The organism is Streptomyces sp. NPDC037290 (assembly GCF_055603245.1).
Window position 1 is genome coordinate 629709 of record NZ_JBVJVZ010000004.1, and the last position, 57252, is coordinate 686960.

A 57252-nucleotide genomic window follows, 5' to 3' on the forward strand; every position below is an offset into this window, starting at 1 on the left:
GGGCTCACCTCCGTCGAGGTCCCGGCGAACAGCCCCAACCGGTACACCGGCATCGGCACGATCCCTCTCGGCGTCTCCAGCCGGGGCTGGAACCACGTCGGCGACCCCGACGCCTCGTACAACGGCTACTACATCGAGCCCTACCAGCAGGACTCCGGCAACTCGAAGATGTACCGCGTCCAGGCGCCCGACGGCACCTGGTCGGAGTACGTCCACACGCTGAGCCCCGGCGAGGCCCTGAACAACTCCTGGGACGCGATCTCGCCCGACGGCCAGTGGATGCTCTCGGGCGAGTGGGGCACCATGAACCGCCTGCTGGTCTTCCCGACCCCCGGTGTCAACCCGTCCACCTCGCCCTCGGCGAACCTCCCGCAGGCCTCGACGGTCCGCCTGGACCACGCCGTCCGCGACGTCCAGGGCTGTGACTTCTCCGGCCCCGCCACCCTCCTGTGCTCCTCCGACGACCCGGACGGCAGCCTCTTCGGCCTCACCAAACCGCTGCTCCAGATCGACCTCTCGGCCCCGCCGAACGGCTCCGCGGACGTCACCGGCCATGTCACCGCCCTGCGCCAGCTGCCGCTGCGCAGCTCCTGCTCGGGCACCTTCGAGGTGGAGGGCATCGACTACGACCGCCGCACCGGCATCCTGCGCGTGATCGTCATGTCGCCCGGCTTCTGCATCCTGACCGACAGCAAGACGTACAAGTTCTCCCGCGGCTGACCCCGCCTGGGGTGTGCCGGCCGGCCGGTGGTGCTTTCCTGAGGGTGGACGCGGTTCGGCGGGGTACCCCCTTCCACCGCAGCGCGGCCACGAAAGGAGCGATCAATGGCACACACGGAGCGGTCGCATCCGGAAACCGTCACGGTGGAGATCAGCGGTGACAAGGAGGACGCCCGGATCGTCTTCGACGCGCTGAGCTCCTGCTTCGCGTCCGACCGGGGTGCGGACGAGATCCCCCAGCAGCTCCATGAGGTGCGGCCGATGGTGTGGCTCGGCACCTACGACGTCGCGGACGCCCGCGGCCAGGGCTGCCCGCCGGTCCACCTCGGCGCATCCGTGCAGGCGGACGTCCAGGGCGGCTACTGGGCCGTGGACCGGTTCCGGCACACCCTGGACGCGATGTTCACCGTGGAGGAGACCTGCACGGCCTCCGGCGACCAGGAGAGGGATCTGCACCTGCGCCTGCAGAGCCGCTGACCCTCCCTCTCGCTACGGCAGCGCCCCGGCCGGCTCAGCGCCGGCCGGGGCGTACTGCGCCTCACCGTCGCCGAAGGACCAGTCGACGGACGTGTTCTCGGTGACGGTGACGACGACGTTGCGCGGCTCGGTTCCGGTGCGTTCCCGCACCAGCTCGGCGATCCTGCGGTACAGCGCGCGCTTCAGCTCCGGGGGCCGCCCCGAGCGCATGGTGATCGCCACGAACACCGCCGAGTCGTCCTTGCGCAGGCCCAGGTGGTGGTCGTAGCGCAGGGTGCTGGTCACGCCGTCGTGGCCGGTCAGCACCTGGAAGCGGTCCTCGGCCGGGACGCCGAGCGTCTCCACCAGGGCGTCGTGGACGGCCTGGCCGAGCGCGTCCAGCCGGGCGGGGTCGGTGCCGAGCGCGTCTATCCGGACGAAGGGCATGGCGAACGGTCCTTTCGAGGCGGGTCTCCCGTGTGTGTACATACTAGTAGGTACAGAGTGGCTGTTGTCACGTCCTCCCGGTTGTGCAACTAGTTGCATAAAGGCGCGGCCGTCCTCTACAACAAGAGGCGACGACACCGCGCACGGAGGGCCCGATGAGCCGTTACCCGCACCTGATGACCCCGCTCGACCTGGGCTTCACCACGCTGCCCAACCGCGTGCTCATGGGCTCCATGCACGTGGGCCTGGAGGAGGCCGAGCGCGGCTTCGAGCGGATGGCGGCGTTCTACGCCGCCCGCGCACGCGGCGGTGTGGGCCTCATCGTCACCGGCGGCATCGCGCCCAACGACGAGGGCCGGCCGTACGAGGGAGGCGCCAAGCTCACCACCGAGGCGGAGGCCGAGCAGCACCAGGTGGTCACCGACGCCGTGCACCGCGAGGGCGGCCGGATCGCCATGCAGATCCTGCACTTCGGGCGGTACGCCTACCACCAGGACCTCGTCGGGCCGAGCCCGCTGCAGGCGCCGATCAGCCCCTTCGCGCCGCGCGAGATGACCGACGCCGACGTCGAGCGGACCATCGACGACTACGCCCGCGCCGCCCGCCTCGCCCGGCGGGCCGGCTACGACGGCGTCGAGATCATGGGCTCCGAGGGCTACCTCATCAACGAGTTCATCGCCCTGCGGACCAACCGGCGCACCGACCGCTGGGGCGGCTCGTACGAGAACCGGATGCGCTTCCCCGTCGAGATCGTGAAGCGGGTCCGTGAGGCCGTCGGCGAGGACTTCATCGTCATCTACCGCCTCTCCATGCTCGACCTGGTCCCGGGCGGCTCCTCCCTGGCCGAGGTGATCACCCTCGCCAAGGAGATCGAGGCCGCAGGGGCGACGATCATCAACACCGGCATCGGCTGGCACGAGGCCCGCATCCCGACCATCGCCACCTCCGTGCCGCGCGGCGCCTACACCTGGGTCACCAGGAAGCTCATGGGCGAGGTGTCCGTGCCCCTGGTGACCACCAACCGCATCAACACCCCCGAGCTCGCCGAGGAGTTGCTCGCCGGCGGCTACGCCGACATGGTGTCCATGGCCCGGCCCATGCTCGCTGACGCCGACTTCGTCGCCAAGGCCGCCGCCGGGACCCCCGAGGCCATCAACACCTGCATCGGCTGCAACCAGGCCTGTCTGGACCACACCTTCAGCGGGAAGATCACCTCCTGCCTGGTCAACCCGCGGGCCTGCCACGAGACCGAGCTGGTGCTCGCCCCGACCCGGCTGAAGAAGCGCGTCGCCGTGGTCGGCGCCGGCCCGGCCGGACTCGCCTGCGCCGTCTCCGCCGCCGAACGCGGCCACGAGGTCACCCTCTTCGACGCCGCGAGCGAGATCGGCGGCCAGCTCAACGTCGCCCGCAAGGTCCCCGGCAAGCAGGAGTTCGACGAGACGCTGCGCTACTTCCGCCACCAGCTCGACGCCCACGGGGTCGGCGTACGCCTCGGCACCTGGGTCACCGCCGAGACCGTGGCCGGCTTCGACGAGGTCGTCGTGGCCACCGGTGTCACCCCGCGCGTCCCGGACATCCCCGGCATCGACCACCCCCGCGTCCTCGGCTACCTCGACGTGCTGCAGGGCGGCGCCCCCGTCGGCGACCGGGTCGCCGTCCTCGGCGCCGGCGGCATCGGCTTCGACGTCGCCGAGTACCTCACCGACGGCGGCGACAAGGCGAGCGAGGACCCGCAGACGTACTTCCGCGCCTGGGGCGTCGACATGGACTACCGGGCCCCGGGCGGCCTCGCGGCGCCCGAGCGGCCCGCCCCGCCGCGCCAGGTCCACCTGCTCCAGCGCAAGACCACCAAGGTCGGCGCCGGCCTCGGCAAGACCACCGGCTGGATCCACCGCACCGAGCTCAAGCACCGCGGCGTGACCATGGTCCCGGGCGTGCGCTACGACCGGATCGACGACGCCGGCCTGCACATCACCGTCGGCGAGGAGAGCACGGTCCTGGAGGTCGACACGGTGGTCCTGTGCACCGGCCAGGAGCCGCGCCGCGACCTGTACGACGAGCTGGCCGCCGCCGGGCGCAGCGTGCACCTGATCGGCGGCGCGGACGTCGCGGCCGAGCTGGACGCCAAGCGGGCCATCAAGCAGGGCACGGAGCTGGCTGCGGCGCTGTAGGGCGCCCGGCGCACGTCCCTAGGATGAGCCCATGTCACTCCCGCACGCGATCCTCACCGCCCTGCTGGAAAAGCCGTCGTCGGGGCTTGAGCTGACCCGCCGGTTCGACAAGTCGATCGGCTACTTCTGGTCCGCGACGCACCAGCAGATCTATCGCGAGCTGGGGAAGCTGGAGGCCGAGGGGCTCATCCGCGCGCTGCCGTCCGAGCAGCCCGCCCGCGGGCAGAAGAAGAGCTACGAGGTCCTGCCCGCGGGCCGCGCCGCACTGGCCCGCTGGACCGCCGCCGCACAGGACCCCAAGCCCCAGCGGGACGTGCTCCTGCTGCGGCTGCGGGCCGCGGCGGTGGTCGGCACGGCGGGGCTCGAGGCGGATCTGCGCCGCCATCTAGAGCTGCACGAGCGGCAGTTGGCCGAGTACCAGGAGATCGAGAAGCGCGACTTCCCGCCGGACCGGGACGCCCCCGAGGACCGGCTGCGCCACCTCGTGCTGCGGGCCGGCATCGACCTGGAGACCTTCTGGACCCAGTGGCTCACCCATGCCCTCACGGAGTTCGCCGACCTGCCCGGCGCCGACTGAGTCCCGCTCAGAGCCGGTACGGCTTCGAACGGCGGCGCAGGAACCAGCCCGTGCCGATCACTCCGGAGCCGACCAGGGCCGCGCCGATGCCCACCGTCAGCGGGCCGTAGTCCCGGGTGGCGCCGCCCGTGCCGCCCATGACGCCCCGGGAGGGCGCCGCCGGTGCGCGCGTGGAGGAGATCGTCGGTGCCGAGGGCGCCGAGACGATCACCGACTGGGTGCCCGCCGTACTGCCGCTGGAGCAGACCACGACCACGGTGTACGTCCCCGGGCTCACCCCCGACCAGGCCGCGGACTGGCTGATCGTCGTGCCCGACAGCGCCACCTGCCGGCCCTGGGCGAAGTTCGCCTGCCGGCTGCTGAGCAGGGCCGCGGTACCCCAGCTGCCGTTGATCTGGGAGCACGCGCTGGTGACCACCGAGACGGTGGACCCGGCGGTGCTGACGGAGATGCCCGAGACCGCGGCGGACGGCCCGGCGAGTGCGGCCGGGAGCGCCGTGGCGGCCGCCAGGAACAGACCGGAGCGGACGAGGAGTCGCGAGGTGTGCATGGGCTGGCCTCCGGCCGCACGGTTGGCGGTACGTCCCATGCGCCGCCGGGGTCGGGAAACGTCCGTGCTGCCTGGCAGCAGCCAACGCGGCCGGGGACCCGGCCGCACCCGGGAGACACCCGGCCAGGTGACGGTTTCCTTCGTCCGGCGCAAGGCGACACGCCGTGGGGATGCGCCGGTCAGCCGCCCGTGGTCACCGTCCGCTGCGCCGACCAGCCGCCCCAGGTGCCGTCCGGCAGTCGCGCCCGCAGCCGGACCCGGTGCTCCTCGCCCGGGCTCCGGCCGACGTAGAAGCTGTAGCCCGCCCGTCCGCGTGGGGGATTGCCGCCCCACACCAGCGAGGTGGCCGAGACGCCGTCGAGCCGGATCTGGTACTCGGTGACCACTCCGTCCACGCGTGGCGGGTCCCAGGACAGGTCGAGGTAGTACGCCCCGCCGGACCGGTGGGCCGCCGCGCCGAAACCGGTGGGCGCGGTGTTCCGGCCGTCGTCGGTGCCGGGGGTGGTGAGGCGGACCGGGTCACTGGCGGGGGAGAGGTTGCCGGCGGCGTCGCGGGCCCGCACCGTGAACACATAGCCGGTGCCGGGGCGCAGTCCGGTGACCACGGTCGCGGTCTGGTTCCCGCCGACGCTGTGGATCTTCACCCCGCCCTGGTACACGTCGTACGACACCACGGCGCGGTCGTCCGAGGACGCGCCCCACGACAGCTGGACCGCACGGCTGGCCACGGTCCGCCCGGCGGGTTCCGAGGGCCGGGTCGGTGCCGAGCGGTCCGCCGCCACCATGGCCGGTGTCCGCGCGCGCACCACACGGCTCGGCGGCCCGAGCCGGCCCTCGGTGTCCCGGGCCCGCACGGTGAAGGCATACATGGTGGACGGCCTGAGCCTGGTGACGTCCACCATGTGCTGGGAACCCGGCACTTCCTCGGCCTTCGTGGTGCCGCGATATACCTCGTAGGACCGGATGCCGGGCCCGTCCGCCACCGCGTTCCACATGACGTGCACGGTCGTGGCGCTGCCCGCCTGCGCGGTGACCCCGGTCGGGGGACCCGGCGCGCGGCCCTCGTCGCCGTCGGCGGCCCGGCTCCAGCCACAGGACGTGACCAGCAGCAGGGCCCCGCAGACGAGGACGAGCGGCCAGGGAACGCGTCGCACGGCTCTGCCTCCCAGGGGACGGCATCGGCATCATGTAAAGGTCCGGACCAATATGGCGCGGCGGGTGCGGTCACGGCAAGAGGACCCGCGTTGGCCGCCGCTCCGGAACGTACGTATGCTGAGCCTTCCTGCGGCTGAACTGCCCTGGAGAGCAGGGGAGTTCACGCCTGCGGCGCGGACACGCTGTCGTCGCCGAACCCGCGCCGGCGCGGGTGGCCGGGGGATCCGGACCGGCTTCGGACCGGATCCCCGGCCCCTGTTTTCACCGATCGCCGTGCTCATTGACCCAGTTGTCCCTCATCCGTCCCTCACGGGGCGTCAGAAGCGTGCTCCATCCGGCCCCTTCGGGGTTGTCCGGACCGGCCGGGGCCGCGGACCAGCACCACAGTGTGCTGGATGTCCGCCCGTCCCCGTGGAGAGGGTCCCTCATCGTGCGTGTCCCGTCTCTGACGCTGGCCGTTGCCGGCGCCACCCTGCTCGCCCCGGCCGCGCTCCACGTCCCGGCGGCCGCCCTACCACCCGGCGAACGCTCCCCGGACCGCGGCGGGGGCGCCGTCGCCGCCACCGACCTGCTGGCCCGGCTGGACGAGTGCCACCGGATCTCCCGGGGCCGGTACCGCACCGACGCCGACCACTCCGCGACCGTGCCCGTCTGCGGCACCGGGGACGCCGTCTTCTGGAAGGCCGACCTGGACGTCGACTGCGACGGACAGCCCACCGCCCGCTGCAACCGCCGCACCGACCCGCAGTTCACCGCCGCGACCGCCGTCCAGCAGTCCGACGGCCGCAACCTGAACGCGGAGACCCTGCCCTACATCGTCGTCCCGGCCCCCAGCCGCATCTGGAACCCGCGCAAGGACGGCGTACAGGGCGGCTCCATCGCCGCCGTCATCTACCGGGGCCGGGTCCAGTACGCCGTGGTCGGCGACACCGGTCCCGGCGACCTCATCGGCGAGGCCTCCTACGCCACCGCCCGGGGCCTCGGAATCCGGGCCGACCCGAGTGGCGGCGGGGCGCCCTCCGGCGTCACCTACGTCGTCTTCAGGAACTCGCGCGTGCACCCCGTCGAGGACGACGCCGCCGTCGCGGCCCTGGGAGCGCGGCTGGCCAGACTGTTCGTCGCGGACAAGTGACCAGCCGCACCCCGCAGCCGGGTCAGACCTTGCGGTAGCCGTACGCCTCCGTCGCCGCGGACTCCACCGCGTCCAGACCGGCGCCGGTGGCGGCGGTGACCACCGCGGCCACCGCGCCCTCGAGGAACGGCGCGTCCACGAGCCGCGCGCCGTCGGGCAGTTCGTCGCCCTCGGCGAGCAGCGCCTTCACGGTGAGCACAGCACTGCCGAGGTCGGTGAGCAGCGCGACCCCGGCGCCCCGGTCGACCGACGCCGCCGCGGCGGAGATCAACTCGGCGCTGGTGCCCAGCCCGCCGCCCTCGGTGCCGCCCGCCGACGCCACGGGCACCGCCGCGGCCCCGCCCGCCAGGCCCTTCGCCAGCTCCGCGACCGATGCGGCCACCTCCGCACTGTGCGAGACCAGTACGATCCCGACCAGCTTCTCGTCACTCACCGTCAGCCCTCCGCGGCTTCTTCCAGCGCGGCGATCAGCAGCGCCGACGAGGTCGCGCCCGGATCCTGGTGACCGATGCTGCGCTCGCCGAGATAACTCGCCCGGCCCTTGCGGGCCTGCAGCGGGGTGGTGGCCGCCGCGCCCTCCTCGGCGGCGGACCGCGCGGCGGTGAATCCGTCAGCGAGCGCGTCCACCGCCGGCATCAGCGCATCGATCATGGTCTTGTCGCCGGGTGCCGCCCCACCGAGCGCCATCACCCCGTCCACGCCGGCCCGCAGCGCCTCGGCCAGCTGCTCCTCACTGACCTCGGCGGTGTCGCCGAGCGCCTTGCCGGTCCGGCGCAGCAGGGTGCCGTACAGCGGCCCCGACGCGCCGCCGACCGTGGAGATGAGCTGCCGCCCGGCGAGGGTCAGCACGCCCCCCGGGGTGTCCGGCGCCTCCTTGTCCAGGGCGGTCCGCACCGCCGTGAAACCGCGCTGAAGGTTGCTGCCGTGATCGGCGTCCCCGATGGCCGAGTCGAGGGCCGTGAGCCGGTCCGCCTCGCGGTCGACGGACGCGGCGGTCGCCGTCATCCAACGGCGGAAGAAGCTGGCGTCGAGCACTGGATCTCCTTGCGTGACAGGGGTGATGACCGGCGTGGTGCGGGAGTTGGTCGCCTCGTCCGCCGTATCACATCCCCCAGCGCAGCGCCGGGGTCCTCACCGGCGCGTCCCACAACCGCAGCAGCTCCTCGTCGGCCTGACAGAGCGTCACCGAGGCGCCCGCCATGTCCAGCGACGTGACGTAGTTGCCGACGAGCGTGCGGGCCACGGCGACGCCGCGCTCGCGAAGCACCCGCTCCACCTCGGCGTTGAAGCCGAACAGCTCCAGCAGCGGGGTGGCGCCCATGCCGTTGACCAGCAGCAGCACGGGGCTGCGCGGGGGCATGTCCTCCAGGATGGCGTTCACCGCGAAGTCAGCGATCTCCCCGGAGGTCATCATCGGCCGCCGCTCCCGGCCCGGCTCGCCATGGATGCCGATGCCCAACTCCAGCTCGCCGTCCGGCAGATCGAAGGTCGGGCTGCCCTTCGCCGGGGTCGTACAGGCGCTGAGCGCCACGCCGAAGCTGCGGGAGTTCTCGTTGACCTGCCGGCCGATCGCCTCCACCCGCTCCAGCGGCTGTCCTTCGGCCGCGGCGGCGCCCGCGATCTTCTCCACGAACAGGGTCGCGCCGGTGCCGCGCCGGCCGGCGGTGTAGAGGCTGTCCGTGACGGCCACGTCGTCGTTGACGAGCACCTTGGCGACCTGGATGCCCTCGTCCTCGGCGAGTTCGGCCGCCATGTCGAAGTTCAGCACGTCACCGGTGTAGTTCTTCACGACGAACAGCACCCCGGCGCCGCTGTCCACGGCGGCCGCGGCACGCGCCATCTGATCCGGCACCGGAGAGGTGAACACCTCTCCGGGACAGGCGGCGGAGAGCATGCCGGGGCCGACGAACCCGCCGTGCAGCGGCTCGTGCCCCGACCCACCGCCGGACACGAGCCCGACCTGCCCGGCCACCGGAGCGTCCCGGCGGACGATCACCCGGTTCTCCACGTCCACGTTCAGGTCCGGATACGCCGCCGCCATCCCGCGCAGCGCGTCCGCCACGACGGTCTCCGGCACGTTGATCAGCATCCTCATCGGTATCTCCTAGTGCGCCTTGCGGGAGCTGGGTGGAGTACGGAGCTAATGGCAGTATCGGCCCTGCACCAGGCGAGGTCACGCGCAAGCGCCCACCGTCACGGACCGCGAGCCCCACGGCCCGCATCGTGAGCGGGGCACCGGCGGCGCAGGCCCGAGGGTGCCGGTCCGCAACGTGTCCGCCTCCCTGGCGCCTTGTTCGTCGCGACGGCGGCCGTCCCCCCGGGCGCGGGCCCGCATCGGCTCGGCCGTCCGGGGAACCCGGGCGTCCGGGGGCGGAAGCCGCCGGTGGGCGCAGGAGGTGCCGTTGCCGTGGACGAATGGGAGATGTGGGAGATGCACGACGAGGTACGGCTGTCGCCGCGGGAGCGGCTGGTGCTGCTGCGGATCGCGACCGACCTGCGGCAGGACCGCCGGTTCGCGCGCCGCATGGGCGACGGGGGCCGGGGAGGCTGGCTGCCCGCGGCCGTACTGCTGCTGGGCACCGCCTCGGCGTTCGTGGCCGTCATGGGCATCCGCACCTCGGACCCCGCACTGCTGTGCTGCTTCGCCCTCCTGTGGCCCCTGACCCTCTTCCAGGCCTTCCGCCTCCTGTGCCGCCTGGCCCGCCGCCGGCCCCGCGCGGGGGAGAGGGTACGGGAGTGGCTCTGAGCCCCGGGGCCCCGGCGAGCCCCGCGGCCCCGGCGCGGGGGCCGAAGCCCCCCACCTGAACCCGGCAGCCCTTCACCCGAAACCGGGACGGCCACCCGCATGCCGTGGCAGCGGGTGGCCGTCGCCGGGCTCTCAGCGCTCCTTCCCCCGCCCCGTCAGCGCGTCGCGCATACGGTCGACCAGGCCGGTGCCCGGGGCCAGGAGTTTGTTGGCCGGGGGCGTGTCCGGTGCGGACGGGTGCGGGCGGGTGGGGGCCATCTTCTTCGCCCGGCGCACCTTGTCGCCCAGGTCCATCAGCGCGTCGGCGGGGCAGGCGGCCTCCAGCCGCGGGAAGAGGTTCTGCTCCTCGTCCGTCACATGGGACCGGATCTCGCTCATCAACTGCGCCATCAGCGTGTCGAACCGGGGGTCGTCCGCCTGCAGACCCTCCAGGTCCTTCATGATCTGTTCGGCCTTGGCGTGATCCTCGAGTTCCTTGTCGGCCAGGGCGTCTCCACCGGTGATGTGCTCGCGCACCGCCGGGTAGAGATAGGCCTCCTCCGCAACCGAGTGGCGCACCAGCTCGATCGTGGCCTGGTCGGCGAGGTTCTTGCGGTCCTTGGAGCCGGGCGGCAGCGCCTCGATACGGCCGAAGAACTCCTCGACCTCGCGGTGGTCGGTCGTCAGCTCCTGGATGACGTTTCCGCCGTGACCCATGTCGTTACCTCCTGCGAGACATCGCGGCGGCCCATGCCGGCCTGCCGTCGACGCGCCGAGTGCCCCGCCCACGCCCCGCTACACGGCCGGCCCCGGCCGCCGAAGTGGACGCCTGGCGCTCGGTGAGCGCGTCCCCGGCACACCGCCCCGGAGCCGCGACACCGCCCCGGAGCCGCGATATCGCCCCGGACTCGCGATACCGCCCCGGACTCGCGATACCGCCCCGGAGTCGCGCGAGTGTCCGGCCTTTCGGACAATGAGGATCCAACGTGTGAAACCAACTGGCAGGGGCACACAGCTGCCAGTGCCGTCCAGCCAGCGGCGGTCGAGCAGGGCCGGTCCTCCGGACCAGCGGGACCTGTGCCCTGTCCTGTCTCTCCCCGTACTTCCCGCAGCGGGCCGACGAGGTCGGTCCGGCGACGCCGCACGCGCCGAACGCCCAGGCAGGGCGGTCCACAGCCCGGCCGAAGGCGTTCCCCGGGGCGCGACGACATGGACGAAGGAATGGCCCCCATGACTGGTGACACACCGCTTTCCTGGCGGCGCGCCCTCGTGACCGGCGGCGCCGGCTTCCTCGGCTCGCATCTGTGCGAGACCCTGCTGGATTCGGGTGCCGAAGTCGACTGCGCCGACAACCTCGCCTGCGGGCGGCGCCAGAACATCGCCCAGTTCGAGGACCGGCCCGGATTCCGGTACGTGCACTGCGACGTCTCCGCACCCGACTGCGCGGAGCGGCTGCCGGGGCCGTACGACCTGGTGCTGCACTTCGCCTGCCCGGCCTCGCCCGCCGACTACCTGCGGCTGCCGCTGGAGACGCTGGACGTGGGCAGCCTCGGCACCCGCAACGCGCTCACGATCGCCGAGCGCGACGGCGCGCGCTTCCTGCTCGCCTCCACCTCGGAGGTCTACGGCGATCCGCTGGTGCACCCGCAGCACGAGGGCTACTGGGGCAACGTGAACCCCGTCGGGCCGCGCAGCGTGTACGACGAGTCCAAACGGTTCGCCGAGGCCCTGGTCACCGCGCATGCCGGCAGCAAGGACACGAACGCCGGGATCGTGCGGCTGTTCAACACCTACGGGCCGCGCATGCGGGCGCACGACGGCCGCGCGGTGCCCACCTTCATCTGCCAGGCCCTGGCCGGGGAGCCGGTCACCGTGACCGGCGACGGCAGCCAGACCCGCTCGCTGTGCTACGTGGACGACACCGTCGACGGCATCCTCCGGGTCGCCGCGAGCCGGTCCGTGCGGCCGGTGAACATCGGCGGCAGCGACGAGATCACCGTCGCCGACCTGGCCCGCCGGGTGGTCGCCCTCACCGGCTCCCGCTCACCGATCGCGTTCGTCGACCGGCCCGTCGACGACCCGGGCCGGCGCCGCCCCGACACCACCCTCGCGCACGAGCTGCTCGGCTGGTCGCCGCAGGTGCCCTGGGAGGAGGGCCTGAAGCAGACCATCGCCTACTTCGCCGCACAGCCCCCCGAACCGGTCCGGGAGCAGGACCCGGCACCGCAGCCCTGACCCCCGCCCGCCCGCCGCACTGGAGCCAGCGCATGCACGTCCTCGGTATCAACGCACTCTTCCACGATCCCGCCGCCGCCCTGATCACCGACGGCAAGGTCGTGGCGGCGGCGGAGGAGGAACGGTTCTCGCGCCGCAAGCACGGCAAGCGGCCCGTCCCCTTCTCCGCCTGGGAGCTGCCGGAGCGGTCGGCCCGCTGGTGTCTCGAACGCGCCGGCCTCACGCCGTCCGACCTGGACGCCGTCGCCTACTCCTACGACCCCGCGCTCGCCCGCCCCGCCGAGCGGATGGGCCTCGACGACCCCTGGGACCACCTGCGCCAGGAGTACGCCCGCAAGGCCCCGGACTTCCTCGCCGAGACCCTGCCCGGACTCGACCCCGCCAAGGTGAGGTTCGTCCCGCACCACGTGGCCCACGCCGCCTCCGCCGGACCCGTCTCGCCCTACCCGGACTGCGCCGTCCTCGTCCTGGACGGCCGCGGAGAATGCGGCTCCCACCTGGCCGGCCGCTACACCAACCGCGAACTGACGGTGCTCGGCACCCAGCAACTGCCCGACTCCCTCGGCCTGTTCTACGAGGACCTCACCCAGCACCTCGGTTTCCTGCGCAGCAGCGACGAGTTCAAGGTGATGGCCCTCGCCTCCTACGGCACCCCGCGCTTCGCCGGCCGGCTGCGGGAGTACGTCCAGGCCGACGGGCAGGGCGGGTTCCGCGCCCGGCCCGTCCCCTGGGCCGACCTCGTCCCGTCCCGCCCGGCCGGTGGAGCCTGGAGCCAGGACCACGCCGACCTCGCCGCCAGCGCCCAGCTCTGCCTGGAGGAGGCCATGGTCTCCCTCGCCCGGTGGCTGCGCGAGCGCACCGGCGAGGACGCGCTCACCATGGCCGGCGGTGTCGCCCTCAACTGCGTCGCCAACACCCGGCTGTGGCGCGAGAGCGGCTTCACACACGTGTGGGTGCAGCCCGCCGCCGGAGACGCCGGTACGGCCCTGGGCGCGGCGGCGCACGTCGCCGGGCAGAAGGACACCCTGGAGCCGATGCCGACCGCCGCGCTCGGCCGGGACTGGACCGGCGCCGAGCTGCGCGCGTGGCTGGAGCGGGCGGCCGTACCGTACGAGGAGCCCGCCGACATCGCCGAGACAGCCGCCGAGGCGCTGGCCGCCGACGGGATCGTCGCCTGGTTCCAGGGGCGCAGCGAGTACGGGCCGCGCGCCCTCGGGCACCGCTCGCTGCTCGCCCACCCCGGCAGCGCGGCGAACCTGGAGCGGCTCAACGCGGTCAAGGGACGTGAGGAGTTCCGGCCGGTCGCGCCCATGGTGCTCGCGGAACGGGCCGCCGAGATCTTCGACGGGCCGCTGCCCAGCCCGCACATGCTGTTCGTGCACGACGTGGCCGCCGACTGGAAGGCCCGCATCCCGGCCGTGGTCCACGTCGACGGCACGGCCCGCATCCAGACCGTCGACCGCGCCCAGGAGCCCCTGGTCGCCCGGATGATCGACGGCTTCGAGCGGCGCACCGGGCTGCCGGTGGTGGTCAACACCAGCCTGAACACCGCGGGCAGGCCCATGGTCGACGACCCGCGCGACGCCCTGGAGTGCTTCGGCTCGGCACCGGTGGACCTGCTGGTGCTCGGGCCGTTCGCGATCCGCCGCGGGAAGGCGTTCGCATGACCGGCGAGCCCGTCTACACCGTCGTCGTGCCGACGATCGGCCGGCCCTGCCTCGCCGAGTGCCTGCGCGCGCTCGCCGAGGCCCCGGGGCTGCCGCCGCACGAGGTGGTCGTGGTGGACGACCGGACCGCACCCGACGACGAGCTGCCGCTGCGGGCAGCCGGGCCGCTGCTCGGCCGGGTGCGGATCCTGCGCACCGGCGGCAAGGGCCCGGCCGCGGCCCGCAACGCGGGCTGGCGTACCGTCGAGACCCCCTGGACGGTCTTCCTCGACGACGACGTCCAGGTGCTGCCCGACTGGTCCCGGCTGCTCGCCGAGGACCTCCGGGAGGCCGGCGAGGAGATCGGCGGCATCCAGGGACAGCTGCGTGTCCCGCTGCCCCAGGACCGCAGGCCCACGGACTGGGAGCGCAACACCAAGGGCCTGGAGAACGCCGCCTGGGCCACCGCCGACATGGCCTACCGCACCGACGCGCTCGCCCGGGTCGGCGGCTTCGACGAACGTTTCCCGCGGGCCTTCCGCGAGGACGCCGACCTCGCCCTCCGGGTGCAGCGGGCCGGCTGGTCGCTGGTCCGGGGCAGGCGGATCACCCGGCACCCGGTCCGCCCGGCGCACTGGTGGGCCTCGCTGCCCGCGCAGCGCGGCAACGCCGACGACGCGTTGATGAACCGGCTGCACGGCAGCGACTGGTGGGACCGCGCCCTGGCGCCCCGCGGCCGACTGCCCCGCCACCTGGCCGTGACCGGTGCCGCCCTCGCCGCGGCCACCTGCGCACTGGCCGGCCGCCGCAGGGCCGCCACCGCCTGCGCGGCCCTGTGGACGCTCGGCACGGCCGAGTTCGCCCTCGCCCGCATCCTGCCCGGCCCCCGTACCGCCCGTGAGATCGCCGGGATGCTCGGCACCAGCGTGCTCATCCCGCCGCTCGCCGTACGGCACTGGCTGCGCGGAGTCGTCCGGCACCGGCACGCACAACCGCTGGGAGGCACCGGGTGAATCCTGTCGCCGCCGTCCTGTTCGACCGTGACGGCACCCTCGTGGAGGACGTGCCCTACAACGCCGACCCCGACCGCGTCCGGCTGCTGCCCGGCGCCGCGGCGGCCGTCGAACTCGCACGCTCCCACGGCCTCGCCACCGGTGTCGTCAGCAACCAGTCCGGCATCGGACGGGGACTGCTCACCACCGAGGACGTGCGCCGCGTCAACGAGCGTGCCGACGCCCTGCTGGGAGGCCTGGACACCTGGGAGTTCTGCCCGCACAGCCCGGACGCCGGCTGCGCCTGCCGCAAGCCACTGCCCGGCCTGGTCCTCGCGGCCGCCGCACACCTCGGCGTCCCGCCCGCCCAGTGCCTGGTGATCGGCGACATCGCCGCCGACGTACTGGCGGCACACGCGGCAGGCGCCCACGGCCTGCTCGTCCCCAACGCGGCCACGGCCCCGGCGGAGGCCGCCCGCTTCGCCGCGCAGAGCGCCCCCGACGTGCTCACGGCGCTCCGCACCGCCCTCGCGACGCCAGGGCTGCGGTCGTCTTCGCAGGACGCGGCCGGTCCTGACCGGATGCGGTCGCTTGGGCGGGAGGCGGCGGCTGCGGCCGGGGCACGGCCGTCTGGGCAGTCCGCGCCGACCTGTGACGGCGCTCGGTGGTCTTCGGGGGGCGCGGTGGATCCTGACGGACCGTGGTCGTCTTCGCCGGAGGTGCCGGGCGCGGCCGGGCTCTGGCCGTCCCGGTCGGACGCGAGGCCTCCGGAAGCAGGGGGGCCGACCCCCTGGAACGCGTCGGCACCTGACCGGACGCGGTTGTCCGAGCGGGACGCGGCTGTGCCGGGCCGGGGGTGGCCGGCCGGGCCGGGCACGGTGGCTCCCGTAAGGAGGCGGTCGCGGTGAAGACCCTTGTCGTCCGGCTCGACAGCTTCGGCGACGTGCTGCTCGCCGGGCCGGCCGTGCGTGCCGTCGCCGCTCACAGCACGCACGTCACCCTGCTGTGCGGTCCGCGCGGCGCCGAAGCCGCCCGGCTGCTGCCCGGGGTCGACGAGGTGCTGGTGTGGGAGGCGCCCTGGGAGGGGTTCGATCCGCCGGACGTGAGCCGGAAGGACATCGAGGACCTGATCGGCCGGCTGCGCGCCGGAGCCTTCGGCGCCGCTCTCGTCCTCACCTCCTTCCACCAGAGCCCCCTGCCCACGGCGCTGCTGCTGAAGCTGGCCGGCGTCCGCAGGATCGGCGCCGACAGCGTCGACCACCCCGGGCGGCTGCTCGACGTACGGCACCGGCGGCTGCCGGGCCGCCACGAGGCGCAGGCCGCGCTCGACACCGCCGCCGCCCTGGGCTTCCCTCCGCCTCCCGGCGACGACGGACGGCTGCGCGTGCTGCCGCCGCCGGACACCAGCAACCTGACCGGCAACGGCCCGTACGTCGTCCTGCACCCCGGCGCCAGCGCCCCCGCCCGCGCCTGGAACCCGCGGCGCTGCGCGGAAGCCGTCGCCCTGCTCACCGACGCCGGGCACCGCGTGGTCGTCACCGGCGGCCCGCACGAGTGCGCGCTCACCCGGCGCGTGAGCGCGGACCAGGCCGTGGACCTGGGCGGCCGGACCTCCCCCCGGGTCCTCGCCGGGGTGCTGCGCATGGCCGACGTCGTGATCAGCGCCAACACCGGTCCCGCCCACCTCGCAGCAGCCGTCGGCACCCCGGTCGTGTCGCTGTTCGCGCCGGTGGTCCCGGCCGAGCGCTGGGCGCCGTACGGCGTCCCCACGATCCTCCTCGGCGACCAGTCGGCGCCGTGCGCGAACACCAGGGCGCTGACCTGCCCGGTGCCCGGGCACCCCTGCCTGGACGAGGTCACCGGCCAGGACGTGCTGCGCGCGGTGCACAAGCTCATCCAGGAGCGGCAGTCATGAACATCCTCGTCTGGCACGTCCACGGATCGTGGCTCACCACCTTCGTGCAGGGCCCGCACACCTACCTGGTCCCGGTCACCGGCGACCGCGGTCCCGACGGACTCGGCCGCGCCGTCACCTGGGACTGGCCCGCAACCGTCCTGGAGCGCACCCCGAAGCAGCTGTGGGACTGCGACATCGACCTGATGGTGCTGCAACGGCCGCACGAACTGGACCTGGCCCTGCGCTGGACCGGCCGCCGGCCCGGCGTGGACGTGCCTGCCGTGTACGTCGAGCACAACAGCCCCGACGAGTCCCCCGAGCGGCAACCGCACCCACTGGCCGGCCAGTCGGGGATCCCGATCGTGCACGTCACCCACTTCAACCGGCTCATGTGGGACAACGGCCAGGCCCCGACGGAGGTCGTCGAGCACGGCATCATCGACCCCGGCCACCGCTTCACGGGCACCGAGCGGCGCGCGGCCGTCGTGGTCAACGAGCCCGTGCGCAGGGGCCGTACGACCGGCACCGACCTGCTGCCCCGCCTCGCCCGGTCCGTGCCCCTGGACGTCTTCGGCATGCGCACCGAGGGGCTCGCCGCACACCTCGGCCTGCCTCCCGGCCGCTGCCGCGCCCGCGATCTGCCCCAGCACGAGCTGCACCGCGAGATGGCCCGCTGCCGGCTCTATCTGCACCCCGTGCGCTGGACCTCGCTCGGACTGTCGCTGCTGGAGGCGATGTTCCTGGGCATGCCGGTGGTCGCCCTCGACACCACAGAGGTACGGGAGGCGGTCCCCGACGGCGCCGGGGTGGTCTCGAACCGCCTCGACGTACTGGAGGACGCCGTACGGGCCTTCCTCGCCGACCCGGAGCTCGCCCGCCGCACCGGCGCGGCGGCCCGGACCGCGGCCCGGTCCCGTTACGGAGAGCGGCGCTTCCTGGACGACTGGGAGCGCCTGATCAAGGAGGTCACCCGATGAGCCGCATTCCGCACACGGCCGGGCGCGTCGCCATGGTCTCCGAGCACGCCAGCCCGCTGGCGGCGCTCGGCGGACCGGACGCCGGCGGACAGAACGTGTACGTGGCGCAGGTCGCGCGGCAGCTCGCCAGGAGGGGCTACCGGGTCACGGTGTACACCCGGCGGGACTCGGCGGGCCTGCCGGACCGGGTGACCCTCATCGACGGGGTGCAGGTGGTGCACGTGCCCGCCGGGCCGCCCGCACCCGTCCCCAAGGACGAACTCCTGCCCCACATGGACGAGTTCGGGGCCTTTCTGGCCCGGCAGTGGTCGCTGAGCCCACCGGACGTGGTGCACTCCCACTTCTGGATGTCGGGCCTGGCCGCCCTCGCCGGCGCCCGGGACCTCGGCATACCCGTCGTGCAGACCTACCACGCGCTGGGCACGGTCAAGCAGCGCTACCAGGGCGCCGCCGACACCAGCCCGCCGCAGCGCCTCGCCATCGAGGAGGCCGTCGGCCACGAGTGCGCCCGGATCATCGCCACCTGCAGCGACGAGGTCGCCGAACTGAAGGCGATGGGCCTGCCGGAGGACCGGATCAGCGTCGTACCCTGCGGCGTCGACCCCGACCAGTTCGCGCCCGCCGCCCGGACCCGCCCGGCCGGCGCCCGCAGGCGGCTGCTGGCCGTCGGCCGGCTGGTGCCCCGCAAGGGCTTCGACCGCGCCATCCGCGCCCTGGCCGGCATCCCCGACGCCGAACTGCTCGTCGCGGGCGGCCCCGAGGCCGATCTGCTCGGCGCCGAACCCGAGGCCCAGCGACTGTCCGCACTCGCCGGCGAGTACGGCGTCAACGACCGCGTCACCCTGCTCGGCGGGATCAGCCGGGCCCGGATGCCCAGGCTGATGGCCGGCGCCGACCTCGTCCTGTCGCTGCCCCGCTACGAGCCGTTCGGCATCGTCCCGCTGGAGGCCATGTCCTGCGCCACGCCGGTCGTCGCCACCGCGGTCGGCGGCCAGCTCGACACGGTCGTGGACGGCACCACGGGGGTGCTGGTTCCGGCCGATGACGACCACGACCTCGGCGCCGTCGTGCGCGGGCTCCTCGCCGACCCCGACCGGCTCGCCCGGTACGGCGCCGCCGGCCGGCAGCGGGTGCTGACCCACTACACCTGGCACCGCGTCGCCGACGGCGTGGCGGGGGTGTACGGCGCCGTGTCCTCGATCCCCTCGCTCTCGGGAGTCGTCCGATGAAGCCCGCAAGCGACACGAAGACCGCAAGCGACACGAAGACCGCCCCCGACACCACGCACTGCGACGACCTCGCCAAGGCCCTGGACGCCTTCCGCGAGTACGGCCCCCTCGTCGAGCAGTGGGGCGGCGAACTCGCCCGCCGCCTGGGCTCCGGGGCCCGGCTGCTCGTCGCCGGCAACGGCGGCAGCGCGGCCCAGGCCCAGCACCTGACGGCCGAACTCGTCGGCCGCTACCGCGACGACCGGCCGCCGTTCTCCGCGATCGCCCTGCACGCCGACACCTCCTCCACGACCGCGATCGCCAACGACTACGGCGTCCAGGAGATCTTCGCCCGGCAGACCGCCGCCCACGGCCGCCCCGGAGACGTGCTCCTGCTGCTGTCCACCAGCGGTGCGAGCGCCAACCTGCTGGCCGCCGCCGAGCGCGCCCACCGCCTCGGCATGACGGTGTGGGCACTCACCGGGCGGGCCCCCAACCCCCTCCAGCTCGGCGCCGACGCATCGCTGTGCGTGGACGCGCCGGTGACCGCAACGGTGCAGGAACTCCACCTGGTCGCCGTGCACATGCTCTGCGAGGCCTTCGACCGGGCGGTCGAGAGCGGCGAGGCGGACCGCCCCGAACGCGGCGGCGCGGACGGCAGGCCGGGCGTCGTCGGCCGGCTCGTCGGCCGTGCCCGCACCGTCGGCCGGTCCGTGGACGGTGGGCCCGTGGCCCCCAGGAAGGGACAGGCATGAACAGCTCCCGCACCCGCCTGCTCGTCGTGGGCGACGCGCTGCTCGACCACGACCTGTGCGGCCGGGCCGAGCGGCTGGCCCCGGACGCCCCCGTGCCGGTCGTGCACGACACCCGGCGCAGCTCCCGCCCGGGCGGCGCGGCGCTCGCCGCCTGCCTCGCGGCCGCCGACGGCCGCCCGGTCACCCTCGTCACCGCACTCGGCGACGACCCCGCCAGCGACGCCCTGCGCGACCTGCTGGCCGGCCGCGTCGACGTGGTCGAGGTGCCGCTGGACGGCACCCTCAGCAGCAAGACCCGGGTCATGGCCGGAGACCGGCCGCTGCTGCGCCTGGACGACGGCGACGGACGCGCCCGCGCCGCGACGGAGGCCGCCGAGGCCGCCGTGACCGGAGCCGACGGCGTCCTGGTCGCCGACTACGGCCGGGGCACCGCCGACGTCCTGCGGGCGGCCCTGACCACCGCCGCCACCCGCACGCCCGTGGTCTGGGACCCCCATGTACGCGGCCGGCCCCCGGTCCCCGGCGTCCGCCTGGCAACGCCCTCCGCACAGGAGGCCCGCGCCTTCGCCCGCAGGCTGGACGACGCCGACGGTGCGGGCGACGAGGCCGGACTGCGCACCGCCGCCCGGGACGCCCGCACCCTGGTCAGGGCCTGGCAGGCGCAGGCCGTCGCGGTGACCCTGGGCGAGCGCGGCGCGTTGCTCTCGCACGGCGAGACACCGCTGCTGGTACCGACCCCGGCCGCCGCGGCGGGCGACCCGTGCGGCGCCGGCGACCGGTTCGCCGCTGCGGCCGCGGAGCTGCTCGCCGACGGCGCGCTCACCGAGGCCGCCGTCCAGGCCGCCGTCCACGCCGCGACCCGCTACGTCACCGAGGGCGGCGCCCGCGCGGTCGCCGCCGCTGACCGGGCGGACGGCCCCGAGGCGGCCCCGGCCTCCGGAGACACCACCGCGGACGCCGTGCGCACGGCCGCCCGGGTCCGGACCGCGGGCGGCACCGTCGTCGCCGCCGGCGGCTGCTTCGACCTGCTGCACGCCGGTCACGTCGCCCTGCTCCAGGCCGCCCGGCGGGCCGGTGACTGCCTGATCGTCTGCATGAACTCCGACGACTCGGTGCGCCGCCGCAAGGGCGCCGGGCGCCCCCTCGTGCCGGCCGCCGACCGGGTCAGGGTGCTGCGCGCCCTGGAGTGCGTGGACGCGGTCGCCGTGTTCGACGAGGACACGCCCGAACGCGTCCTCGGCGACCTGCGCCCGCACATCTGGGCCAAGGGCGGCGACTACGCCCGCACCGAACTGCCCGAACAGCCCCTGGTGGAGAGCTGGGGCGGTCAGGTCCTGCTGCTGCCCTACCTGGACGGCCGCTCCACCACCGGCCTGGCCCGCCGCGCCGCCCAGTCCCCGGCCCCCACGGGAGGCCCCACCAGGTGACCCCCGACCCCGCCGCACGGCAGCGCAAGGGCGTGCGCGGTGCCCGGCGGACCGGGTTCGGCACTCGGCGCCCCTCGCACGGCAGGCCCCGCACTCCACCGGCCCCGCTCCGCGCCTGCCCCCTCTGCCCGTCACGGCAGCTGCACCCCTTGGGAGGACCCACTCGGTGACCCGCACACCCTCGTACCACCCCCCGGCCGTCCTGGTGCTGCGTGCGCTGGGACTCGGTGATCTGCTGGCCGGTGTGCCCGCGCTGCGCGGCATCCGGCGGGCCTTTCCCGGCCACCGGATCGTCCTCGCCCTGCCGCCGGGCCTCGCCGAACCGGCGCTGGCCACCGGGGCGATCGACGCCGTGTTCCCGGCCGAGGCCCCGGGGCGGGCGGTGCCGTCCCTCACCCACTGGACCGGCCCGCCGCCCGACGTGGCGATCGACCTGCACGGCAACGGCCCCGAGAGCCGCGACGCCCTCGCGGCCGTACGGCCCCGCAGGCTGCTCGCCCACGCCGGTGCGGACGGCCCGCGCTGGCAGGCCCATGCCCACGAGCGGGACCGCTGGTGCGCCTTCCTGCAGGCCTACGGCATCCCGGCCGACCCCCTGGACCTGCGCCTGCCCCGGCCAGGGACGCGGTCCCCGGCGCCGGGCGCGGTGGTCGTGCACCCCGGCGCGGCCTCCGGCTCGCGCCGCTGGCCGGGGGAGCGGTACGCCGCCGTCGTACGGTGCCTGCGCGCGGCCGGACACCACGTCGTACTCACGGGCGGGCCCGGCGAGGACGCCCTGGTGCGTTCGGTCGCCGAGCGCGGTGGACAGCACGCCCGTGACGTGTTCGCCGGGGGGCTGCCGTACGGGGAGCTGTCCGCGCTGGTGGCCGAGGCGTCGCTCGTGCTCAGCGGCGACACCGGCCTGGCGCACCTCGCGGTCGCCCACGGCACCCGTTCCGTCACCCTGTTCGGGCCTGTCTCGCCGCGGCTGTGGGGTCCGCCGCCGAGCCCGAGTCACCTGGCCCTGTGGAGGCCCGGCCCACCCGGCGACCCGCACGGCCGCACTCCCGACGCCCGCCTCCTGGGCATCCGCTCGGGCGAGGTTGCCGCGGCCTGCCTGGCGTTGCTCGGCCCGGGCGGCCGTGGCCCCGGGCAGCCCGGACCGGAGGCGGCACATGCCCACTGAGCCCGCCACCGGCCGCACCCGCAGGGGCACCGCGGTGCGGGACCCGCGGATCACCGTCGCCGTCATCACCCGCGACCGCACCGCCAGCCTGCTGCGCACGCTCGACGCACTGGCCGAGCTGCCCGAGCGGCCGCCGGTCATCGTCGTCGACAACTCCCGTGACGACACCACCCGCAGGGCCGTGCGCGGTCACCCGGCGCTCACCCGCCTGCTGCGGCCCGCCGCCAACACCGGGGCCGTCGGCCGCAACCTGGCCGTCCGGCACGCCCGCACCCCCTATGTCGCCTTCAGCGACGACGACTCCTGGTGGGAGCCGGGCAGCCTCGGCCGCGCCGCCGACCTGCTCGACTCCCACCCCCGGCTCGGACTGCTCGCCGCCCGCACCCTGGTCGGCGAGCAGTCCGCCGAGGACCCCCTCAACGCCGTCCTCGCCGACTCGCCCCTGCCCCTGGAGCCCGACCTGCCCGGCCGCCCGGTGCTCGGCTTCCTCGGCTGCGCCTGTGTGGTACGCAGAGAGGCCTTCCTCGCCGCCGGCGGCTTCCACCCGCTGCTCTTCTTCGGCGGCGAGGAGACCCTGCTGGCCTACGACCTTGCCGCCAAGGGCTGGGGCGTCGCCTACGAACCCGCGCTGCGCGCCCACCACCACCCCGAGGACCACGGCCGCACCGGCCGCCCCTTCCTCGTGCGGCGCAACCACGTGCTGACCACCTGCCTGCGCCGCCCCTGGCCCGTGGCCCTGCGGGCCGGCACCGACCTCGCCCTGGCCGCCGTGGCCGGCCACCCGGGTGCGCGCCGCGCGATGAAGGAGACGCTCGCCCGGTTCCCGGCCGCCCTGGCCCGCCGCCGCACCCTGCCCCCGCACGTCGAACACGCCGCCCGCCTGCTCGACCGGCAGGCGGCCGGACGCCCGCAGGAAGACGCCGCGCGATGACCCGGACCGCCCCCGACGACCGTACGACCGTCGTCGTGATCACCCACAACCGCCGCGACGAACTGCTGCGCACCCTCGCCCTGCTGCACCGCCTGCCCGAGCGCCCCCGCGTGATCGTCACCGACAACGCCTCGACCGACGGCACGGCCGAAGCGATCACCGACGAGTTCCCCGCGGTGAGGCTGCTGTGCCCCGGCCGCAACCTGGGGGCCATCGGCCGCAACCTCGCCGTCCGGCAGGTCCGCACCCCCTACGTCGCCTTCTGCGACGACGACACCTGGTGGGAGCCCGGCAGCCTCGGCCGCGCCGCCGACCTGCTCGACGCCCGGCCGCGGCTCGCCGCCGTCACCGCACGGATCGTCGTGGAACCCGACGGCACCGAGGACCCCGTCGTGGGCGAACTGCGCGACTCCCCGCTGCCCGGACCCGACTGGCTCCCAGGACCCGCCCTCGGTTCCTTCCTCGCCGCGGCCACCGTCCTGCGCACCGAGGCCTTCCGGGCGGGCGGCGGCTTCCACCCCGGCCTGTGGCTCGGCGGCGAGGAGGAACTGCTCGCCTGCGACCTGCTGCGCCAGGGCTGGTGGCTCGCCTACGCCGAGGAACTCACCGTCCACCACCACGCCTCCCGGCTGCGCGACAGCACGGCGCGCCGCGTCCTCGGACTGCGCAACACGCTGTGGTTCACCTGGCTGCGCCGCCCGCTGCTCCCGGCGCTGCGCCGCACCGGACACCTGCTGCGGACCGTGCCCCGGGACGCCGCCTCGGCGCGCGCGTTCGCCCACGCCACCGCCGGACTCCCGTGGGTGCTGCGCCAGCGGGACCCGGTACCGCCGGACCTGGAACGCCGGCTCGCGGCACTGGAGCGGGCTCGCCGCAGTTCACCCGCACGGCGGTATGTCGGCTGAACGGACGAGGTGCGACACGCCCGGGCCGAGTCGTTGCGCGGGGCGCGGGGCGCAGGCACAGTGAACTCCCCGGTCAAGACGCGGCTGGCTGATCCTGATCCTTCCCCACCCAGGAAGGCCGTTCCCCATGGACGACGGTCTGCGCCCCCGCGCCCGGGTCCGCCCCGGCGGCCCGGCCCCGCTGCTCCTGCAGACCGTGCACGAGCACCGGCCCGAGGCCGGCGCGGTCAGCGTCCTGAAGGCCCGGGGCACGATCGACGCCTCCAACGCCGGGGAGTTCTCCGTGGCGCTCGCCGAGCACATCGCCCAGGCCGAACAAGCCGGCGAGCACCCCGTGCTGGACATGACCGAGCTGTATCTCGCGTGCGCGGCCGCGGTGCGGTCCATGGACCGGGCGACCGGGGTCCTCGCCTTCTCCGGCCGCGCCCTGCCCGTCGTACAGCCCCGGCCGCACGTACGGGAGGCGCTGCGCGCCGCGGGGCTGCCCGGCGTGCGGGCCCACGCCACGATGACCTCCGCCCTGAGCTCCCTGCAGGAACCCCTTCAGGCCGCCCGGCGCACCAGCCCGCTGCCCGGCGGTACCGATTGCTGAGAAGAGCTGCCGGTACGCCGTCCGGCGCGGTGCATGGCGCGATCGCGGGTCGGGCACCTACCGTGCACAGTGGTCGGGGAGAGGCCGTTCGGGCCCTTTGTGACGTCCTGATCCGGGTGATGCCATGAATCCTTCCGAGCCGCCCGCCGCCCCGGCCCCGCTCGTCATCGAGTCGTCCGTCGTCGAGGGACTGCCCGCCGAGGGAGCGCTGCTGCTGCGCATGTCGGGCAGCCTCGACGCGGCGGGAGCCGAGGCCTGGTCGGCGGAGCTGCGCGGCCACCTCGAAAAGGCGGACGGCGCGGGACTGCGGCCCGTCCTCGACATGGCCCATGTGCAGCTCGGCGGCGCCGCCGTGCTGCATGCGCTCAGCGAGACGACCCGGGCGCGCACCGGACGCCCGGACCTGATCATCGTCCGCGCCCGCCCCGGAGTGCGCGAGGCGGTGCACCTGGCCCGCCTGCACGGCGTCCGGCTCTACGCCACCCTCGACGAGGCGCTGCGGGAGCTGGCCCGCGCCGCCTCCCGCATGGAGGACCTGCCCGCCTGGCGGTCACAGATGGCGGATCCGCTGCGGCCCAGTTACGAGGACCTGCGCAAGGAGGTCCGCGCGCTGCGCGCCCGGGTCCGCACCGCCCCGGTCATCGGCATGGCGCAGGGCGTGCTCATGGTCCGCTACGGCCTGTCCGACTCCGGCAGCGCCTTCCGGGTGCTGCGCGAGGCTTCGCAGCGGTTCAACGTGCCGCTGCGCGTCCTCGTCTCCGCCGTGGTGGTGGCCCGGCCCCCGGACGGCGAGGTGTGGTTCCCCGGCCGTCGCTCCCTGCCACTGCCGCAACTGCGGATCCTGGCCCGTGACGGCCGGGACCCCCGTTACCGCAGACAGATGATCGACGCCGTGCTGCGCGAGGCCCTGGCCATCGGGCGGGCGCCCGCCGGGTACGTGCGCTTCGTCGACCCGGCCGCGAACACGCTGATGCTGGAGACGCACCACGGCTGCACGGAGACGTTCGTCGACCACCTCGTGCGCGGCCGGGACGAGGGCACGGCCGACGCGGTGGCCCGGCTGCGCGGACGCCGGGTGAGCGTGCCCGACGTGACCGCTGACGCGCTGCTCTCCGAGGAGTTCCGGCGGGCCCTGCTGACCACGGGCACCGGCGCCCTGCAGAGCGTCCCGGTGCTGTCCTCGGCCGGTTCCTGTACCGGCGTGATCACCCTGCACTGGCCCGACGCCGGGCACCGGCCGACCACCGCCCAGGCCGAGGCCCTCGGCCTGCTCGCCTGCGACACGGCGGCGTGGCTGAGCTGGTACCACCGCTCGGTGCTCCTGGACGCCCTCGAACACCTCCACCGGGCGGCGACCGGTTCCGCATCCCCCGCGTCCGCCGCATCCCCCGCATCCGCCGAGGACGGTGAGGGTGACCCGCGCCGCCCTGGGAACCCGGACGGCGCACGCAGCACGCACCATCCGGAGGGAGTCCGGCTCATGTCCAATCCGCAGGAGCCCGAACAGCGGCGCAGTGACAAGGGAGCGGCAACCCCGCAGGACAGCGGCGAGCTGAAGGCCCGCCAGGAAGCCAACCGGGACGCGGGCGCCCGCCCGCACGGCTCGGACAAGGGCAAGAAGGGCGGCGGCGAGGGCGGCGGCGTGCCTCCGGCGCAGCGCCCCGACCATCCCTGACGGCCCTCAGTCGCGCGAGGTGGCGCGCAGGCGCAGGCCGACAGGTGCGAGACCACCGAAGGTGGCGACCTGGTAGCCGGGTTCCGGTCCGGGCGGCTCGCTCAAGTGGTAGCAGCGGGCGGTCTGCGCCGTCAGGAGCGTCAGCATCGCCATGGCCAGTGCGGTGCCCTCGCAGCCGTGCGGCCCTGTACCGAAGGGGAGGAAGACCCCGGGCTGTGCCGGCGAGCCCGCGTCATCGAGCCAGCGCTCGGGCCGGAACCGGTCCGGCTCGGCGTGTTCCCGCGCGTCGCGGTGCGCGGTGTAGAGGCAGACGAGAACGGTGGACCCGGCGTCGATGGTGTAGTCGGCGAGCTGGGTCTGTTGTGTGGCGTGCCGGGTCAGCAGCCAGCTCGGGGGGTGCAGCCGGAGCACCTCGCGTACCAGTGCCTGGGTGTATCGCAGGCTGTCGAGGTGGGCGCTGGTCGTCGCGGCCGGGTCCGCGGGCAGCAGGGCGGCCTCGGCCGCGACGCGGTCCGCTGCCTCGGGGTGCCGGGCCAGGTGGAGCAGGATCCATCCGGCCGCGCGGGAAGGTGTCTCGAACGTGGCGACGGTGATTCCGGGAAGGGTGTCGATGACGGCCTCTTCCGGCAGGAGGCCGTAGCGCGAGGAGGGTTGGAGCATCTGCCCCAGCATGTCGTCACCGAGCCGGCCCGATGAACGGCGCCGGCGGACGATGGGCTGCAGAGCGTTGGTGAAGGCGACTTGCTGCCGTGTACGGAACCGCCGTGCCGGAGTGGGGACCCAGCGCGGCCATACCCAGCGCGAGGGGCGTACGAGCACCTCCCGGGCCAGGAAGAGCTGCGCGGCGAAGGGCAGCAGGGCGGGAGCGTCGTCGGAGAAGAGGTAGCGCACGCCGATCTCCGCCAGGGCGTGCCGGACCAACGGCAGGACCTCGACATCCTCGCCGGTGGGCCACTGCTCGGCACATCGCGCGGCCCCCGGCGCGATCTCACCGATGCGGGCTGCAACCGCGTGCGCGCGCAGTCCGCGCATGCGGGCGGCGTGAGCGCGCGTACGCTCCTCGGGCGTCGGTGCTCGGCTCGACCGCTTCAACGGCGGGAAGAGGGGCGAGGGTGCCTTGGGGAAGTCCTGCGCGCGCCGGAGGACCGCTTCACACGGCCCGGCCGTAGCGGCCACGTAGACACCCGGCTCCAGTTGCCAGACGTCCCCGCACTCGTCCGCACCACGGCGCGCCACTGCCAGCCGGTCGCGGCTCCAGGCCGCGAAGCTGCCTTCGGGCAACCGAGGCGGCTCGTTCATTCGGCCCATGGGATCGCACCTGGAGGCCAGGAGCCGGCGGGCGCCCGGGGGCGCCCTCCGGCGGTGCTGTCAGACCTAGTCGTTGCCGGCGTACGCATCCCAGTCGTGTTCCCCGTACGCACCGTAGCGGCGGGTGAAGGACAGCTTGCCGAGCAGCTTGGCGATCATGGTGCACTCCTCTCGCCTCTCTGAGCCCTCCCCATATTGCCACATCTGGCCTATAAGCCATATATGTTGCTCAACTGGTATAGGTGATCAAGTCGCCTTCCCGGGATGCTTCGCGAGCCGCCGCCTCTACGGTGAGAACCATGAAAATCTCCGTCTCCTCCGACATGGACGAACCCGTGGCCCGTCTCCTGGTCGCCGAGCTGCAGCGGCGTGGCCACGAGGTGCGGGCGTACGGCGCCCTGCGGCCGGGCGCCGACGCGCAGTGGGCGGTCTGCTCGGAGGCGGCTGCCCGGGACGTGGCCGAGGGCGTCGCCGAGCAGGCGGTGGTCTGCTGCTGGACCGGCACGGGCGCGTCCATCGCGGCCAACAAGGTGCCCGGCGTCCGCGCGGCGCTGTGCACGGACGCCGTCACCTCGGACGGCGCGCGCCGCTGGAACGACGCCAACGTCCTCGCGCTGAGTCTGCGCCTGACCTCCGAACCGCTGCTGAAGGAGATCCTCGAAGCCTGGTTCGCGGCGCAGCCCAGCCAGGATCCCGAGGACCGGCGGAACGTGGCCCACGTCGGCCGCCTGGACGCCGCCCGGAAGGACTCCTAGGCGCGTATGGCGGCCCGGCGCGGGCCGGGCCGGCTGGAGGCACCCGGTGTCAGTGGGCGCCCAGGCCGCCGCCGCCGAACGAGCCGCTGGATCCCCGGCTCCAGCGCGGCCGATCCTTCGACGCGCTCGGCCTGGAGTCCATGTTGCTCAGCTCGTACGGGGTGAGCGGGCGGCCGCCCTTGGGGATCTGGGGAACCTCCTGGGACTCCCTGTTCTCCCGGACTTCGCGCACCGGACCGTCCGGCGGCAGCTTGGGCTGTTCCTCGGGTCGCGGCCGGGGGGACTCGCGGTACTTGACGCGGGAGTTCATCCAGAAGCCGCCGGCGAGCAGCGCCAGGACGCCCACGGCCACGATGAACAAGACGAGGCTCATCAGGCCGCTCGCTGCGGCCAGCTGCATCGATGCGGTACTCATAGGACAGGAATACCCCACCCAGAACCGGACGAACCGGACACAATGCGTAACGCCGCACGGCAACGCCGGCCATCCTGCGTGCCGGCTCCGGCAGCCCCGGCGACCCTGGCGGCCCCGGTAGCCCTGGCGGCCTCGGCGCAGGGTGACCCCGGATTCCCACCCGCCCCGGGAGCTGTACGACGGCCCGACGGCGTCGACGTGGCGGCGATCCGAGGGTCCTGGCGGTTCCGGGCCGTGGGGCGGTCCGGCGGCGTCAATGTGCGGCGATCCGGGATCCCGGCGGCTTCAGGTCGCGTGGCGGCCCGGCGGTATCAGTGTGCGGCGGTCCGAGGCCGCCTGGCGGTCCGGGAGCAGGTGTATGGCGGTCCGAGGCGCTGGCGGTCGGAGGCTGCGTGGCGGGTCCAGCGGCATCGGTGTGGGGCGATCCGAGGGCGCCTGGCGGCCTGGCGGTGTCGGTGTGCGGCGGTCCGAGGGTCCTGGCGGTTCCGGGCCGTGGGGCGGTCCGGCGGCGTCAATGTGTGGCGATCCGGGATCCCGGCGGCTTCAGGTCGCGTGGCGGCCCGGCGGTATCAGTGTGCGGCGGTCCGAGGCCGCCTGGCGGTCCGGGAGCAGGTGTATGGCGGTCCGAGGCGTTGGCGGTCGGAGGCTGCGTGGCGGGTCCAGCGGCATCGGTGTGGGGCGATCCGAGGGCGCCTGGCGGCCCGGAGGTGTCGGTGTGCGGCGGTCCGAGGTTCCGGCGGCTTCAGGCCGCGGGGCGGTCCGGCGGTGTCGGTGTGCGGTGGTCCGAGGCCCCGGCGGTCCCGGGCCGCGCCACGCCCCGGCGCTCTCGGCGCGCACCGACCCGAGTTGCCGGCGGTCCCGTCCCGCGCGACGGTCCAGCGACCCCGACGTGCGGCGCTACCGGACCGGCTCCAGTGGCCCCACCCGCCAAGGACCCCGGTGGCTCCCGCCACGGGGAGGGGCCCATGACGCCCCCCGTGAGCCCGCATCCGCCGGATGACCCGCCCCGCACCACCCCCGCCCGACCGGCGGAGCCCTCGGCCCCGCACCACCCCCGCCCGACCGCAGCCCTCCGCCCCGCGTGGTGGTTTGCCGTTTCGTGCCCCGGCTACCCGCACCCTGTGACGACGCCGACTTCGCAGCAGCTGTACCGGTTCCTGGAGGACCGTTTCGCCTGTGCGCAGGCCTGCACGGAGTGCGCCCGGGCCTGTGCGGTGCGCGCGAGCCTCGTCGACCCGGACGGCACCGAGCGCCAGGAGCGGGTGCGCAGGCTGGGCATCATGTGCGCCGAGGTCTGCGATTCCACGTGCCGTGTCCTGTGCGAGGAGAGCCGGCAGGACGAGGACGAGATCCGGGCCCGGCTGGACTGGTGCCGTTCCGCCTGCCTGGAGTGCGCGCGCGCCTTCGACGGCCAGCCCGGCGCCGAGTCGGCCGCGGGTGCCTGCCGTGCCTGCGCCGACGCCTGCTCGGACTTCCTGCGGAGTCTCGTCTGACCTTCCCGCACACCTCGCACGGAGCCCGGACCCCGCGTCGCCGCCCGGAATTCCGAGGGACACGTCATTCCCTATTTCTGAAACACGTTCTACGGTGTGCGCCGTCAGGACCGCCCTTGGGGAGCCTGGAGGCGCCGTGCACCTCGACCACACGCCCGAGCAGCTGCGACTGCGCGCCGAACTGCGCGCCTACTTCGCTGAACTGGTTCCGGACCACGCCTACGCCCGGTACGCCGACCCGGCCGCGCAGAAGCGGTTCTACCGCGACACCATCCGCCGGCTCGGCACGGACGGCTGGCTCGGCGTCGGCTGGCCCAAGGAGTACGGCGGGCGTGGCATGACCGCGATGGAGCAGTTCATCTTCTTCGACGAGGCCGCGCAGGCCGGCGTACCCCTGCCGCTCATGGCGCTGAACACGGTCGGCCCGACGATCATGAGGTTCGGCACCGAGGAGCAGAAGGCGTACTTCCTCCCGCGCATCCTCTCCGGCGAGATCGACTTCGCCATCGGCTACAGCGAACCGGACGCCGGTACCGACCTCGCCTCCCTCAGGACCAGGGCCGTACGGGAGGGGGACGAGTACGTCGTCAACGGGCAGAAGATCTGGACGACGAACGGCGACACCGCGGACTGGGTGTGGCTCGCCGTGCGCACCGACCCCGCCGCCCCGCCGCACAAGGGCATCACCATGCTGCTGGTGCCGACCTCCGACCCCGGCTACTCCTGCACGCTCATCACCACGCTCGCCTCCCACGACACCACCGCCAGCTACTACGAGAACATCCGCGTCCCCGTCTCCCGCCGCGTCGGCGAGGAGAACCAGGGCTGGCGGCTGATCACCAACCAGCTCAACCACGAACGCGTCACCCTCGCCGCGCACGGCACCATGGCCGTCCGCGCCCTGCACGACGTCCAGCGCTGGGCCATGGACACCAAGCTCGCCGACGGCCGTCGCGTGGCCGACCTGGGCTGGGTGCGCCGGCTGCTCGCCCGTACCCACACCCGGCTCGACGCCCTGAAACTCCTGAACTGGCAGATGGTCACGGCCGTCCAGGACGGCACGCTCACCCCGCAGGACGCCTCCGCCGTCAAGGTCTACGGCTCCGAGGCCCGCCGCGACGCCTACGCCTGGCTCATGGAGATCGTCGGCGCCGCGGGACCGCTGAAGGAGGGCTCGGCGGGCGCCGTCCTGCACGGCGAACTGGAGCGCGGTTACCGCTCGGCGGTCATCTTCACCTTCGGCGGCGGCAACAACGAGATCCAGCGCGAGATCATCTCGTGGATCGGCCTGGGGATGCCCAGGGTGCGGCGCTAGCCTGCGGGCATGGGCGACCCCGGGCTGTTCACGCCGAACTCCGTGACCTGGCAGATGCACGGCGACCCCATGATGTGGGTCGCCGGAGTCCGTGCGCTCTACCTCCAGGCCCTGCACCCGCGCGCCGTCCGCGGCGTCATGCAGAATTCCGACTTCCGGCGCGACGCCTGGGGCCGGCTCATGCGCACCGCCAACTTCGTCGGTACGACGACGTACGGCACCACCGAGGCCGCGGAGCGGGCCGGCGCCCGGGTGCGGAAGATCCACCGCATGCTGACCGCGACCGACCCCGGCACCGGCGAGCGGTACGGCATCGACGAGCCCGCGCTGCTGCTGTGGGTGCACTGTGCGGAGATCGACTCCTATCTGCACGTGCTGCGCCGCTCCGGCTTCCCGCTCACCGACGCCCAGGCCGACCGGTACATAGCCGAACACCGGGTCAGCGCGCGCCTGGTGGGCCTGGACCCGGCGCACGCACCGGCGAGCCGGGCCGAACTCGCCGAGTACTTCGGCACGGTGCGCGGGGAGCTCGCGGTGGGACCCGAGGCACGCGAGGTGGACGACTTTCTGCTCCGTCCGCCGACGCATCCCCTCCTCGTCCCGGCGCGCGAGGTGCTGTGGCGGCGTGTGGCGCAGTTGGCCTACGCCGCTCTGCCGCCGTACGCCCACGAGCTCTACGGCAGACCGGCCCCCGCACCCGCCGTCGTCACCCGCCGGCTGCGGGCCACGGGCGCCCTGTTGCGCCGCGTTCCGGCACGTGTGCGCTGGCAGCTGCCGCCCAAACACATCCTGCGGGCCATGGCGAGGCTCGGTCCCGCGGCGCGTCCGGCACCGTACAAAGTTGGACGATAGGCCGCCATACTGGGCGAGCAGGGGTGGCGCGGGGCAGGCCGACGCGTTGGGGGGCGGGCACCGTCCGCGGCGGACTCCCGGCAGCGGGGCGGACGGCGACGGGGCGGCGGATCGCTATGGGGGAGAACAGGCTGGTCCAGGACCGGTACCGGCTGCTCGACCTGATCGGGCGGGGCGGGATGGGTGAGGTGTGGCGGGCGCGGGACGAGTCCCTCGGCCGGCAGGTCGCGGTGAAGTGCCTCAAGCCGCTCGGCCCGTACCACGATCCGTCCCTCAGCCGTGTGCTGCGGGAGCGGTTCCGCCGGGAGGCCCGGGTGGCGGCCGCCCTCTCGCACCGCGGGGTGACGGTCGTCCACGACTTCGGCGAGTCCGACGGGGTCCCGTACCTGGTGATGGAGCTGCTGGAGGGCCGCGACCTGAGCCGGCTGCTGGAGGACAACAAGGGGCATCCGCTGCCCGTCGACGACGTCGTGGACATCGCCGCCCAGGTCGCCGCGGCTCTCGCCTACACCCATCAACAGGGTGTCGTACACCGTGACTTGAAGCCGGCCAACATCGTGCGGCTGGCCGACGGGACGGTCAAGATCTGCGACTTCGGCATCGCCCGCCTCGGCCACGACATCGGCTTCACCACCCGGCTCACCGGCACCGGCGTCGCCCTCGGCACCCCGCACTACATGTCGCCCGAGCAGATCGGCGGCGGCGAGGTCGACCGGCGCAGCGACCTGTACTCGCTGGGCTGCGTGCTGTACGAAATCGCCACCGGAGCACCGCCGTTCGACCTGGAGGACGCCTGGGCGATCCTCATCGGCCACCGCGACACCCCGCCCCGGCCGCCCCGCGAACGGCGTCCGGAGCTCCCCGGCCACCTCGAGAGGGTCATCCTCGACCTGCTGGCCAAGGAGCCCGCGGAACGGCCCCACGATGCCGGGGAGCTGGTCCGGCGGATCCGGGAGGGGCGCGCGCCGGCCGCCTCCGTCACGGCCGTGGAGCTCCGGGACGCGAAGGGCGCGGCCCGGCTGCCGTCATGGACCCGGGGCATGACCACCGGACACAAGGCGCTCGGCGCCGCGCTGGGCACGCTGCCCCCGGACCCCGGCGCGGCCCTGTCGGGCCGATGGGCGGCGCCCCGTCGGCTCGCGGCTCCGCCGCGGGGCACGGCCGGCCACGACGCGACCGCGGACGCCCGACGCCCCGTACCGCCCCTCCCCGCGGAGCGCCCCGCCCGGCCCGCGGAGGGCACCGCACCCCCCGTGGAGCGCCCCGCGCTCCTCGGGCCCGGCCACCGCCAGACCCTGGCCGGCCGCTACGAGGCCGCCTTCGCCCTCCTCCGCACCGGCCGGGTCACCGAGGCGCTGGCCGCCTACACGGACCTCGCTCAGACCAGAGCCCGCGTCCTCGGCGCCGACCATCCCGACACGCTCGCCGCCCGCCAGGAGACGGCCTATGCGCTGGGCCGGCTGGGCCGTCACTTCGAGGCCCACCAGGTGTACGCGGAGGTGCTGGCCGCCCGGGTGCGCGTCATGGGCCCCGACCACCCCGACACCCTGCGCTGCCGCCACAACCTCGCCTGCACCCTCGGCCGCCTCGGCCGGCTGGACGACGCCTGCCGTACGGCCCTGGAGGTGGCCGCCGCCAGGGCCCGGGTGCTCGGTGCCGACCACCCCGACACCCTGGTCTCGCGCTGCGAAGTCGCCTACGCCGAAGGCCAGTCGGGTCGCTGGGAGGAGGCGCTGCGCATCTACCGCGAGGTCGCCGAGGCCCGAACGCGCGTCCTCGGCGCCGACCACCCCGACACGCTCGCCGCCCGCTACGAGACCGCGCTCAGCCTCGGCCGGCTCGGCCGCAGCGCGGACGCCCTGCGCGTGTACCGGGAGCTGATCGGGGACCGCACCCGCGTCCAGGGCCCCACCCACCCCGAGACCCTGCGCGCCCGGCACGGGCTCGGGGTCAGCCTCGGCCGTCTCGGCTGCTGGGAGGACGCCCTGACCGAGGCACGGGAGGTGTGCCTGTTCCGCGAGCAGACCCTGGGGCCCGCGCACCCCGACACGCTCGTCAGCCGCCGTGAGGTCGCGGTCGCCCTCGGCTGGCTGGGCCGCTGGGCGGAAGCCCTCACGGAGTACCGGCGGATCACCGCCACCCGCGAGCAGATCCTCGGCCCGGACCACCCCGACACCCTGGCCGGCCGCAGCGACGAGGCGCACTGCCTGGAACGACTCGGCCGCCGCGGCGAGGCAGCCGACCTGTACCGCAGGGTCGCGGTGCTCCGCCGCCACACGCCCGACGAGGCCTGAAGGCACCGCCGACGGCCCGGATGGCTCGCCGGCCACCGCGGGTGCGAGGTGACCGGGCCGGGCCCGCCTCTGGTCGTCGTGGATCATCACGTGTTACGAAGGACCATGCCTGCCAACGCGCACACCCGCACCTACGACGCCGTCATCGTCGGCGGTGGACACAACGGCCTGGTCGCCGCGGCCTACCTGGCCAGGGCCGGCCGCTCGGTGCTGGTGCTGGAACGGCTGGACCACACGGGCGGTGCCGCCGTCTCCACCCGCCCGTTCGCCGGTGTCGACGCCCGGCTCTCGCGCTACTCCTACCTGGTCAGCCTGCTGCCCCAGAAGATCGTGCGCGACCTCGCACTGGACTTCCGTGTCCGCTCCCGCACCATCTCCTCGTACACCCCGGCCGAGCGGGACGGCCGGCCCACCGGACTGCTCGTCGGCGGCGGCGACCAGCGCACCCGGGCGGCCTTCGCCCGGCTGACCGGCGGGGACCGCGAGTTCACGGCATGGCAGCGCTTCTACGGCATGACCACCCGCGTCGCCGAGCGCGTCTTCCCGACCCTCACCGAGCCCCTGCCCACCCGCGAGGAGCTGCGCCGCCGCATCGACGACGACACCGCCTGGCGAACCCTGTTCGAGGAGCCCATCGGTGTCGCCGTCGAGGAGAACTTCCAGGACGACCTCGTGCGCGGGGTGGTCCTCACCGACGCCCTCATCGGCACCTTCGCCGACGCCCACGACCCCTCCCTCGCCCAGAACCGCTGCTTCCTCTACCACGTCATCGGTGGCGGCACCGGTGCCTGGGACGTGCCCGTCGGCGGCATGGGCGCCCTCACCGACGCCCTGGCCGCCGCGGCCCGCTCGGCGGGCGCGGTGATCGTGACCGGGCACGAGGCGGTCCGGATCGCCACCGACGGGCACACCGCCGAGGTCACCTACCGCACAGCCGAGGGCGAAGGCGTCGCCGCGGCCCGGCACGTCCTGGTCAACGCCTCCCCGCAGGAACTCGCCACGCTCACCGGTGACGCCGTGCCCGAACCCGCCGAGGGCGCCCAGCTCAAGGTCAACATGCTGCTCACCCGGCTGCCCAGGCTGCGCGACCCGGCCGTCGACCCGGGCGAGGCCTTCGCCGGCACCTTCCACATCGCCGAGGGCTACCGGCAGCTCGCCACCGCCCACGCCCAGGCCGCCGCCGGTGAACTCCCCGCCGTCCCGCCCTCGGAGATCTACTGCCACTCCCTGACCGACCCCACCATCCTCGGCCCCGACCTCGCCGCGCGCGGCTACCAGACGCTCACCCTGTTCGGCCTGCACACCCCGGCCCGGCTCTTCGACCGCGACAACGACGGTGTACGCGAGGAACTGCTCAAGACCACGCTCGCCCAGCTCGACGCCCACCTCGCGGAACCCCTCGCCGACTGCCTGGCCACCGACGCCGACGGGCGCCCCTGCATCGAGGCGAAGACCCCGCTCGACCTCGAACGGGACCTGCGGCTGCCCGGCGGCAACATCTTCCACCGTGCCCTGTCCTGGCCGTACGCCCAGCAGGACACGGGGCGTTGGGGCGTGGAGACCCGGCACCGGAACGTGCTGCTGTGCGGTGCGGGGGCGGTGCGCGGGGGAGGGGTGAGCGGCGTACCGGGACACAACGCGGCGATGGCCGTCCTGGAGGCCACCGCCTGACGCGTCGACAGCCCAACTAATCTGACGGAACGTCAGAAAAGCTCTTCCGTCGTCGGGCCGGCTGCGGCATCCTGCGGCCATGCAGACGGAGCTGAGCAGGAAACTGGGAGTCGAGCACGCCGTCTTCGGCTTCACGCCGTTCCCCGCCGTCGCCGCGGCCATCAGCCGGGCCGGCGGCTTCGGGGTGCTCGGCGCGGTCCGCTACACCGCTCCCGACGACCTCAAGCGGGACCTCGACTGGCTCGACGCGCACGCCGGCGGCCGGCCCTACGGGCTGGACGTCGTCATGCCGGCCAAGAAGGCCGAGGCCCCGGGAAACCGCACACTGACGGAGGCGGACGTCGAGGCCATGATCCCCGAGGGCCACCGGCAGTTCGTGCGCGAGACCCTCGCCCGGTACGGCGTCCCCGAACTGGCCGAGGGCGAGGCGTCCGGGTGGCGCATCACCGGCTGGATGGAACACGTCGCCCGCACCCAGCTCGACGTCGCCTTCGACTACCCGATCCGGCTCCTCGCCAACGCCCTCGGCTCCCCGCCCGCCGACGTCGTCGCCCGTGCCCACGACCGGGGCGTCCTGGTCGCCGCGCTCGCGGGCAGCGCCCGGCACGCCCGCAAGCACCAGGAAGCGGGCATCGACATCGTCGTCGCCCAGGGCTACGAGGCCGGCGGCCACACCGGCGAGATCGCCACCATGGTGCTCACGCCCGAGGTCGTGGAGGCCGTCGACCCGCTGCCCGTGCTGGCCGCGGGAGGCATCGGCAGCGGACAGCAGGTGGCAGCCGCCCTCACACTCGGCGCCCAAGGAGTGTGGCTCGGCTCCATATGGCTGACCACCACAGAAGCCGATCTGCACGCGCCCGCCCTGATCCGCAAGCTCCTCGCCGCAGGGTCCGGCGACACCGTCCGCTCCCGCGCCCTCACCGGCAAGCCCGCACGTCAGCTCCGTACCGAGTGGACCGACGCCTGGGACGACCCGGCCGGACCCGGCACCCTGCCCATGCCGCTGCAGGGCCTGCTGGTGGCCGAGGCCGTCTCCCGGATCCAGAAGTACGAGGTCGAACCGCTGCTCGGCACGCCCGTCGGCCAGATTGTCGGCCGGATGCGCAGTGAACGCAGTGTCCGGGCCGTCTTCGACGACCTCACCCGCGGCTTCGAGGAGGCCGTGAACCGCATCAACCGCATCGCCGGAAGGAGCGGCCAGTCGTGAGCACACCCCCTGCCGGATTCTGGGCGCAGGCCGCCCAGTACCCCGACCGTCCCGTCCTGGTCGCTCCCGACGGCGAGGAGTGGCCCTCCGGACGCCTCCACGCCGCCGCCAACAAGCTCGTCCACGGGCTGCGCACGGCCGGCCTGGAACGCGGCGACGCCTTCGCCGTCGTCCTGCCCAACGGCGCCGAGTTCATCACCGCCTACCTGGCCGCCACCCAGGCCGGCCTCTACCTGGTCCCGGTCAACCACCACCTCGTCGGCCCCGAGATCGCCTGGATCGTCGCCGACTCCGGTGCCAAGGTGCTCATCGCCCACGAGCGGTTCGCCGACGCGGCGCGCCGGGCCGCCGACGAGGCCGGGCTCCCGGCCACGCACCGGTACGGCGTCGGGGCGGTCGACGGCTTCCGGCCGTACGCCGAACTCCTCGACGGCCGGCCGGAGTCGGCCCCCGCCGACCGTGAACTCGGCTGGGTCATGAACTACACCTCCGGCACGACGGGGCGCCCGCGCGGCATCCGCCGCCCGCTGCCCGGCAGGGCGCCCGAGGAGGCGTACCTGGGCGGCTTCCTCGGGATCTTCGGCATCAAGCCGTTCGACGACAACGTCCACCTGGTCTGCTCGCCGCTCTACCACACGGCCGTCCTGCAGTTCGCGGGCGCGTCCCTGCACATCGGTCACCGTCTGGTGCTGATGGACAAGTGGACCCCCGAGGAGATGCTCCGGCGCATCGACACCCACCGGTGCACGCACACCCATATGGTCCCCACCCAGTTCCACCGTCTGCTGGCCCTTCCCGGTGAGGTGAAGGCCCGCTACGACGTCTCCTCGATGCGGCACGCCATCCATGGCGCCGCCCCCTGCCCCGACCACGTCAAGCGGGCCATGATCGACTGGTGGGGGCACTGTGTGGAGGAGTACTACGCGGCCAGCGAGGGCGGCGGCGCCTTCGCCACCGCCGAGGACTGGCTGAAGAAGCCGGGCACCGTCGGCAAGGCCTGGCCGATCAGCGAACTCGCCGTCTTCGACGACGACGGCAACCGCCTGCCGCCCGGTCAACTGGGCACCGTCTACATGAAGATGAGCACCGGCGGCTTCGCCTACCACAAGGACGAGGCCAAGACCCGCAAGAACCGCATCGGCGACTTCTTCACCGTCGGCGACCTCGGCTACCTGGACGAGGACGGGTACCTCTTCCTGCGCGACCGGAAGATCGACATGATCATCTCCGGCGGGGTGAACATCTACCCGGCCGAGATCGAGTCCGTGCTGCTCTCCCACCCGGCCGTCGCCGACGCCGCCGCCTTCGGCATCCCGCACGACGACTGGGGCGAGGAGGTCAAGGCCGTGGTCGAGCCGGCCCCCGGACACGACCCCGGCCCGGCCCTGGCCGCGTCCCTCCTCGACCACTGCGCCGAGCGGCTCGCCGGCTACAAGCGGCCCAAGAGCGTCGACTTCATCGCCGAGATGCCCCGCGACCCCAACGGCAAGCTTTACAAGAGGCGCCTGCGGGACCCGTACTGGGAGGGGCGCACACGGCCGGTGTGACCACGGCCGGTGTGACCACGGTCCGGCGCGCAGCCGGGGACGCACGGTCTCACGGGCGGTGGCAAGGACCGTTCTCCAGGAACCCGGCGAGACCGGCGGCGTCGGTGCCGGCCTTGCGGTAGACGCTGGACAGCAACTGCCGCACACCCTGCTGGGTCAGGCGCAGTTCCTTGGCGATCACCTCCACCGAGCGTCCCTGGGCGGTCAGTTCGGCGGTACGGCGTTCCTGGTCGGTCAGGGTTTCCGCCTGCACGTAGCGCAAGGGCAGCGGCCGCAGTCCGGATGACGAGAGCTCTGCCCTGGCCCGGGCGGCCAGTCCCTCCGCTCCGCAGTGGACGGCTCCTTCCAGGCCCTGGTAGAGCCGGTCGGCGGCCTCCTGCAGCCGCCCGTTGCGGGACAGCGCGGCGCCGTGGCCGATCTGGGCGCGGGCGAGTTCGTAGGCGGCGGGCGACTGCTCCAGGTGGCCCACGGCCTGCGCGTACAGATCCAGTGCCGCCGTCCCGCCGGTCACCTCGGCGAGGGTGTGCAGGGCCCGGCCGACGATGGAGGCGGCCCCGAAGTCCCGGGCGCGGCGGACGGCGTCCTCGGCGTGGGCGATCGCCGTGTCCCGGTCGGTGGGGGCGAGCGCGGTCGCGAGCCGCAGCTGCCACGGGCACCAGGCCGGGTTGCGCCAGGCCCGCCCGTCCAGCCAGTTCCCGACCGCGGACAGCAGCACAGCCGCTTCGGCGTGCCGTCCCTCCGCCAGGAGCAGTTCCGCGTACACGGTGCGGGGGTCGGGGTAGATCACGGCATTCGGGGCCATCTCCCCGAAGTGGTGCTCGTCGGCGAGTGCGCGCGCCTCGTGGACGCGCCCACGGGCCAGCAGGGTCTGGATCAAGATGCCGATGGCGAACCACTGTGCGGGTACGGCCCCTTCCACCTTGTCGGCGATGCACAGACCTTCCCGTACGAGGTTCTCGGCTTCGGCCAGGGAGCCGCGCTGGTAGCGGATGTAGCCGGCGAGGGTCTGGCCCAGGGCCAGATGGGAGCCGCGCCAGCCCTTGGCCACGCATTCGGCGATCCCCCTGCTGAACAGCTCCTCAGCCCGTCGGGGCTGGTCGCCGTACATGAAGACCAGCGCGACCGAGACGGGTACCTCGAAACCCCGGTTCTCGTCCGTCCAGCTCATGCCGCCGTCCAGGGCCTTCTCGGCACAGGCGAGGGTGCTGCGCCGCGGTTCGCCGCGCATGACGGCATCCCATGCCCGCAGCCCCAGGATGCAGCGCTCCTCCAGACTGCGGCCGGGCAACTTCTCGGCCAGACGCGCCAGTCTCCGCGAGCGAGCGGGTGAGTCGAGGTCGTCGGCGCGGAACATGCCCCAGACGAACTGGTCCGCCTGCATGCGCAGTTTCACGCGAGGGTTCGTGGCCCGCTTCGCCTCCTCGGTGGCCACGCTCTCGGCCTCCGCCATCTGATCGGTGTGGGCCAGGGCCTGCGTCAGCCGGAAGACGATGGAGGCGCGCAGATCGGGGTCGACGTCGCGCTCTGCGAGCGCCTGGCGCAGATGCCGCACCGTGGCCGTGGGCTCGATCAGGAACGTGGAGCACGCCAGTTCGTGCAGGACCGCGGCGCGGTCCTCGGGAAGGGGCGGCTCCTGCAGCGCGCGGGTCAGAAGACGCTGGGCGGCCTCGGTCGCCCCGGCCCGGAGGTACTCGCGGGCGGCCTCACGGAAACATGCCACCGCCTCGGGATTGCCCTCGCACGGGACCTCCAGCAGATGCCGGGCGGCGGCGGTGGGGCCGTACCCCGCCGCCAGGACGGCATCCGCGGCGGCGTTGTGCAGACCGGCCCGGAAGCCCTTGCCGATGGACCGGTAGATCGTCGTGGCGATCAGCGAGTGGACGAACTCGATCTCACCCTCGGGGCCGTGGCCGTCGGCCAGGATCCGGGCCGCGCGCAGCCTCTGGACCGCCTCGGCAGCCGCCTCGTCACCGAGCACCGCGATGGTCACGGCGAGCCGCGGGGAGAAGGGCGAGCCCAGGACGGCGGCTGTATGCGCGAAGCGGACGGTCGCGGTGTCGAGTTGGTGCAGACGCTCGATCAGTCCCGGGCCTTTGATCGCCGTGGCCAGTTCACGCATGGCGGGCAGGTCGTCGTCGGTGCCGCTGAGTTTGCGTTCGGCGAGGCCGATGGCGAGCTCCACCGTTTCGAAGGGACTGCCGCCCGTGGCCGACCAGCATTCCTTGCAGAACTGGTCCTCGGCCGCCTCTCCGACTTCCTTCCTGACGATCCGCGCCACGCCGTCGGGGGTGAGCAGGGCCAGGTCATGGGGCCGCTCTCCCTGGTGTCCCACGAGCGTACGGAGGCCGCCCGCTTCCTGGGGCAGCTCGTCGGGCCGGTAGGCGACCACGATCGACAAGGGGAGGTCAGCGACCCGTGGCGCGAAGGAGGCGAGCCACTTCAGGGACTCGGGGTCCGCCCAGTGGAGGTCGTCCAGGAGCAGGACGACGGGTGCCTTCTTCACCGTGAGGCGCGTCATGACCCAGTCCAGGCCTTCGCGGACCCCGGTCGGATCCGGCGCGGGGGCGGCTCCCTTCGCCTCGAGACCGAGCACGGCGGCGACGGTGTCGTACCAGCTTCCCAGGAAGGCACGGAGTTCCGCCTCGTCCATGGTGGCCAGCGGGGGCTGCATCAACTGGCGTACCACACGGAACGCCGACCGCTGTTCCGTCTCCCCTCCCCGGCCCGACAGCACCGTGATCCCGTACGCCGCGGCCTTGGCGCGTGCTTCCGTGATGAGGGCTGTCTTGCCCAGTCCGGCCGGTCCGGTGAAGGCGAGCAGCCCCCTGCGCCTCGCGCGGGGCACGCCGTCCCTCGTGCGCCGCAGTTCCTGGAACGCGGCGTCGAGGGCCTGAAGTTCCCGACGGCGCTCGATCAAAGTCTGTTGCTCCGTGATCGGGTGCCGCGGCTCCATCACCATGTGCCGTACCGCCTTCTGTCGTTCGGCCCGGGGAGAGGGCTGTGGTGGGCCGAGCGTACGCCTCAGGCAGGTACGGGCAGACCGGACTGAGCACCATCGGGTGAATGATGAACTGTAGAAGGGATAATGTGCGCCCTTCGGGTATTGAGACCCGAATGGTCACCTCGAGTCGGCGATGCCGCGGGAGTGTGTCAGGTGTCCCTATGACTCGGCGGGCACCGATGCCACATCCGCGTAGCGCGGCACATTGCGGGACCAGTGGTAGCACCCCCGGATCCAGCCGATCATGCCCTCCACATAACCGACGCCCGCGGGGCTCAGCTCCGGCCTGACCTCCGCGTAGAGCTTCTGGAACTCCTCGATCGTGCCGTTGATCTGCTGGATGGCCAGGATGACAGCGGCTTGCAGGGAGCATCCGCGCTCGCGCTGGTGCGCCAGGGCCAGATTGATCATTTCTCCGGCACGCTGTTCCTTCACCGCGGAGTACAGGTCGGGTATCCACACCGCCGCGTCGGCCGACAGCCGGCTCAGCCGCTGTACGGCGGGGTGGTGGAGCTCGGCAGGGGACAGTTCCTGCGGCTGGGCGGCCTCGCAGAGCGGGTAGAAAGGCTCGACGCCGGCGGTCAGCGACCGAATGGAGGTGCAGTCCCCGGTCCGCAGAAGGTGCGGCTGGGCCTGCGCCACCGACTCGTACAACAAGCCGTGGACGTATTCACGGCTCTTCCAGGCCCACCGCTCGGCCTGCGCGGGAGTGCACCGCTCACGGACCTGTCGGTGGAGGTCGGCCAGGGCCGCTCCGAGGGGAGTGCTGGGTGGCCGGCCGTCCCGGAGAATCGCGACGCTCTCACCCAGCATCGGCAGCAGCCGCCCCGGAGAACGCCGGCCGATGTCCTCCGCGAGGTCGTCGAAGACGAACTGGTAGGCGATCTGATTGGCCATGACCTGGAGCAGGCCCGCATCCATGGTGGGGCTGTTGTAGGACGCGAGCTCGGCGGGGCGCGTTCGAGCGATCATCGCCGCCACGCCTGGTTCGTCGGTCAGCCCCCACAGGCTCAGCCATGCGTCGACGCCGGCCGCGGCTTCGCTTTGATGGGGGTTGCGCAGGAACGGGAAGGGCATGTGGAGGTGGGTGTCGATCAGGTCCTTGAGAGTGAAGACCCGAGTCCGGTCCGGTACACCGACCGGGATTTCCTCATGTGTTGTCGACAAGGGGGTCACCTGCCGTCCGGGAATCCGATGCGCGAGTGGCGGGTGCTGCTTGTGCACGGGGTTCGCAGATCATGACCAGTGAACGCGGTCCCATCGTGATCCCGGGGCGCGGTTTCTGATCGACGTATCCCGGCAGATGGCGCAGGCGCCGGCGGGCGGCGATGGTCGCGAGCGCCAGGGTGGCCTCCACCATAGCGAACTCGTCGGCGAGGCATTTGCGGTTGCCCGCGGAGAACGGCATCATCGCGCGGCGCTGTTCGGCGGTGGGCTTGCCCGGCAGCCAGCGGCCGGGGTCGAAACGCTCGGGGTCGGGGAACGACGAGGGATCGTGGTGCAGGAGGTAGGGGCTGTACAGAACGGTGGCTCCCGCGGGCAGACGGCACCCGGCGAGTTCCGTCTCCCCGGTGGTGACGCGGGTGAAGAGCCAGCCAGGCGAGGAGTGGCGCAGCGTCTCGGAGACGACGCACCGGGTGTAGACGAGGTGCGGCAGATCGTCGGGACCCGGCCGTCGGCCCCCGGCGAGAACGGAGTCGAGCTCGGCGTGCAGGCGGCGCTCCGCCTCCGGATGGCGGGCCAGCAGGCTGAAGGCGGCGGCCAGGGCCAGTGCCTGGGTCTCGACGCCCGTCAGCAGCAGTGTGATCAGGTGGTCGTGGACCTCCTGGTCGGTGATCGCCGTCGCCTCGCCACCGCGCGCGGCCGCCAGCAGGGTTCCCAGTACGTCGTCGCGGTCGGGACCCCGGTGACGCTCCGCGATCACCGCGTCGATGATCGCGTGCAGGCGTGAGAGCGCGCGCCGGTACCGGCGGTTGGCGGGTGTGGGCAGGCGGAACAGGGCGTCGACCGGTACGACCGTGCGGACGAACAGGCCACGGACGACGTCGGTGAGACAGTCCCGTACCTCGGCGGTCGTCGTGTCGTCCAGCGAGTCGGAGAGGAGGACGCGGCTGATCACGCGGGTCGTGAGGGTCATCAGCGCCTCGCTGACGGGAACCGTCCGGCCCGTCCGCCACCCTTGGCAGACCGTCTCGGCCTCCTCGGTGACGAGGTCCGTGTACCGGACGACGTGGGAGGGACGGAAGCCGGGCTGCAGCAGCGCCCGCTTGTCGCGGTGCGCCGGCTGGCGGCACGTGACGAGACCGTCCCCCATCAGCTTTCCGAGCCTGTCGTACAGAGGGCCCCCCTTGTCGAAGGTGTGCGGGTCCATGAGCATCTCGTGGGCCAGCTCCGGGTGGCACACCATCCAGGCGCGCTGGGGGCCAAGCCGTATCTCGACCAGATCCCCGTGCGCGGGCAAAGAATTCAGAAAGGCCAGCGGCCGGCGGTAGAAGGCGATACCGTGGCCGAAGACCGGGAATATGCCGGGAGCAGTACCAGTCCTCCACGTTCGTTTCCGTTCGGGCACAGCACGACTCATGGGTACCTCCTGCACGACGTAACGCATGAAATATATGAACGTGCCACGGACTTGGCTTGAGAATGTCCTGCCCAGGTTCGACGGCGCTCGGTTTCCGGAAACCTTTCTCCAAAGGGGCGCACGGGAGCACGCAGAAGCAAATAGTTGCTTTCGGTGACCGACCGGCGATGCTTGACCAGCCCGCGCGGGGGACCGAGGATCGGCTGTCATGACGCAGGGACACGGCAGCACGGTCGACGGGGTGCTGCGACGCAGTGCCCGGCGCACCCCGGCCCGCCTCGCGGTGGAGTACGGCGAGCGCCGCTGGACGTACGAGGAACTCGACGACGCCGTCTCCCGCGCGGCCTCCGTCCTGCTCGCGCAGGGCCTCACCCCCGGCGACCGGGTCGGCGCCTACGGCCACAACTCCGACGCCTACCTCATCGCCTTCCTCGCCTGCGCCCGCGCGGGCCTGGTCCATGTACCGGTCAACCAGAGCCTCACCGGGGACGACCTGGCGTACCTCGTCGGCCAGTCCGGCAGCACCCTCGTCCTCGCCGACCCCGGCCTCGCCGGCCGCCTCCCGGAAGGGGTACGCGTGCTGCCGCTCAGGGACGCGGCGGGCTCGCTCCTCGCGCGGCTGCCGGACTCACCGCCGTACGACGGACCGGAACCCCGCACCGAGGACCTGGTGCAGCTGCTCTACACCTCCGGTACGACCGCCCTGCCCAAGGGCGCGATGATGACCCACCGGGCCCTGGTGCACGAGTACCTGAGCGCCATCACCGCCCTCGACCTGAGCGCCGGGGACCGCCCGGTGCACGCGCTGCCGCTGTACCACTCGGCGCAGATGCACGTGTTCCTGCTGCCCTACCTCGCGGTCGGCGCGACGAACACCATCCTGGACGCGCCGGACGGGGACCGGCTCTTCGAACTCATCGAAGCGGGCCGCGCGGACAGCCTGTTCGCCCCGCCCACCGTGTGGATCGGCCTGGCGAACCGGCCCGACTTCGCCACCCGCGACCTCGACGGCCTGCGCAAGGCCTACTACGGCGCCTCGATCATGCCCGTCCCGGTCCTGCGGCGGCTGCGGGAGCGCCTGCCGGGGCTCGCCTTCTACAACTGCTTCGGACAGAGCGAGATCGGCCCGCTGGCCACGGTGCTCGGCCCCGACGAACACGAGGGCCGGCTCGACTCCTGCGGCCGTACCGTCCTGTTCGTGGACGCGCGGGTCGTGGACGACAAGGGCGCGGACGTGCCCGACGGCACGCCCGGCGAGATCGTCTACCGCTCACCGCAGCTGTGCGAAGGCTACTGGGACAAGCCCGAGGAGAGTGCCGAGGCCTTCCGGGACGGCTGGTTCCACTCCGGTGACCTCGCGGTGCGCGACGCCGACGGTTACTTCACGATCGTGGACCGGGTGAAGGACGTCATCAACTCCGGTGGTGTCCTGGTGGCCTCGCGCCAGGTCGAGGACGCCCTCTACACCCATGAGGCCGTAGCCGAGGCCGCCGTGATCGGCCTGCCCGACGAGCGCTGGATCGAGGCCGTCACGGCGGTCGTCGTCCCGCGCGGCGAGGTGACGGAGGAACAGCTCATCGCGCATGTGAGGGAGAAGCTCGCGCCCTTCAAGGCACCCAAGCGCGTGCTGTTCGTGACCGAGCTGCCGCGCAACGCCAGCGGGAAGATCCTCAAGCGCCGACTGCGGGACCGCTTCAGCGGTTAGCCGGTGGGTGTCAGAGCGGGGTCCCGGCGTCCTTGGGGCGCAGGTCCACGATCCGGCGGATCTTGCCGACCGACCGCTCCAGCGACTCCGGCTCCACGATCTCCACGTCCACGGACACCCCGATGCCGTCCTTCACGGCCGCGACGATCGACCGGGCCGCCGCCTCCCGTGCCTGGGGACCCGCGTCCGGGCGGGCCTCGGCACGGACGGTCAGCCGGTCCAGCCGGCCCTCCCGGGTCAGCCGGAGCTGGAAGTGGGGCGCCACGCCGGGCGTGCGGAGCACGATCTCCTCGATCTGGGTCGGGAACAGGTTGACCCCGCGCAGGATCACCATGTCGTCACTGCGTCCGGTGATCTTCTCCATCCGCCGGAACACCCGTGCCGTACCGGGCAGCAGACGGGTGAGGTCGCGGGTGCGGTACCGGATGACCGGCATGGCCTCCTTGGTCAGGGAGGTGAACACCAGCTCGCCCCGCTCACCCTCCGGCAGCGCCGCACCCGTGACCGGATCGACCACCTCCGGATAGAAGTGGTCCTCCCACACGGTCAGCCCGTCCTTGGTCTCCACGCACTCCTGCGCCACACCCGGGCCGATCACCTCGGACAGACCGTAGAGGTCGACGGCGTCGATCGCGCACCGCTCCTCGATCTCGCGGCGCATCTGCTCGGTCCAGGGCTCGGCCCCGAAGACGCCCACGCGCAGCGAGGTGGCGCGGGGGTCCACGCCCTGCCGCTCGAACTCGTCCAGCAGGGTGAGCATGTAGGACGGCGTCACCATGATGACAGCCGGTTCCAGGTCCTGGACGAGCTGCACCTGGCGGGCCGTCATGCCGCCGGACGCGGGGACGACCGTGCACCCCAGGCGCTCGGCACCATAGTGGGCGCCCAGACCACCGGTGAACAGGCCATAGCCGTACGCCACATGCACGATGTCACCGGGCCGTCCGCCGGCCGCCCGGATTGACCGCGCCATCATGTCGGCCCACAGGGAAAGATCGTTGTCCGTGTAGCCGACCACCGTGGGACGCCCGGTGGTGCCGCTGGAGGCGTGCAGCCGGCGGATCCGCTCACGGGGCACGGCGAACATGCCGTACGGGTAGTTCTCCCTGAGGTCGGCCTTGGTCGTGAACGGGAAACGGGACAGGTCGGCGAGGGACCGGCAGTCCTCCGGGTGGACGCCGGCCTTGGCGAAGGACTCCCGGTAGAACGGCACGTGGTCGTAGGCGTGCCGCAGCGAGGTGCGCAACCGCTCCAGCTGGAGCGCCCGCAGTTCCTCGGGGCCGAGTCGCTCGCCCGCGTCGAGCAGATCCGTCGCGTCCGCCATCGAGTCGTCTCCCTCGCCCGTCCTCGCGTCCTCACATTCCGGGCGACCGATCATTCGGTCGTTCCGTCCGGGGCCAGTAATTCAGGCCACGCGGCTGCGGGCAAGAGGGCTGCGGGAACTTTCTGCGCCGACCGCGACGGAGAACCAGCAGGTCGAGCCGTGCCGACGCGGTACCGGCGGACTCAGCGCGGTCGCGGTCCGAACGCCGCCAGAAACCGGTCACGGAAGGCGTCCATCGGCCAGACGGGGGCGTTCGGGGCGGGCTCCAGGCCCTTCGTCCAGCCCCAGCCGGAGATCCGGGCCAGCACCCTCGGGTCGTGGGCGACGAGGGTGACCGGCACATCCCTGCGGGTGCTGTTCGCGGTGACGGTCGGTACGGGCTGATGGTCGCCCAGGAAGACCAGGACCGTGTTCTCGTCGCCGTAGCGCCGCAGGAAGTCGACGAGGCTGGTCAGCGAGTACTCGATGGAGGCGCGGTACGCGGCGCGCACGCCCGCCGGGCTGCTCCACACCTCCTTCTCGGTCCTGCCGCCACGCCTGACCTGACGGAAGACCGAGCCGTCGCCCAGCGCCGCCCAGTCGACCACGCGGGGCACCGGCGCCCAGGGATAGTGACTGGAGGTGAGGACGATCTCCGCCATCAGCGGGCCCCTGCCCCGCCTGCCGAACTCCCGGCGCTCGAACGTCTCCAGGGCGAACTGGTCGGGCACCTGAGACCAGCCGAAGTCCGGCCCGCGGTAGCCGAGATGGCGGCCGTCGTAGACGTGGTCCAGGCCGAAGAACCGGCCCTCCGGCCAGGTCGCCAGCACGCCCGGTACGACACCGACCGTGCGCCAGGCACCGGTCCTGCGGAAGGAGCCGGTGAGGGTGGTCCGGTCGCTGGAGGTGAGGGTGCGGAACCGCTGCTGGTTGCTGATCCACAAGCCGGACAGGAACGTCGAGTGGGCGAGCCAGCTGCCGCCACCGGTCACCGGCGAGCGCAGCCAGCCGCTGCGCGCCTGGAACCCGGCGGCCCCGAGGGCGGCGGTGCTCTCCCGGAGGACCGCGTCGACCCGCGGGCCCAGCTCCGGGTCCTCGATCGCCGAACGGCCGTAACTCTCCACGAAGGTGAACAGCACGTCCTTGCCGCGCAGTGCGGTCAGCAGCCGGCCGGACGGCGTGCGGGCGAAGGCGTCGACGGCGGCCTGGCGCCGGAAGAGCCGCGCGTCCGCCAGGGACACGCGGACCTGCTGGGCACGGTCGCCGAGGAGTCCCGCGTCGAGCGCCGCGGCGACGGGCGCGCCGTCCGTCCGCAGGCCGAGTACGACACAGGTGGTCCAGGCCGTGCCCAGCACCAGGACGACGTGCACCGAACGTGCACGGTGACGGACCATCAGGCCCGTCAGCCGGACCGTCGCGGCCGCGGTCAGGACGGGCACGGCGACCGCGAGGAGCAGGGCACCGGCGACGGCGGCCAGTTCCCCGGTGCTGCCCGACGTCTCCCGCAGACAGTCCGCCGCGCTGCCCAGCAGTCCCCAGTCCAGCACCGGGTCGAAGGAGCGGAACAGGATCGAGTAGAAGCCGATGTCGAGGCACTTGAGCAGGGTCACCAGCCCGATCACCATGCCGAGGGCCACCGCCCCGGCCCGCCTCGCCGGGGCCGGCAGCACGAGCAGCACGGCGGCGCACACGATCCCCTCGCCCGGCAGACGCGCGAACGCGGCCGGGGTGAGACGGTCGGGCTGGTTCGGCAACAGCAGGGAAGCCAGGAGGAGGGCACCGGCGAGGACGCTCACCCCGACGGCCACCCCCCGCGTGGTGTGCGGCCACCGGCTGCACGGGCCGCCCTGCGTGTCCCCGGGCCGGGCAGCGGGCGTTGTGGTGCCCGTCTCCGCTGCGTTCTCCGGCAGGCGGTCAGGCGTGCGGTGGAGCACCCGGAGATCCTTCCGCGCGGGGCCCGATGCCGGGGCGACGGCTTGGGGCGGCCTCACTCATCCGGCCGACGGTGACCGTGGGTGATCGAAAGGGATCGATCGTGCGCACAGAGTAGCCCGGCGGGGGTCGGGAACGGCGGCCGGACACCCCGGCGCGCTACCGCCGGTCGGCCGCGACCGCCACCTCCCGGGCCCACCGGTAGTCGGCCTTGCCGCTCGGGGAACGCTGGATGGACTCCGTGATGACCAACTGGCGGGGGATCTTGTAGCCGGCCAGCCGGGTACGGCAGTGGCCCTGGATGTCGGCCAGCGAAGGACGCGCCGCTCCCTCGCGCAGCTGCACCACCGCCGCCACGTGATTGCCCCACGTGGCGTCCGGCACCCCGGCGACCAGGGCGTCGTACACGTCGGGGTGTGCCTTGAGCGCCTGCTCGACCTCCTCCGGGTACACCTTCTCGCCCCCGGTGTTGATGCACTGCGAGCCCCGGCCGAGCACGGTCACCACACCGTCCTCGTCGACGGTCGCCATGTCTCCGAGCAGGACCCAGCGCTGCCCGTCCTTCTCGAAGAAGGTCTCGGCGGTTTTCCGCGGGTCGTTGTAGTAGCCCAGCGGCACATGGCCGCACTGGGCGACCCGGCCGATCTCACCCGCGGCGACCGTCTCGTGTGTCGCCGGGTCCACCACGCGCGTAAGGGAGTTGACCCGGATGCGGAAGCCGCGCTCGGGACCCGAGTCCTCCGTCGCCGTACCGTTGAAGCCGGACTCCGACGAGCCGAAGTTGTTCAGCAGTACTGCGTTCGGCACCAGCTCCCGGAACTGCCGGCGCACCGTCTCCGACATGATCGCACCCGAGGAGGACACGCTGAACAGGGCCGAGCAGTCCGTCCCCTTGAGCGGCCCGCCCAGCGCGTCGATCAGCGGCCGGAGCATCGCGTCGCCGACCAGCGACATGCTGGTCACCTTCTCCCTCTCGACGGTCCGCAGCACCTCCTGGGGCACGAACTTGCGGTGCAGGACCACCCGCTGGCCGAAGTTGAACCCGATGAACGCGGTGAGCGTGGAGGTGCCGTGCATCAGCGGGGGAGTGGGGAAGAAGGTGATGCCGGAGCCGCTCGCCGCGACCCGCTCGGACAGCTCCTGGGGCGTCTTCACGGGATCCCCGGTCGGCGCGCCGCCGCCCAGCCCGGCGAAGAACAGGTCCTCCTGCCGCCACATCACACCCTTGGGCATGCCGGTCGTGCCACCGGTGTAGATGATGAACTGGTCGTCACCGGAGCGGGCCGGGAAGCCCCGCCCGGGCGAGCCGGCGGCCTCCGCGTCGGCGAACGCCACCGCGCCCGCCACCTCGGCCGTCGCCGGGCCCACCCGCAGCAGATGGCGCAGCTTCGGCGCCTGCGGCAGTGCGCCCGCGACCCGGTCCGTGAACTCCGCGTCGAAGACCAGCGCGACCAGGTCGGCGTCCCGGTAGAGGTACGCCAACTCCTCCTCAACATAGCGGTAGTTGACGTTGACCGGGACGATCCGTGCCTTCAGGCAGGCCAGCACCGTCTGCAGGTACTCGACGCCGTTGTACAGGTGCAGGCCCAGGTGTTCTCCGGGGCGTATCCCGCTGTCGGCCAGGTGGTGGGCGATGCGGTTGGCGGCCGCGTCCAGCTGCGCGTACGTCAGGCGGCGCTCCGCGCCGGTGCCGGGATGGTCGACGTACACGAGCGCCTCGCGGTCCGGGACCACGTCGACGACCGACTCGAACAGGTCGGCAAGGTTGTACTCCACCGCTCCTCCTGACCCCGGCAGTCCTGACGACCGACGGCGCATCGGCCGGTTCGCCCGGTCATCAGAGCAAAGCGCGCGGCAACTGTGAAGGGCCCACGCCAATAAATCTGACTGTCTGTCAGAAAACTCCTGAGGTTCCCTTGAAGTGCCTCCCGGCCTCCTGCAACCTGTTCTCGTTCTCACCGAGGGGAGAAAGCCCATGGGCGGGACGGAACACCTCACCGTGCGGCGCGAGGGCGCCACACTGGTGCTCACGCTCAACAGGCCCGACGCCAGGAACGCGCTCTCGCTGCCGATGCTCGTCGGCCTGTACGACGGCTGGCTCGAGGCCGACGCGGACGACGAGATCCGCTCGATCGTCCTCACCGGCTCGGGCGGCTCCTTCTGCGCCGGCATGGACCTGAAGGCGCTCGCCGGGAACGGCATGGAAGGGGAGCACTACCGCCACCGGCTCAAGGCCGACCCCGACCTGCACTGGAAGGCGATGCTGCGCCACCACCGCCCGCGCAAACCGGTCATCGCCGCCGTCGAGGGGTACTGCGTGGCCGGCGGCACCGAGATCCTGCAGGGCACCGACATCCGGGTCGCGGGCGGGTCCGCGACCTTCGGGCTGTTCGAGGTCAGGCGCGGGCTGTTCCCGATCGGCGGCTCCACCGTCCGGCTGCAACGCCAGATCCCGCGCACCCACGCCCTGGAGATGCTGCTCACCGGACGGCCCTACAGTGCCCGGGAGGCCGCCGCCATCGGCCTGATCGGCCATGTCGTCCCCGACGGCACCGCGCTCGACGAGGCCCTTCGGATCGCCGAGCAGATCAACGCCTGCGGCCCGCTCGCCGTCGAAGCCGTCAAGGCGTCGGTGTACGAGACCGCCGAGATGACGGAGACCGACGGACTCGCGGCCGAACTCGCTCGCGGCTGGCCGGTCTTCGACACGGCCGACGCCAAGGAAGGCGCCCGCGCCTTCGCGGAGAAGCGACCCCCCGTCTACCGGCGGGCGTGACGCTCCGCTGGAGGTGCGGTCCGGACCTGCGGGCCGTGTGTGGCCGCTCGCGCAGTTCCCGGCGCCCTTCGGGCGCGACCTCACCGACCTTCCCGAAGGAGGCAAGTTCCCGATGCCCGAAGTCCTCAAAGCCCCCCTCGTCGTCGAGTTCCCCTTCACCCGCTCCCTCGGCCCCGTCCAGAGCGCCTTCCTCACCGGCCTGCGCGAACGCGTCGTCCTCGGCGTGAAGACCACCGACGGACGCACCCTCGTCCCGCCCGTCGAGTACGACCCCGTCACCGCCGAGGAGATCCGCGACCTGGTGGAGGTCGCCCCCACGGGCACCGTCACCACCTGGGCGTGGAACCACGAGCCGCGCCGCGGCCAGCCCCTCGGCACCCCCTTCGCCTGGGCCCTGGTCCGGCTCGACGGCGCCGACACCGCACTGCTGCACGCCCTCGACGTCCCCGGCCCCGACGCCGTCCGCACCGGCATGCGGGTCCGCGTCCGCTGGGCCGGGGAACGCACCGGCGCCATCACCGACATCGCCTGCTTCGAGCCGTACGAAGGCGAACCGGGACAACCGGGCAACCGGCCACCCGAGTTCGCCGAGCCCGTCACCGGCATCGTGGCCGCCGCCCGCCTCGACTACACCTACTCACCCGGCCGCGCCCAGTCCGACTACATCCACGCCCTCTCCGAACAGCGGACCGTCGGCGAACGCTGCCCCTCCTGCCGCAAGGTGTACGTCCCGCCGAGGGGTGCGTGCCCCACATGTGGCGTGGCCACAGCGGAACACGTCGAGGTAGGTCCGCGCGGCACGGTCACCACCTTCTGCATCGTCAACATCAAGGCGAAGAACCTCGACATCGAGGTGCCCTACGTCTACGCGCACATCGCCCTCGACGGCGCCGACCTCGCCCTGCACGCCCGGATCGGCGGCATCCCCTACGACCAGGTGCGCATGGGCCTGCGCGTCGAGCCGGTGTGGACCGAGAACACCCGCTACCCCGACCACTACCGGCCCACCGGCGAACCCGACGCCGACTACGACACCTTCAAGGAGCTGCTGTGACCCGGGAGATCGCGGTCGTCGCCTTCGCCCAGACCGACCACCGGCGCTCCACCGAGGAGTCCTCCGAGGTCGAGATGCTCATGCCGGTGCTGCACGAGGTGCTGGACCGGACCGGCCTGAAGACCGCCGACATCGGCTTCACCTGCTCCGGCTCCAGCGACTACCTCGCGGGCCGCGCCTTCTCGTTCACCCTCGCCCTGGACGGAGTCGGCGCCTGGCCGCCGATCTCCGAGTCCCATGTCGAGATGGACGGCGCGTGGGCCCTGTACGAGGCCTGGACCAAGCTGCTCACCGGCGACGCCGACACCGCGCTCGTGTACTCCTACGGCAAGTGCTCGCCCGGCTCGGTGCGGGACGTGCTCACCCGCCAGCTGGACCCGTACTACGTGGCCCCTCTGTGGCCCGACTCCATAGCCCTCGCCGCTCTCCAGGCGCAGGCACTCATGGATGCCGGCCACACTGACGAACCGGAACTCGCCGCCGTCGGTGCCCGAAGCCGCGCCGACGCCACCGCCAACCCGCACGCCCGGCTCCAGGGCCGGCCGTCGCACGGCGACTACGTCGTACGGCCCCTGCGCACCGGTGACTGCCCGCCCGTCTCCGACGGCGCCGCCGCGGTGATCCTCGCGGCGGGGGAGCGGGCCCGGCAGCTGTGCGAGCGACCCGCCTGGATCCGGGGCATCGACCACCGTATCGAGGCGCACGGCCTGGGCGTGCGCGACCTCACCGACTCACCGTCCGCCCGGCTCGCCGCCGAGAAGGCCAGGGCTTTCGAACGGCCCGTCGACACCGCCGAGCTGCATGCGCCGTTCACCGCCCAGGAGGTGATCCTGCGCAGGGCGCTCCGCCTCGGCGCCGACGTGCGGGTGAACCCCTCCGGCGGGGCCCTGGCCGCCAACCCCGTCATGGCCGCCGGGCTGATCCGCATCGGCGAGGCCGCCGCCCGCATCCACCGCGGCGACTCCGACCGTGCCCTCGCGCACGCCACCTCCGGCCCCTGCCTGCAGCAGAACCTGGTCGCCGTACTCGAAGGGGATCCACGATGAGCAAGGAGCCCGTGGCCGTCACAGGCGTCGGCCAGACCAAGCACGTGGCCGCGCGCCGGGACGTGTCCATCGCCGGACTCGTCCGTGAGGCGGCCCTGAGGGCCCTGGACGACGCCGAGTTGACCTGGGCCGACATCGACGCCGTCGTCATCGGCAAGGCGCCCGACTTCTTCGAGGGCGTGATGATGCCCGAGCTGTACCTGGCGGACGCGCTGGGAGCCGTCGGCAAGCCCATGCTGCGGGTGCACACCGCCGGCTCCGTCGGCGGATCCACCGCGCTCGTGGCCGCGAACCTGGTCGCCGCCCGCGTCCACCGCACGGTCCTCACCCTCGCCTTCGAAAAGCAGTCCGAGTCCAACGCCATGTGGGGCCTCTCGCTCCCCATCCCCTTCCAGCAGCCCCTGCTCGCCGGGGCGGGCGGCTTCTTCGCCCCCCATGTGCGCGCCTACATGCGGCGCAGCGGCGCCCCCGACACCGTCGGCTCGCTCGTCGCCTACAAGGACCGGCGCAACGCGCTGAAGAACCCCTACGCCCACCTCCACGAGCACGACATCACGCTGGAGAAGGTCCAGGCCTCGCCCATGTTGTGGGACCCCATCCGCTACTCCGAGACCTGCCCGTCCTCCGACGGCGCCTGCGCCATGGTGCTCACCGACCGCGCCGGAGCCGCCCGCGCGCCCCGCCCGCCCGCCTGGGTGCTCGGCGGTGCCATGCGCAGCGAACCGACCCTGTTCGCCGGCAAGGACTTCGTCTCCCCGCAGGCCGGCAAGGACTGCGCCGCCGACGTCTACCGGCAGGCCGGCATCGCCGACCCGCGCCGGGACATCGACGCCGTCGAGATGTACGTGCCGTTCTCCTGGTACGAGCCCATGTGGCTGGAGAACCTGGGCTTCGCCGAGGAGGGTGAGGGCTGGAAGCTCACCGAGTCGGGGGTGACCGAACTCGACGGCGACCTGCCCGTCAACATGTCGGGCGGCGTGCTGTCCACCAACCCCATCGGCGCCTCCGGGATGATCCGCTTCGCCGAGGCCGCCCTCCAGGTGCGCGGCCAGGCGGGAGAACACCAGGTGGACGGCGCCCGGAAGGTGCTCGGACACGCCTACGGCGGCGGCTCGCAGTTCTTCTCCATGTGGCTCGTGGGAGCGCGGCCACCGCAGTCCTGAAAGTCCTTCCCACGTGGCCTGTTGGGCGTCGTGACCGGTCGCTAGGCTGACCCGCGGACGACGAACCGGGAGGAGCACGGACGTGGCCGAGACCATCACCCAGCAGCAGCCGCTCGCGGCCTGGGACAAGCCGGAGCTGGACCTCAGCAAGGCCGAGTGGCAGTCCAGCAGCCGAGGTCTGGGCGATGTCCAGATCGCCTTTGTCGAGGGCTTCATCGCGATGCGCAACAGCGGCCGTCCGGAGAGCCCCTCCCTGATCTTCACGCCGGCGGAATGGGGTGCCTTCGTCTCCGGAGCCCGGGAAGGGGAGTTCGACCTCACCTGAACCCGGTCCGCCTGATCTGAACCGGGGGTGTTCCGAGCCGATTTCCGGACACGCGACCAGCAGGCTCCCGCTGGGGCCGAGGCCTGCGTCAGGCTGGCCCCAGCGGGGGGAAGGTCGTGTTCCGAAAGGTGAGGGACGATGAGCACTGCCCCGGTCATCGCCGCGGTCGACGGATCGGACGACAGCCTGCGCGCGCTGGAATGGGCCCTGGACGCCGCCCGCCGCCGCGCCGCACCGCTGCGGGTGGTGCACGTACGGCAGTACGCCGCCTGGGGCCAGGCCGACGTGCTGGTCGCCGGGCCGCCCGAGGCGGAGGGCGATCCCGTCCTGGACGACGTGCACACCCGGCTCGCCGGCCGCGGCGAGTCACCCCCCGTGGAGTACGTCTCGCTGGAGGGCGTACCGGGTGCCGTGCTGCCGGAACTCGGCATCGACGCCGAGCTGTTGGTCCTCGGCTCCCGGGGGCGCGGCGGCTTCGCCAGCCTGTTGCTCGGCTCCAACGGCCTGGCCGCCGCCCGGGACGCCGAGTGCCCGGTCGTCGTCGTACCCCGGCCCGGCCGTCAAGTGCACGGCGACGGGCCGGCCGAGGCCGGGCCCCGGGTGGTCGTCGGACTGCACGCCGACAGTCCGGACGAGGCCACCCTCGCCTTCGCCTTCGCCGAGGCCGCCCTGCGCGCCGCCCGCCTCCAGGTGATCGCCGCCTACCCGTGGCCGGTGCAGACCTGGTCCGCCCCCGGCCAGGTGGTGCCACCCCAGATCGACCAGGGCGCCGTCGAGAACGAGACCCGCGCCCTCGCCGAGGGCTTCCTCGCCCCGCACCGCAAGCGGCACCCCGACGTCCGCGTCGATGCCGAGGCGCTGCCCGGCGACGCGGCCGGCCACCTCGTCGCCGCATCCAAGGACGCCGAACTGGTCGTCGTCGGCCGGCACCGACGGCGCCTGCTCGCACCGGCCCGCATGATGGGCTCGGTCACCCAGGCCGTCCTGCTGCACGCCGCGAGCCCGGTCGCGGTGGTGCCACCGGGACCGCCGGAGGGCTGAGCCCGGCGCCCCGGCGGGGGTACGACCGGGTCGGCTCAAGGCCTGCCCGGCGGACCGTGCCGCAGCCGCGGGACATGGCGCGCTCGCCCGTCCCGACCCGAGGCCGTTGCCCGGAGCGGGCTAGATCCGC

Annotated in this window: 50 protein-coding genes (1 of these 50 cut by a window edge); 35 read left to right on the top strand and 15 right to left on the bottom strand. The window is 73.3% G+C overall.

Going from position 1 to position 57252, the window contains the following annotated elements; genetic code table 11:
* Together ACZ7HQ_RS17830 and ACZ7HQ_RS17835 are read left to right on the top strand one after the other, a co-directional pair.
* Window positions 1-720 carry the 3' portion of a hypothetical protein gene (locus ACZ7HQ_RS17830; protein ID WP_470990426.1) on the top strand. 162 nt of this gene lie to the left of the window's left edge, so the window shows 720 of its 882 coding nt (coding positions 163-882); its start codon lies off the left edge, out of view; its stop codon occupies window positions 718-720.
* A 105-nt stretch (window positions 721-825) separates the two neighbouring features.
* Entirely contained in the window at window positions 826-1197 is a 372-nt protein-coding gene (locus ACZ7HQ_RS17835) for a hypothetical protein (RefSeq protein WP_470990428.1), read from the top strand.
* A gap of 12 nt (window positions 1198-1209) precedes the next feature.
* Here the strand turns inward: ACZ7HQ_RS17835 and ACZ7HQ_RS17840 are convergent, their stop codons facing one another.
* Entirely contained in the window at window positions 1210-1623 is a 414-nt protein-coding gene (locus ACZ7HQ_RS17840; RefSeq protein WP_470990430.1) for a tautomerase family protein, read from the bottom strand.
* Between the two features lie 155 nt (window positions 1624-1778).
* Between ACZ7HQ_RS17840 and ACZ7HQ_RS17845 the strand changes: the two genes are divergently transcribed.
* On the top strand, window positions 1779-3794 hold the full coding sequence (locus ACZ7HQ_RS17845) for an FAD-dependent oxidoreductase (protein ID WP_470990432.1): 2016 nt from the start codon (window positions 1779-1781) through the stop codon (window positions 3792-3794).
* 31 nt (window positions 3795-3825) lie between these two features.
* Entirely contained in the window at window positions 3826-4371 is a 546-nt protein-coding gene (locus ACZ7HQ_RS17850; protein ID WP_470990434.1) for a PadR family transcriptional regulator, read from the top strand.
* 7 nt (window positions 4372-4378) lie between these two features.
* On the opposite strand, the gene ACZ7HQ_RS17855 is transcribed toward ACZ7HQ_RS17850, so the two are convergent.
* A complete protein-coding gene (locus ACZ7HQ_RS17855; RefSeq protein WP_470990436.1) occupies window positions 4379-4921 on the bottom strand; it encodes a hypothetical protein in 543 nt (180 codons plus the stop codon).
* A gap of 179 nt (window positions 4922-5100) precedes the next feature.
* A complete protein-coding gene (locus ACZ7HQ_RS17860) occupies window positions 5101-6075 on the bottom strand; it encodes a fibronectin type III domain-containing protein (protein ID WP_470990438.1) in 975 nt (324 codons plus the stop codon).
* A 431-nt stretch (window positions 6076-6506) separates the two neighbouring features.
* Between ACZ7HQ_RS17860 and ACZ7HQ_RS17865 the strand changes: the two genes are divergently transcribed.
* Window positions 6507-7208: a glycoside hydrolase family 75 protein gene (locus tag ACZ7HQ_RS17865; RefSeq protein WP_470990440.1), complete on the top strand. Its 702-nt coding sequence runs from the start codon at window positions 6507-6509 to the stop codon at window positions 7206-7208.
* A gap of 22 nt (window positions 7209-7230) precedes the next feature.
* On the opposite strand, the gene ACZ7HQ_RS17870 is transcribed toward ACZ7HQ_RS17865, so the two are convergent.
* From ACZ7HQ_RS17870 to dhaK, 3 genes are all read right to left on the bottom strand, one after another.
* A complete protein-coding gene (locus ACZ7HQ_RS17870) occupies window positions 7231-7641 on the bottom strand; it encodes a PTS sugar transporter subunit IIA domain-containing protein (RefSeq protein ID WP_470990442.1) in 411 nt (136 codons plus the stop codon).
* Between the two features lie 2 nt (window positions 7642-7643).
* On the bottom strand, window positions 7644-8243 hold the full coding sequence (dhaL, locus tag ACZ7HQ_RS17875; RefSeq protein ID WP_470990444.1) for a dihydroxyacetone kinase subunit DhaL: 600 nt from the start codon (window positions 8241-8243) through the stop codon (window positions 7644-7646).
* A gap of 67 nt (window positions 8244-8310) precedes the next feature.
* On the bottom strand, window positions 8311-9303 hold the full coding sequence (dhaK, locus tag ACZ7HQ_RS17880; RefSeq protein ID WP_470990446.1) for a dihydroxyacetone kinase subunit DhaK: 993 nt from the start codon (window positions 9301-9303) through the stop codon (window positions 8311-8313).
* 312 nt (window positions 9304-9615) lie between these two features.
* Here dhaK and ACZ7HQ_RS17885 point away from each other — a divergent pair, with 312 nt between their 5' ends.
* Window positions 9616-9954 (top strand): DUF3040 domain-containing protein, encoded by a 339-nt coding sequence (locus ACZ7HQ_RS17885; RefSeq protein ID WP_470990448.1) that lies wholly within the window; start codon window positions 9616-9618, stop codon window positions 9952-9954.
* A gap of 132 nt (window positions 9955-10086) precedes the next feature.
* On the opposite strand, the gene ACZ7HQ_RS17890 is transcribed toward ACZ7HQ_RS17885, so the two are convergent.
* On the bottom strand, window positions 10087-10650 hold the full coding sequence (locus ACZ7HQ_RS17890; protein ID WP_470990450.1) for a hemerythrin domain-containing protein: 564 nt from the start codon (window positions 10648-10650) through the stop codon (window positions 10087-10089).
* 513 nt (window positions 10651-11163) lie between these two features.
* On the opposite strand from ACZ7HQ_RS17890, the gene ACZ7HQ_RS17895 reads away from it, so the two are divergent.
* The 14 genes from ACZ7HQ_RS17895 to ACZ7HQ_RS17960 all read left to right on the top strand — a co-directional run bounded on the left by ACZ7HQ_RS17895 (window position 11164) and on the right by ACZ7HQ_RS17960 (window position 26338).
* The gene (locus tag ACZ7HQ_RS17895; RefSeq protein WP_470990452.1) at window positions 11164-12168 is read left to right on the top strand and encodes an NAD-dependent epimerase/dehydratase family protein; all 1005 of its coding nucleotides are present in this window, start codon (window positions 11164-11166) and stop codon (window positions 12166-12168) included.
* A gap of 32 nt (window positions 12169-12200) precedes the next feature.
* Entirely contained in the window at window positions 12201-13835 is a 1635-nt protein-coding gene (locus tag ACZ7HQ_RS17900) for a carbamoyltransferase family protein (RefSeq protein WP_470990454.1), read from the top strand.
* Complete coding sequence (locus ACZ7HQ_RS17905) at window positions 13832-14827, top strand: glycosyltransferase family 2 protein (RefSeq protein ID WP_470990457.1); 996 nt, start codon at window positions 13832-13834, stop codon at window positions 14825-14827. Before ACZ7HQ_RS17900 ends, ACZ7HQ_RS17905 begins: the two co-directional genes overlap by 4 nt.
* A complete protein-coding gene (locus ACZ7HQ_RS17910; RefSeq protein WP_470990459.1) occupies window positions 14824-15714 on the top strand; it encodes a D-glycero-alpha-D-manno-heptose-1,7-bisphosphate 7-phosphatase in 891 nt (296 codons plus the stop codon). The genes ACZ7HQ_RS17905 and ACZ7HQ_RS17910 overlap by 4 nt, the downstream gene beginning before the upstream one ends.
* Entirely contained in the window at window positions 15711-16721 is a 1011-nt protein-coding gene (locus tag ACZ7HQ_RS17915) for a glycosyltransferase family 9 protein (RefSeq protein WP_470990461.1), read from the top strand. The genes ACZ7HQ_RS17910 and ACZ7HQ_RS17915 overlap by 4 nt, the downstream gene beginning before the upstream one ends.
* Window positions 16718-17680, top strand: coding sequence for a glycosyltransferase (locus ACZ7HQ_RS17920; protein WP_470990463.1), 963 nt, complete (start codon window positions 16718-16720; stop codon window positions 17678-17680). Before ACZ7HQ_RS17915 ends, ACZ7HQ_RS17920 begins: the two co-directional genes overlap by 4 nt.
* Complete coding sequence (locus tag ACZ7HQ_RS17925) at window positions 17677-18909, top strand: glycosyltransferase (protein WP_470990465.1); 1233 nt, start codon at window positions 17677-17679, stop codon at window positions 18907-18909. Before ACZ7HQ_RS17920 ends, ACZ7HQ_RS17925 begins: the two co-directional genes overlap by 4 nt.
* The gene (locus ACZ7HQ_RS17930; protein WP_470990467.1) at window positions 18906-19643 is read left to right on the top strand and encodes a D-sedoheptulose-7-phosphate isomerase; all 738 of its coding nucleotides are present in this window, start codon (window positions 18906-18908) and stop codon (window positions 19641-19643) included. The genes ACZ7HQ_RS17925 and ACZ7HQ_RS17930 overlap by 4 nt, the downstream gene beginning before the upstream one ends.
* Entirely contained in the window at window positions 19640-21070 is a 1431-nt protein-coding gene (locus ACZ7HQ_RS17935) for a PfkB family carbohydrate kinase (protein WP_470990469.1), read from the top strand. Before ACZ7HQ_RS17930 ends, ACZ7HQ_RS17935 begins: the two co-directional genes overlap by 4 nt.
* A gap of 166 nt (window positions 21071-21236) precedes the next feature.
* Window positions 21237-22235: a glycosyltransferase family 9 protein gene (locus ACZ7HQ_RS17940; protein WP_470990471.1), complete on the top strand. Its 999-nt coding sequence runs from the start codon at window positions 21237-21239 to the stop codon at window positions 22233-22235.
* Entirely contained in the window at window positions 22225-23166 is a 942-nt protein-coding gene (locus ACZ7HQ_RS17945) for a glycosyltransferase family 2 protein (RefSeq protein ID WP_470990473.1), read from the top strand. Before ACZ7HQ_RS17940 ends, ACZ7HQ_RS17945 begins: the two co-directional genes overlap by 11 nt.
* Window positions 23163-24071, top strand: a complete 909-nt coding sequence (locus ACZ7HQ_RS17950) for a glycosyltransferase family 2 protein (protein ID WP_470990475.1) — start codon at window positions 23163-23165, stop codon at window positions 24069-24071. The genes ACZ7HQ_RS17945 and ACZ7HQ_RS17950 overlap by 4 nt, the downstream gene beginning before the upstream one ends.
* Window positions 24072-24198: 127 nt before the next feature.
* Complete coding sequence (locus ACZ7HQ_RS17955) at window positions 24199-24663, top strand: STAS domain-containing protein (protein ID WP_470990477.1); 465 nt, start codon at window positions 24199-24201, stop codon at window positions 24661-24663.
* Between the two features lie 124 nt (window positions 24664-24787).
* Window positions 24788-26338 carry an ANTAR domain-containing protein gene (locus tag ACZ7HQ_RS17960; protein WP_470990479.1) on the top strand — a complete coding sequence of 517 codons (1551 nt, stop codon included), beginning with the start codon at window positions 24788-24790 and terminating at the stop codon, window positions 26336-26338.
* 6 nt (window positions 26339-26344) lie between these two features.
* Here the strand turns inward: ACZ7HQ_RS17960 and ACZ7HQ_RS17965 are convergent, their stop codons facing one another.
* A complete protein-coding gene (locus ACZ7HQ_RS17965; protein WP_470990481.1) occupies window positions 26345-27637 on the bottom strand; it encodes a cytochrome P450 in 1293 nt (430 codons plus the stop codon).
* Window positions 27638-27945: 308 nt separating this feature from the next.
* On the opposite strand from ACZ7HQ_RS17965, the gene ACZ7HQ_RS17970 reads away from it, so the two are divergent.
* On the top strand, window positions 27946-28401 hold the full coding sequence (locus tag ACZ7HQ_RS17970; RefSeq protein WP_470990483.1) for an RpiB/LacA/LacB family sugar-phosphate isomerase: 456 nt from the start codon (window positions 27946-27948) through the stop codon (window positions 28399-28401).
* A 49-nt stretch (window positions 28402-28450) separates the two neighbouring features.
* Here ACZ7HQ_RS17970 and ACZ7HQ_RS17975 read toward each other — a convergent pair whose 3' ends face one another.
* Window positions 28451-28816: a DUF6479 family protein gene (locus ACZ7HQ_RS17975; protein ID WP_470990485.1), complete on the bottom strand. Its 366-nt coding sequence runs from the start codon at window positions 28814-28816 to the stop codon at window positions 28451-28453.
* A gap of 1121 nt (window positions 28817-29937) precedes the next feature.
* Between ACZ7HQ_RS17975 and ACZ7HQ_RS17980 the strand changes: the two genes are divergently transcribed.
* The 7 genes from ACZ7HQ_RS17980 to ACZ7HQ_RS18010 all read left to right on the top strand — a co-directional run bounded on the left by ACZ7HQ_RS17980 (window position 29938) and on the right by ACZ7HQ_RS18010 (window position 39195).
* The gene (locus tag ACZ7HQ_RS17980; RefSeq protein WP_470990486.1) at window positions 29938-30309 is read left to right on the top strand and encodes a four-helix bundle copper-binding protein; all 372 of its coding nucleotides are present in this window, start codon (window positions 29938-29940) and stop codon (window positions 30307-30309) included.
* A gap of 136 nt (window positions 30310-30445) precedes the next feature.
* Window positions 30446-31624: an acyl-CoA dehydrogenase family protein gene (locus tag ACZ7HQ_RS17985; protein WP_470990488.1), complete on the top strand. Its 1179-nt coding sequence runs from the start codon at window positions 30446-30448 to the stop codon at window positions 31622-31624.
* Window positions 31625-31633: 9 nt separating this feature from the next.
* A complete protein-coding gene (locus tag ACZ7HQ_RS17990) occupies window positions 31634-32476 on the top strand; it encodes an oxygenase MpaB family protein (protein ID WP_470990490.1) in 843 nt (280 codons plus the stop codon).
* Between the two features lie 116 nt (window positions 32477-32592).
* Window positions 32593-34770, top strand: coding sequence for a serine/threonine-protein kinase (locus ACZ7HQ_RS17995; RefSeq protein ID WP_470990492.1), 2178 nt, complete (start codon window positions 32593-32595; stop codon window positions 34768-34770).
* A gap of 105 nt (window positions 34771-34875) precedes the next feature.
* Complete coding sequence (locus ACZ7HQ_RS18000; protein ID WP_470990494.1) at window positions 34876-36441, top strand: phytoene desaturase family protein; 1566 nt, start codon at window positions 34876-34878, stop codon at window positions 36439-36441.
* Window positions 36442-36520: 79 nt separating this feature from the next.
* Complete coding sequence (locus ACZ7HQ_RS18005; RefSeq protein ID WP_470990496.1) at window positions 36521-37648, top strand: NAD(P)H-dependent flavin oxidoreductase; 1128 nt, start codon at window positions 36521-36523, stop codon at window positions 37646-37648.
* Window positions 37645-39195 carry an acyl-CoA synthetase gene (locus ACZ7HQ_RS18010; RefSeq protein WP_470990498.1) on the top strand — a complete coding sequence of 517 codons (1551 nt, stop codon included), beginning with the start codon at window positions 37645-37647 and terminating at the stop codon, window positions 39193-39195. Before ACZ7HQ_RS18005 ends, ACZ7HQ_RS18010 begins: the two co-directional genes overlap by 4 nt.
* A 49-nt stretch (window positions 39196-39244) precedes the next feature.
* Here ACZ7HQ_RS18010 and ACZ7HQ_RS18015 read toward each other — a convergent pair whose 3' ends face one another.
* The 3 genes from ACZ7HQ_RS18015 to ACZ7HQ_RS18025 all read right to left on the bottom strand — a co-directional run bounded on the left by ACZ7HQ_RS18015 (window position 39245) and on the right by ACZ7HQ_RS18025 (window position 44777).
* Complete coding sequence (locus ACZ7HQ_RS18015; protein WP_470990500.1) at window positions 39245-42154, bottom strand: ATP-binding protein; 2910 nt, start codon at window positions 42152-42154, stop codon at window positions 39245-39247.
* 201 nt (window positions 42155-42355) lie between these two features.
* Window positions 42356-43372, bottom strand: a complete 1017-nt coding sequence (locus ACZ7HQ_RS18020) for a (-)-alpha-amorphene synthase (RefSeq protein WP_470990502.1) — start codon at window positions 43370-43372, stop codon at window positions 42356-42358.
* A complete protein-coding gene (locus ACZ7HQ_RS18025; protein WP_470990504.1) occupies window positions 43347-44777 on the bottom strand; it encodes a cytochrome P450 in 1431 nt (476 codons plus the stop codon). The genes ACZ7HQ_RS18020 and ACZ7HQ_RS18025 overlap by 26 nt, the downstream gene beginning before the upstream one ends.
* Before the next feature lie 208 nt (window positions 44778-44985).
* Here ACZ7HQ_RS18025 and ACZ7HQ_RS18030 point away from each other — a divergent pair, with 208 nt between their 5' ends.
* Window positions 44986-46482: an acyl-CoA synthetase gene (locus tag ACZ7HQ_RS18030; RefSeq protein WP_470990506.1), complete on the top strand. Its 1497-nt coding sequence runs from the start codon at window positions 44986-44988 to the stop codon at window positions 46480-46482.
* Window positions 46483-46492: 10 nt separating this feature from the next.
* Here the strand turns inward: ACZ7HQ_RS18030 and paaK are convergent, their stop codons facing one another.
* The 3 genes from paaK to ACZ7HQ_RS18045 all read right to left on the bottom strand — a co-directional run bounded on the left by paaK (window position 46493) and on the right by ACZ7HQ_RS18045 (window position 51493).
* The gene (gene paaK, locus ACZ7HQ_RS18035; RefSeq protein ID WP_470990508.1) at window positions 46493-47806 is read right to left on the bottom strand and encodes a phenylacetate--CoA ligase PaaK; all 1314 of its coding nucleotides are present in this window, start codon (window positions 47804-47806) and stop codon (window positions 46493-46495) included.
* 182 nt (window positions 47807-47988) lie between these two features.
* A complete protein-coding gene (locus ACZ7HQ_RS18040; protein WP_470990510.1) occupies window positions 47989-49581 on the bottom strand; it encodes an alkaline phosphatase family protein in 1593 nt (530 codons plus the stop codon).
* Window positions 49582-49876: 295 nt separating this feature from the next.
* Window positions 49877-51493, bottom strand: a complete 1617-nt coding sequence (locus ACZ7HQ_RS18045; RefSeq protein ID WP_470990511.1) for an acyl-CoA synthetase — start codon at window positions 51491-51493, stop codon at window positions 49877-49879.
* A 199-nt stretch (window positions 51494-51692) separates the two neighbouring features.
* Between ACZ7HQ_RS18045 and ACZ7HQ_RS18050 the strand changes: the two genes are divergently transcribed.
* The 6 genes from ACZ7HQ_RS18050 (at window position 51693) to ACZ7HQ_RS18075 (ending at window position 57122) form a co-directional block, all read left to right on the top strand.
* Complete coding sequence (locus tag ACZ7HQ_RS18050) at window positions 51693-52493, top strand: crotonase/enoyl-CoA hydratase family protein (RefSeq protein ID WP_470990513.1); 801 nt, start codon at window positions 51693-51695, stop codon at window positions 52491-52493.
* 112 nt (window positions 52494-52605) lie between these two features.
* Complete coding sequence (locus ACZ7HQ_RS18055) at window positions 52606-53547, top strand: Zn-ribbon domain-containing OB-fold protein (RefSeq protein WP_470990514.1); 942 nt, start codon at window positions 52606-52608, stop codon at window positions 53545-53547.
* Window positions 53544-54593 (top strand): thiolase domain-containing protein, encoded by a 1050-nt coding sequence (locus ACZ7HQ_RS18060; RefSeq protein WP_470990516.1) that lies wholly within the window; start codon window positions 53544-53546, stop codon window positions 54591-54593. The genes ACZ7HQ_RS18055 and ACZ7HQ_RS18060 overlap by 4 nt, the downstream gene beginning before the upstream one ends.
* Entirely contained in the window at window positions 54590-55756 is a 1167-nt protein-coding gene (locus ACZ7HQ_RS18065) for a thiolase domain-containing protein (protein WP_470990517.1), read from the top strand. The genes ACZ7HQ_RS18060 and ACZ7HQ_RS18065 overlap by 4 nt, the downstream gene beginning before the upstream one ends.
* A gap of 82 nt (window positions 55757-55838) precedes the next feature.
* Window positions 55839-56081, top strand: a complete 243-nt coding sequence (locus ACZ7HQ_RS18070) for a DUF397 domain-containing protein (RefSeq protein ID WP_470990519.1) — start codon at window positions 55839-55841, stop codon at window positions 56079-56081.
* A 138-nt stretch (window positions 56082-56219) separates the two neighbouring features.
* Window positions 56220-57122, top strand: coding sequence for a universal stress protein (locus ACZ7HQ_RS18075; protein ID WP_470990521.1), 903 nt, complete (start codon window positions 56220-56222; stop codon window positions 57120-57122).
* Window positions 57123-57252 lie beyond the last annotated feature (130 nt).

Coding starts and splice junctions, on each gene's coding strand:
- ACZ7HQ_RS17835 (WP_470990428.1), top strand. CDS start 826: ATGGCACACACGGAGCGGTCGCATCCGGAAACCGTCACGGTGGAGATC.
- ACZ7HQ_RS17840 (WP_470990430.1), bottom strand. CDS start 1,623: ATGCCCTTCGTCCGGATAGACGCGCTCGGCACCGACCCCGCCCGGCTG.
- ACZ7HQ_RS17845 (WP_470990432.1), top strand. CDS start 1,779: ATGAGCCGTTACCCGCACCTGATGACCCCGCTCGACCTGGGCTTCACC.
- ACZ7HQ_RS17850 (WP_470990434.1), top strand. CDS start 3,826: ATGTCACTCCCGCACGCGATCCTCACCGCCCTGCTGGAAAAGCCGTCG.
- ACZ7HQ_RS17855 (WP_470990436.1), bottom strand. CDS start 4,921: ATGCACACCTCGCGACTCCTCGTCCGCTCCGGTCTGTTCCTGGCGGCC.
- dhaK (WP_470990446.1), bottom strand. CDS start 9,303: ATGAGGATGCTGATCAACGTGCCGGAGACCGTCGTGGCGGACGCGCTG.
- ACZ7HQ_RS17890 (WP_470990450.1), bottom strand. CDS start 10,650: ATGGGTCACGGCGGAAACGTCATCCAGGAGCTGACGACCGACCACCGC.
- ACZ7HQ_RS17895 (WP_470990452.1), top strand. CDS start 11,164: ATGACTGGTGACACACCGCTTTCCTGGCGGCGCGCCCTCGTGACCGGC.
- ACZ7HQ_RS17900 (WP_470990454.1), top strand. CDS start 12,201: ATGCACGTCCTCGGTATCAACGCACTCTTCCACGATCCCGCCGCCGCC.
- ACZ7HQ_RS17905 (WP_470990457.1), top strand. CDS start 13,832: ATGACCGGCGAGCCCGTCTACACCGTCGTCGTGCCGACGATCGGCCGG.
- ACZ7HQ_RS17920 (WP_470990463.1), top strand. CDS start 16,718: ATGAACATCCTCGTCTGGCACGTCCACGGATCGTGGCTCACCACCTTC.
- ACZ7HQ_RS17925 (WP_470990465.1), top strand. CDS start 17,677: ATGAGCCGCATTCCGCACACGGCCGGGCGCGTCGCCATGGTCTCCGAG.
- ACZ7HQ_RS17930 (WP_470990467.1), top strand. CDS start 18,906: ATGAAGCCCGCAAGCGACACGAAGACCGCAAGCGACACGAAGACCGCC.
- ACZ7HQ_RS17935 (WP_470990469.1), top strand. CDS start 19,640: ATGAACAGCTCCCGCACCCGCCTGCTCGTCGTGGGCGACGCGCTGCTC.
- ACZ7HQ_RS17945 (WP_470990473.1), top strand. CDS start 22,225: ATGCCCACTGAGCCCGCCACCGGCCGCACCCGCAGGGGCACCGCGGTG.
- ACZ7HQ_RS17950 (WP_470990475.1), top strand. CDS start 23,163: ATGACCCGGACCGCCCCCGACGACCGTACGACCGTCGTCGTGATCACC.
- ACZ7HQ_RS17955 (WP_470990477.1), top strand. CDS start 24,199: ATGGACGACGGTCTGCGCCCCCGCGCCCGGGTCCGCCCCGGCGGCCCG.
- ACZ7HQ_RS17960 (WP_470990479.1), top strand. CDS start 24,788: ATGAATCCTTCCGAGCCGCCCGCCGCCCCGGCCCCGCTCGTCATCGAG.
- ACZ7HQ_RS17965 (WP_470990481.1), bottom strand. CDS start 27,637: ATGAACGAGCCGCCTCGGTTGCCCGAAGGCAGCTTCGCGGCCTGGAGC.
- ACZ7HQ_RS17970 (WP_470990483.1), top strand. CDS start 27,946: ATGAAAATCTCCGTCTCCTCCGACATGGACGAACCCGTGGCCCGTCTC.
- ACZ7HQ_RS17975 (WP_470990485.1), bottom strand. CDS start 28,816: ATGAGTACCGCATCGATGCAGCTGGCCGCAGCGAGCGGCCTGATGAGC.
- ACZ7HQ_RS17990 (WP_470990490.1), top strand. CDS start 31,634: ATGGGCGACCCCGGGCTGTTCACGCCGAACTCCGTGACCTGGCAGATG.
- ACZ7HQ_RS17995 (WP_470990492.1), top strand. CDS start 32,593: ATGGGGGAGAACAGGCTGGTCCAGGACCGGTACCGGCTGCTCGACCTG.
- ACZ7HQ_RS18000 (WP_470990494.1), top strand. CDS start 34,876: ATGCCTGCCAACGCGCACACCCGCACCTACGACGCCGTCATCGTCGGC.
- ACZ7HQ_RS18005 (WP_470990496.1), top strand. CDS start 36,521: ATGCAGACGGAGCTGAGCAGGAAACTGGGAGTCGAGCACGCCGTCTTC.
- ACZ7HQ_RS18015 (WP_470990500.1), bottom strand. CDS start 42,154: ATGGTGATGGAGCCGCGGCACCCGATCACGGAGCAACAGACTTTGATC.
- ACZ7HQ_RS18025 (WP_470990504.1), bottom strand. CDS start 44,777: ATGAGTCGTGCTGTGCCCGAACGGAAACGAACGTGGAGGACTGGTACT.
- ACZ7HQ_RS18030 (WP_470990506.1), top strand. CDS start 44,986: ATGACGCAGGGACACGGCAGCACGGTCGACGGGGTGCTGCGACGCAGT.
- paaK (WP_470990508.1), bottom strand. CDS start 47,806: ATGGCGGACGCGACGGATCTGCTCGACGCGGGCGAGCGACTCGGCCCC.
- ACZ7HQ_RS18050 (WP_470990513.1), top strand. CDS start 51,693: ATGGGCGGGACGGAACACCTCACCGTGCGGCGCGAGGGCGCCACACTG.
- ACZ7HQ_RS18055 (WP_470990514.1), top strand. CDS start 52,606: ATGCCCGAAGTCCTCAAAGCCCCCCTCGTCGTCGAGTTCCCCTTCACC.
- ACZ7HQ_RS18065 (WP_470990517.1), top strand. CDS start 54,590: ATGAGCAAGGAGCCCGTGGCCGTCACAGGCGTCGGCCAGACCAAGCAC.
- ACZ7HQ_RS18075 (WP_470990521.1), top strand. CDS start 56,220: ATGAGCACTGCCCCGGTCATCGCCGCGGTCGACGGATCGGACGACAGC.